The sequence below is a fragment of the Streptomyces sp. NPDC007346 genome (assembly GCF_040703535.1).
Taxonomy (GTDB): Bacteria; Actinomycetota; Actinomycetes; order Streptomycetales; family Streptomycetaceae; genus Streptomyces.
Genome location: NZ_JBEYKR010000032.1, coordinates 1 through 52,663, shown reverse-complemented (window position 1 = coordinate 52,663; position 52,663 = coordinate 1). Strand labels below are relative to the sequence as shown.

The window sequence follows — 52,663 nt, the reverse complement described above, 5'->3', positions numbered from 1 at the left end:
TGTTGGTCTGCGCCCCCCCCCCCCCCCCGCCCGGGCCGCCGGGGTGGCGGGCCCCCGCCCGGGGGCGCTCCCCGGGCGGACGCGCCGCGATCCGGGAAGGGGCTCCGCGGGGCATGAGGGAAGGCTCTGCGGGACATAGGTGAAAGCGCCGAGACATAAGGGAAATACGGCGCGCCTCTTGCTACGTTGCGATCCATGACCGCAACGACGGCGGACGCTCCCCCGCCCGAACTCCGCCTGCCCAGACGGCGCGGGGTCGAGCTCTCGCTCCTCATCGGAGCCGTCCTCATCTCCGTCTACGGTTACGCGGCCGTCGGCCTCGCCCACGACGGGGCCGTGCCCCCCGATGTCGCCGGTTACGGCGCCGGGCTCGGCACGCTCGCCCTGCTGGCCCATCTCGCGGTCCGCTTCCGGGCCCCGTACGCCGATCCGCTGCTGCTGCCGATCGCCGTCCTGCTCAACGGGCTCGGCCTGGTGCTGATCTACCGGCTCGACCTGGAGACCCCGCGCGACCAGGCCGCCCCCACCCAGCTGATCTGGTCCACGCTCGGCGTCGCGCTCTTCACCGTCGTCGTGGTGCTGCTGCGCGACCACCGGGTCCTCCAGCGCTACGCGTACCTCTCGGTCGCCACCGCGCTCGCCCTGATGATCGTGCCGATCTTCTTCCCGGCGGTGAACGGGGCGAAGATCTGGATCCGGGTCGGCGGACTCTCGTTCCAGCCGGGCGAGTTCGCCAAGATCCTGCTCGCGGTCTTCTTCGCCGCCTACCTCGCCGCCAACCGCAACGCGCTCGCGTACACGGGCCGCACGTTCCGGAAGCTGCAACTGCCCACCGGCCGGGTGCTCGGCCCCATCGTGGCGATCTGGCTGCTCAGCGTCGGCGTGCTGGTGCTGGAGCGGGACCTGGGCACCTCGCTGCTCTTCTTCGGGCTCTTCGTCATCATGCTGTACGTGGCGACCGGCCGGACCGGCTGGATCGCGGTCGGGCTGCTGCTCGCCGCCGTCGGGGCGTTCGTCGTCGGCTCGTTCGAACCGCATGTGCACAGCAGGGTGCAGGACTGGCTGGACCCGTTCGCCTCGATCGAGGCGGGCCGGGGGCCCGGTCAGCTCGCCCAGTCGCTCTTCGCGTTCGCCGCCGGCGGCATGCTCGGGACCGGGCTCGGGGCCGGCCACTCCATCCTCATCGGCTTCGCCGCCAAGTCCGACTTCATCCTGGCGACGGCGGGCGAGGAGCTGGGCCTGAGCGGCCTGACCGCGATCTTCCTCCTCTACGCGCTCCTCGTGGCGCGCGGCTACCGGGCCGGACTGGCCCTGCGCGACCCGTTCGGGCGGCTGCTGGCGATCGGGCTCTCCTCGATCCTGGCGCTCCAGGTGTTCGTGATCGCGGGCGGGGTGATGGGGCTGATCCCGCTGACCGGGATGGCGATGCCGTTCCTCGCGCAGGGCGGCTCCTCCGTCGTCACCAACTGGATCATCGTGGCGCTGCTGATCCGGGTCAGCGACGTCTCGCGCAGACCGGAGCCCGAGCACGTGGAGACCGGGATCATCGCGCGGGCCGTGGAGGGGGACCGGTGATCCGCTGCATCCGGCGGGCCGCCGCCTTCTGTCTGCTGCTGCTCGTGGCACTGCTCGTCAACGCGGCCCGCGTCCAGCTCTTCGAGGCCGACGAGCTGGACGGCAACCCGGCCAACCGCCGTACCACCATCGCCCGTTACGACCAGCCGCGCGGCAACATCCTGGTCGGCGACCGGGCCGTGACCGGCAGCAAGGAGACCGGCGAGCAGCTCAGCTTCGAGCGCACCTATCCGCACGGCCCGCTGTACGCGCCGGTGACCGGGTACGCCTCGCAGACGTACGGCACCACGCTCCTGGAGCACGCCGAGGACGGCGTCCTGTCGGGGACGGACCCGCTGCTGGCCCCGCTGCCCTTCTGGAACGAGTTCACCCGGGGCCGGCAGCCGGGCGGCGACGTCGTCACGACCGTGAAGGAGTCGATGCAGCGCGCCGCGTACGCCGGGCTGAGCGGGCGGCGGGGCGCGGTCGCCGCCCTGGAGCCGTCGACGGGCCGGATCCTGGCGCTGGTCTCGACCCCGTCGTACGACCCCGAGCGGCTGTCGGGCACCGGCCCGGCGGTCACCGGGGCATGGGCCGAGCTGAACGCGGCCCCGAGCCTGCCGATGCTCAACCGGGCCATCCGGCAGACCTATCCGCCGGGCTCCGCCTTCAAGATCGTGACGGCCGCCGCGGCGCTGGACGCCCGGGTGGTGACCGACGCGGACGCGGCCACGGACACCCCGTCGCCGTACGTCCTGCCGGGCACGAGGACCACGCTGCCCGACGAGGCCACCGGCTGCGAGAAGGCGTCGCTGGCGGAGGCGATCCGGGTCTCCTGCAACACGGTGATGGCCCATCTGGGGGTGGAGGTCGGGCTGGAGGGGATGGTGGAGGCGGCGGGCCGCTTCGGCTTCAACGAGACCGGTCTGCGCATCCCGTCCGGGGTGGCGCGGAGCAACTTCGACACCGGCATGAGCGAGGACCAGCTCGCGCTCTCCTCCATCGGCCAGTTCGACACGACCGCGACCCCGCTCCAGATGGCGATGGTGGCCGCGGCGGTGGCGAACCACGGCGACCTGCGCCGCCCGTACCTGGTGGAGCGGCTGACCACCGCGGACGGGGACACGGTCCAGCAGCAGGGACCGCGCTCCTACGGCCGGGCGATGAGCCCCTCCACGGCGGTGCAGCTCCAGCGGATGATGGTCGACGTGGTGGAGAACGGCACGGGGTCGAAGGCGGCGATCGACGGGGTGAAGGTCGGCGGCAAGACCGGTACGGCCCAGCACGGCGTGGACAACTCCGGCCTCCCGTACGCCTGGTTCATCTCCTGGGCCCAGGCCCCGGACTCCGGCCGCCCGGCCGTCGCGGTGGCCGTGGTGGTGGAGGACGCCGCCGCGCACCGGGCCGACATCAGCGGGGGCGGCAGCGCGGCCCCGATCGCCCGTGCGGTGATGGAGGCGGCGTTGGAGGGGTGAGGGGGCGGGGGGGTGCGTAAGGGCGTGCGGGGGCGCGTAAGGGCGTGCGCGGTGGTGTGGCGCGGGCTTTCGGTGTCGTGCGGGGAGACCGGCCGTACGAGGAGACCGGAGGCGGTCCTGAAGGGCGTACGGGGAGACTGAGGGCATGACCATGGCACGGAGACCGTCCGCCGTGGCGCGGGCCCTGGAGCGGATCGACCGGCTGGACCCGGCGCTCAACGCGTTCACCGAGGTCTGGCCGAGGGAGGCCCTCGCCCGCGAGGAGGCGGCGCGGCAACTCCCCCTGCGCGGGCTGCCCTTCGCCGTGAAGGGCCCCGCAGGCATCCGCTCGTACGCGGCCCGCCGGCTGATCGCGGCGGGCGGGGTCCCGGTCGGCGCGACCTCCGTCCCCGGCCCCGGCACGGTCTGGCAGACCTGGGGGCAGGGCGCGCACGGCCGTACGGTCAACCCGTGGCGGGCCGACCGTACGCCCGGCGGTTCGTCGGCGGGCTCGGCGGTCGCGGTGGCGGCGGGCATGGTGGAGCTGGCGACGGGCAGCGACGGGGCCGGGTCGGTCCGCATCCCGGCCGCCTGGTGCGGGGTGTTCGGGCTGAGGACGACGAACGGGCTGCTGCCCTCCCCCGACCGTTCCGGCCTCGCGTCGGCCGGGGTGCTGGCCCGGTCGGCGGCGGGCGCCGAACGGTATCTGCGCCATGTGCTGGAGGGGTACGAGGAGCCCGCCGCCCCTTCCCTCCCGCTGCCCGCCGTCCACAGCGAGGACCTCGGCTTCGCGGAGGTGGACCCGGAGGTGGCGGGCGTCGTCCGGGCGGCGGTGGACCGGCTGGTCGCGTCGGGGACCGTACGCCTGCTGGACGCCGACTGCGCGCTGCTCGACCCGGTTCGGGCCTGGCAGGCGGTACAGGGCGGCTCGCCCGAGGACCCGCAGGCGCTCCTGGTCCGGCGGGCGAACGACGAGCGGCTCGATGACCTCTTCGCCACCGCGCCCCTGCTGCTGACCCCGGTCACACCGAACCGGCCGCACGGGCACGAGGGGCCGGGCGACCGCTACTCCACCGCCCTGACCTGGGCGTTCAACCTGAGCGGGCATCCGGCGGCGAGCCTGCCCGCCGGGTTCACCCGGGACGGCTGCCCGGTGGGGCTCCACCTGGTCGCACCGCGCGGGGCCGACGCCTCGCTGCTCGCCATGGCCCGCGCGGTGGAGAGCGCCCTGCCCACCGCGCGGCGGCCGTGACGTGACGGGTTCAGGTCAGCCGATCGGCCGGCGGATCTCCTCGCGGATCTTGGCGGTCTCCAGCGCGGCCGCCTCCAGGTCGATCGACGTGGCGTCCTTCAGGGCGGTCTCGGGGCGGATGATGCCCACGGAGACCCCCGTGTTGTCGTCTCCCCAGGCGCACATCGGAACGTTGGCCTTGACGCCGCCCTGGGCCGACTGGAGGACCTGGCACTCCATCGTGATGTCGTAACCGGCGGGGGTGAACTTCTTCGGCGGGACGACGACGGTCGCGCCGTCCCCGTTAGCCCCGCCGTCCATCATCTTGCCGGTCATCACCTCCGGGCTCGAGAACCGCCCGTACATCCCGGAGACCACCAGGGCGCCGCCCTTGGCCGAGCTGTACTGCCCGACGACGGCCTTCGCGTCCCGGACGGTGGGGTCGTACGTCTCCTCGATCTTCTTGCCCTCGGTCGAGGAGAGGTCCTGGGCCAGGGTGAACTCGCCGTCCAGCAGCTTCTGTTCCAGGACGATCTTGTACTTGGCCTCCGGGAAGGCCGAGTCGGTGGCCTTGCCCACCACCTGGGAGACCCCGAAGGCGATTCCGCCCGCCAGCACCACCGCGCCGGCCACGATGCCGACGATCAGGGCGGTCCGCTTCTTCCGCGGCGGCTGCGGCCCCTGCGGCGGCCACCCGGCCGCGCCCGGACCGCCCCCGCCGGGTATACCGGGCTGTCCCCAGCCTCCCTGCTGCGGCGGGGCCGGGGGCTGCTGCGGGTAGCCGTAGGGCTGCTGCTGCGGCGGCACCCCGGGAGCGGCGGCCGGCGGCGGGCCGTAGGGGTTCTGCTGCGGGTGCGGGGGCGGGCCGTACGGGCCCTGCGGCGGCTGAGGCGGGGTGGTCATGCGCTCACCGTACGACACGTTTGCGAACGGAATTTCGATCGGCCGATATCGGTATCTGGTCGATAGCAACGCCCCTTGCGACCGGACGCTCTTCGCGCAGGCACGGGCCTTTGCGGTGGATGCCGGGAGATTCATGCAATTGCCACGGCTTCCCCGCGCTCGAATCGTTGCTTTCGCCGTGCGGCGATACCGTGATTTACGGGCTCCTTCACGGAGCCTGCCCCAGCCATTTACTCAGAGGAGGAATGATGGCCAACCCCGAGCAGGACCCGGACCAGCAGGAGGGCCCCGCGGACGGAGGCGCGGCGGGCACGCCCGGCGTCCACGACGGAGGAGCCGACGGAGGCGCGGACGGCGGAGCCGAAGGACCGGCGGACGGAGGCGCGGCCGGCACCCCCGGCGTCCACGACGGAGGAGCCGACGGAGGGGCCGAGGGACCGGCGGACGGAGGCGCGGCCGGCACCCCCGGCGTCCACGACGGAGGCGCTGACGGAGGAGCGGACCAGTCCGGCAGCCGCTCTTGAGCACGACCCGAACCGGGCTCCAGGACGTCGGCGCCGCACCGGGCGCCGGGGCCCTGGAGGCACGTCTGACCGGGCTGGGCCCCAAGGAGTTCGCCCGCGACATCTGGGGGCGCAGGCCGCTGCTCACCCGGGGCGCGAGCGACTTCTCCGACCTCTTCTCCGCGAGCGCCGTGGACGAACTGATCGCGCGTCGCGGCCTGCGTACGCCCTTCCTCCGCGTCGCCAAGGACGGTGCCACCCTCCCCGAGTCGGCGTTCACCTCGTCGGCCGGTGTCGGCGCCACCATCGCCGACCAGCTCGACGACACCGCTCTGTGGCGCGCGTTCGCCGACGGCGCCACCCTCGTACTCCAGGCCCTCCAGCGCACCTGGGAGCCGGTCGCGGACCTCGGCGCCCGGCTGAGCGCGGAGCTGGGGCATCCGGTGCAGGCCAACGCCTACGTCACCCCGCCGCAGAGCCGGGGGTTCGACGCCCATTACGACGTCCACGACGTGTTCGTCCTCCAGATCGAGGGCACCAAGCGCTGGCTCGTCCACGCGCCCGTCCACCCCGACCCGCTGCGCGACCAGCCCTGGACGGATCACCGCTCGGCCGTCGCCGAGGCCGCGCGGGGCGAGGCGCACCTCGATACCGTTCTGGAGCCCGGCGACGTCCTCTACCTGCCGCGCGGCTGGCTGCACGCCGCCGAGGCGCAGGGCGGGGTCTCCGTCCACCTGACGCTGGGGATCCACACCTGGACGCGGTACGCGCTGGCCGAACAGCTCGCGCAGGCGGCCCTCGCCGCACTGCGCGACGACCCCCGGATGCGGAGCACCCTGCCCCTGGGGGTGGACGGACCGGGCGGCGAGATCGACCTGGTCCGCGAGCACCTCCTCGCCGCCGTCACGGAGGCCGACTCAGCCCAGCTCTTCCACCGGGCCCGGCGAGGGCAGGGACGCCCGGCACCGCTGGGACCGCTGGCCCAGTTCACCGCCGTCGACGGCCTCGGCCCGGACACACCGGTGCGGCTCCGCGCGGCGCTGGAAGCGCGCCTGGAGGGCCCGCGGCTGACGACCCGCGTCGGCTGGCTCGACTTCCCGGAGGCCGATCTGCCGTCCGTGTCCCGCCTGCTCGACGGCGAGGTCCGCACCGCCGGTGAGCTCGGTGTCGCGCTCACCGGACGACTGCTGCGCGCGGGCGTGCTCGTGCCCGCCGGAGAGTGAACCCGCCGCGGTGAGCGCGACGGGACGGTTCTTCTGCGCCGACGCCGCCCGGAGCCGTGACGACTCGATCGTGGGCACGGCGCCGTACGGCTCGGTCTGGGTCCTCATCGAGTACCGGGGTGGCTGGCCGGTCAACGGATTCGACGGCCTCGACCTGGACCCCGGGACCAAGGCGCTCGTGTTCTCCGCCGCCCAGGCGGTACGGGCCCGCGTGCTCCTGGTGAGGCGTCACGGCCGCCACGCGCCCCAGGGCCCCCGCCGCTGGGCCGTCCTGCGCTACGAGGGCACCGGCGCCCACCGCCGGCGGTGGGGCACCTGGAACCGCGACGAGGACCTGGCACAGATCGCCCAGGCCCTCGGCGCCTCCGGGGAGCCCGTCAACTCCGGTGACCCCGGCGCCCCCGGGGAGCCCAGCGACCCCGGCGTTCCCGGTGTTCCCGGCGGTCCTGACGGTCGGCCCGTCGTCCTCGTCTGCGCCCACGGTCTCCACGACACCTGCTGCGCCGTGCGCGGGCGGCCCGTGGCACGCGCCCTGAGTGAGCGCTGGCCGGACCTCGTGTGGGAGTGCACGCATGTGGGCGGTGACAGGTTCGCCGCCAACGTCGTCGTCGTGCCCGACGGCGTCTACTACGGGAATCTCGACGCCGGATCGTCCGTCGCGGTGGTCGGGGAGCACCTGGCCGGCCGTGTCCACGCGGAGCACCTGAGGGGGTACACCGACCTCTTCCCGCCGCAGCAGGCCGCCGTCGCCGCCGTACTCGACCGCTTCGGCCCGGCGGGCCGGCACGACTACACGGTCGCCGGGACGGTCCGCGACGGCGACCGCTGGCGGATCCGGGTCACCGGCCGCCCGCCCGGTCCGCCCGCCCTCGACGTCGAGGTGCGGGCCCGGCGCACACCGCAGCACCGGCTGACCTGCCGTGGACCGGCGACGAGTTCGGCGGTGGTCTACGACGCCGTTTCGGTCCGGCCGAGCTGAGGGGCCGGGCCCCGCCCCGCCTCAGGCCCGCCCCACCTCAGGCGCTGCCCCACCTCACGCCCCGCCCCACCTCAGGCGCTGCCCACCTTGGACCCCGCCCCGACTCAGACCGCCTCCCGCCCCTCCCCGATCGCCTCCGCGACCTCCGCCACCCGGGCCTCCTCCTCGGCGGCGAAGCGCTCGCGGTCCAGTTCCTCGGCTATCTCCTCGTCCTGGGACATGAGCAGGTCCAGGTCGGAGTCGCCGAGTTCCAGGACGCCCATGTCCACGTACGCCTTCTGGAGCCGTGGGCCCCACAGGCCGATGTCCTTGACGCACGGCACGATCCGGCTGAACAGCAGCTTACGGAAGAGCTGGAGGAACTCGGAGTGCTCCGACAGCTCCTTCGCCTCCTGCTTGCCGATGCCGAAGTTCTCCAGGACCTCGACGCCGCTGAGCCGGTCGCGCATCAGGTAGCAGCCCTCGATGACGAACTCCTCGCGCTCGCGCAGTTCGGCGTCGCTCAGCTGCTTGTAGTAGTCGCGCAGCGCCATCCGCCCGAAGGCGACGTGCCGGGCCTCGTCCTGCATGACGTACGCGAGGATCTGCTTGGGCAGCGGCTTGGTCGTGGTGTCGCGGATCATCCCGAAGGCGGCCAGCGCCAGACCCTCTATCAGGACCTGCATCCCGAGGTACGGCATGTCCCAGCGGGAATCGCGCAGGGTGTCGCCCAGCAGGCCCTGGAGGTTGTCGTTGACCGGGTAGAGCATGCCGATCTTCTCGTGCAGGAAGCGGCCGTAGATCTCCGCGTGCCGGGCCTCGTCCATGGCCTGGGTGGCGGAGTAGAACTTGGCGTCCAGGTCGGGGACGGCCTCCACGATCCTGGCCGCGCAGACCATCGCGCCCTGCTCGCCGTGGAGGAACTGGCTGAACTGCCAGGAGGTGTAGTGCTGGCGCAGCTCGCCCCGGTCCCTCTCCGTCATCTTCGCCCAGTGCGGGGTGCCGTACAGCGTCAGCGCCTCGTCGGGGGTGCCGAGCGGGTCGGTGGGGTCGACCTCCAGCGACCAGTCGATGCGCTTGTTGCCGTCCCACTGCTTGTCCTTGCCCTTCTGGTAGAGGGCGAGGAGGCGTTCGCGGCCGTCGTCGTAGTCCCAGCTGAACCGGGCGGCTCCGGTGGCGGGGACCTGCCAGAGCGGTTCGGGCGGCGGGGTGGTGTAGAGGTCATGAGTGGACACGGACGGCTCCTTCGCCTCGACTGGCTCATAAGTTCCGTGACACCGAGGGCAGTTGAGCGCGCACACCCACCGCCCCTGGCAGGTTCACACGTTGGTAGACAGTGGGTCAACAAGTCGTGCGCAAGGGATTGACGGCCTTGCTGACGAGCAGTCTCATAAGAGGTGACCGCCGGTAACTCCCGTGTCCGGCAACCCCTGTGTGAGGTGCTCCCGCCATGACGACCGTGACCGATCGCGATGTCACCCAGCTCCGCGACGCACTCGGGCCGCTCCGCGACCGCGAGCAGATCGCCGCGCGCCTGCTGGAATCCTCGGCCAAGCACTCCTTCGACCCCGACACCGAACTCGACTGGGACTCGGCCGTCGAGGAGGGCAAGTGGTTCTGGCCGCCGGAGCTGCTCTCGCTCTACGACACTCCGATGTGGCACCGGATGTCCGAGGAGCAGCGGCTGGACCTCTCGCGGCACGAGGGCGCCGCGCTCGCCTCGCTCGGCATCTGGTTCGAGATCATCCTCATGCAGCTGCTGGTCCGGCACGTCTACGACAAGCCCGTCACCAGCAACCACGTCCGCTACGCCCTCACGGAGATAGCCGACGAGTGCCGGCACTCGATGATGTTCGGCCGCATGATCGACTGGGGCGGCGCCCCGACGTACCCGGTGCCGCGCGTCTACCACAACCTGGCGCGGGTCCTGAAGACCGTCTCCACCACCCCCGGTTCGTTCGCCGCGACCCTGCTCGGCGAGGAGGTCCTCGACTGGATGCAGCGGCTGACGTTCCCGGACGACCGGGTGCAGACCCTGGTGCGCGGCGTGACCCGTATCCATGTCATCGAGGAGGCGCGGCACGTCCGGTACGCCCGGGAGGAGCTGCGCCGCCAGATGGTGACCGCCCCGCGCTGGGAGCGGGAACTCACCAAGGTCAGCTGCGGCGAGGCGGCCCGGGTCTTCTCGGTCTGCTTCGTCAACCCGCAGGTGTACGAGAACGTCGGCCTGGACCGCCGCGAGGCCGTCGCCCAGGTGAAGGCGAGCGGCCACCGCACGGAGGTGATGCAGACCGGCTCCAGGCGGCTGACGGACTTCTTCGACGACATCGGACTGCTGAACGGCGTCAGCCGCAGGCTCTGGCGCAGCTCGGGACTGCTGGCCTGAGGCCGTGCGACCGCAAGGCTCCGGGTCCGGCGGCCGCAAGCGCGTACGGGAGACTCCGGTTCGGTGGCCACGAGCGCGTACGGGAGACTCCGGCTCAGCGGCCACCGGCCACGAGCGCGGACCGGAAGCTCCGGACCCGGTGGCCACGGACAGGGACGGGAACTGCGGAGTCGGTGGCCTTAGGCTCAGGGGCATGACGTCCACCGCCGCAGCCCCGCCGCCCCGCGCGTACCGCAGGCTCAGCGTCGAGGAGCGCCGCGCCCAGCTCCTGGTCGCGGCGCTCGGCCTCTTCGCCCACCGCGCCCCCGACGAGGTCTCGCTCGACGAGGTGGCGGTGGCGGCCGGTGTCTCCCGGCCGCTGGTCTACCGCTACTTCCCGGGCGGCCGGCAGCAGTTGTACGAGGCCGCGCTCGGCTCGGCCGCCGACGAGCTGAAGCTCTGCTTCACCGAGCCGCCCGTGGGCCCGCCCACCGAGCGGGTCGCCCGGGTGCTGGACCGCTACCTCCGTTTCGTCGACGAGCACGACACCGGCTTCAGCGCCCTGCTGCGCGGCGGCAGCGTCGTGGAGACCTCCCGTACGACGACCATCGTGGACGGTGTCCGGCGGGCGGCGGCCGAGGAGATCCTCAGCCACCTCGGCCGGATCGGCGGCAGCGGGCCGCAGAGCACAGGAGCGCAGAGCGCCGGGCCGAGGCTGCGGATGATGGTCCGCAGCTGGATCGCGGCCGTCGAGGCGGCGTCCCTGATCTGGCTGGACGAGGGCAAGCGGCCCCCGGCGGCCGAGCTGCGCGGCTGGCTGGTCGACCATCTCATCGCCCTGCTCGCGGCGACCGCCGCCACCGACGAGGAGACCGCGTCGGTGGTCCGCGACCTGCTCGCCCTGGAGAGCCCCGGCGGCCCGGCCGGACGGCTGGCGGAGCTGGTGATCCCGGTCGTCGCCGAGGCGGCGCACCTGCTGCCGCACGCCCCTGCGGCAGACTGACCGGGTGAAGAGCGAGAACACCCCTTTCCGGGGCGGCCCCCTGGACGGCCGGGTCCTGCCGGTCCTGGTCGGCCCGACCGGCCACCCGCCGAAGTGGTACGAGGTCCCCGTGCCCTCCCCCGACGGGGGCCCACCCACCGTGTACGCGTACGAGCGCGTCCCGGCCGGTTACACCAGGCGGCTCGGGCTGCAACGCGGCTGGGTGTACGAGTACACCCCCGGCGGCCGCACGCGCCGCACCCTCAAGTGGCCCTGGTCCAAGCCCGCGAGCGGCGCCTGAGGTAGGTGCGGGAACGCAGGCCCTAAGATCGACGGTCAGGTGCCGAGGGACGGGTCACTCGGGTGCCGAAGGACGGTCACAAGGGGGGTGCGCCATGGAGGCGCTGCGTAGCGAAGATCCACGCCGTTTCGGCCGCTTCACCGTGCTGGCCCGTTTCCAGGAAGCCGCGAGCGCCGTGCAGTACGTGGCGCGGGACACCGGCACCGGCGAGCTCGCCGTGGTCACCGCCGCCCGCCCCGCGCTCGCCGCCGTACCGGCCTTCCGGCGCCGCTTCCAGGCCGAGGCCCGCACCGCCGAACGCCTCGCGGGCGGCTGGGTGACCCCGCTCCTGGAGACCGGCGAGGACGACCGGCTGCGGACCGCGACGGAGTACGTCCCCGCGCTGCCGCTGGCCGAGGCGATCGGCGTCGCCGGTCCGCTGCCGGAGCGCGCCCTGCGGGTCCTGGGCGCGGGCATCGCCGAGATCCTCTCCCGGGTGCACGCGGGCGGCTCCGCGCTCCAGGGGCTCGCCCCGGGCACGGTGCTGCTCGCCGAGGACGGGCCCCGGCTCACCGCGTTCGGCCCGCTGGGCGCGGCAGCGGCGGCGGAGGCCAGGCCGGGCGGGCAGCTCTCGGTCCGCCTGGGCTACCTCACTCCGGAGCAGGTCGAGGGCAAGGAGGCCGGTACGGCGTCCGACCTGTTCGTGCTGGGGCTGCTGCTGGCGTACGCGGCGACGGGGACGACCCCGTTCACGGAGGGCCCGGCCGAGGAGGCCGCCCGCCGGATCGCCGAGGCGGACCCCGAACTGGACGCCGTACCGGAGGAGTTGCGCGAGCTGATCGCCGGCTGCCTGGCGAAGGACCCGGCCGAGCGGCCCACCGCCGGTACGGTCGCCGCCCAACTGGCCCTGGAGGGCGCGGCGGGCCTGGCCCGGGGCGGCTGGCTCCCCGAACGGCTCGCGGCGGCGGTGGCGGACCAGGAGGCGCGGGTGCGGGCGCTGGAGGTGCCGGAGGAGGCCGACGCCGCTGTCCCCGCCGACGCCGCTGTCCCCGCCGCCCCTCAGGACGCGCGGCCCACGGAGGAGCCGGAGGACGCGCGGCCCGCCGAGGAGCCCGAGGACGCACGGCCTGCGGGCGCGGTGACCGGCGCGGCCACCGCGAGCCCGGCGGGCACGGCTGCCGCACCCCCGACCGACGCCGCTGCCGAAGGCCCCGCGAGCACGGTCACCGCCCCCCTCTCCGACGCCGCTGCCGAAACCGCCGCGAGCGCACCGGCCGACGCCCCCGCAGGGACACCGGCCGCCCCACCCGCAGCCACGCGGCCCCCGACCGACCCACGGCTCCCGGCACCCACCACGAGCAAGGCCCAGGACACCGGCACAAGCCCCCAGTCCCACGGCAGCAAGCCCAGCACCACCGACACAGGCACAGACACCACCGGCACAGGCACAGGCACCACCACCACCGGCACCGGCACAGGCACCGGCACCACCAGCACTGACACCGGCACCACTACCGGAGACATCGGCGAGGACCGAGGCACCACCCGCTTCCTCAACACCGGCCCCAAGCCGTCCCAGTCCGACCGCGCGACCACCCAGCTCGCCCTCCCCCACGGGCTGCCCCCAGCCCACGCCCCGGCCCACGCCCCGGCCCCGGGCCACGCCCCCGCCACGCCCCCGCCCGCCCGGTCGGCGCCCTCGCTCCCCGCCTCCCCCGGCCTCCCGTCGGCGGGCCACCACCAGGACCACGGCCACCAGCCCCACGGCAGCCCGGCCCCCTACCCGGCCGCGGTGCTCCCGGGCTCCGCAGGCCAGAGCGGCGGCCGAAGCGAAGGCTCGAACGGCGGCCATGGCAACGGCGGCCACGGCGGCCACAGCGGACCCCACAGCAACGGCGGCCCCCAGAACGGCCCCATGGTGGAGCTGCCCCTGCCGCCCGCACCCGCCCCTCCGCCCGGCTCCGCCACCAGCCGCCGGACCCTGATCGCCATCGCGGCCGCCGCGGTCGGCGGGCTCGTCGTGGGCGGCGGCTCGGTCGCCGCGATCGGGGGCGGGGAGAGCGTGGCCGCCACCGACGACAAGCCCCCCGCGCCGAAGCCGCGCCGTACGCTCCCGGGCCGGCCCCCCGAGCCGCGCTGGACCTACTCCCATCCGGCCTCCGAGTCCTCCCCGCTGACCACCGCGCTCTGGGGGGACCGGCTGCTGGTGGTGACCAGCGAGAGCCAGGCGAGCGCCGTCGACCTGCGGACCGGCAAGCGGGTCTGGCAGCGCGCGGACGCGGCCAAGGGCCAGGCGGCGCTGCCCGCCGGCGACCTGTGCTTCGTGGCGAGCCCGACGGAGTTCCTCTGGCTCGCGCCGAAGGACGGGGCGGTCGTGCACCGGGTGCGGTACGCGGACGGCTTCACCGACCTGCCGGACCTCCAGGTGGGGCGGCTGGCGGGCCGTTCCGGGTCCGTCATCTGGTTCACCGGCTCGCGCACGGTCACCGTGAAGGCGCCCAAGCCGAAGAAGGGCAAGAAGCAGGCGCCGGACCGGCAGGTCGCCCAGGCGCACTTCTTCGCGTACGACATCGTCCGGCGCGCCGAACTCTGGCGTACGCCGGTACCGGCAGGCCGCGCCCCCGGCACGCCCCTCTACCGGGTCGTCGCGGAGCGCTCGGCCGATCTCCTCGTACGGCAGGACGCGGTCACCCTGACGGCGGCCGAGGTCAAGGCGGCCAAGGGGAAGGGCTCCATCCGCTCCTTCGACCAGCAGACCGGCAAGCTGCGGTGGGCCAAGCAGTACGGCACGGCCGGACCCGAGGCGGCCGTCACGGGGGACGAGGACGGGATCCTGTACGTGGGGGTCGGCGCCGATCTCCAGTCGTTCGAGGCGGACACCGCCAAGCCGCTGTGGCGGGTCGAGGGCACGGCGGGTTCGGCCTTCGGCACCCCGCTGGTGGCCGGGCCCTTCCTCCACACCACCGAACGCGACCGGCAGGTCGGCGCGGTGGAGCGGGAGAGCGGGCGCCTCGTCTGGCGGCGCTCGACGGAGGTGCCGGGCATCGGGAACGCCCCCGCTCTCACCCTGAGCAGCAGCGGCAGGACGCTGCTCGCCTCCGACGCCACCCAGGTCACCGCGTTCTCCGCGGCCGACGGGGAGCGCCTGTGGAAGTTCCAGGACATCGGCGTGGCCGACCCGAAGGGGGCCACGGTGAGCGCCCCGTACCGGACCCTCGCCGTCGGCGGGAACGTCGTCGTCCAGCGGGACAGGTCCTTCTACGCCTTCCCGGTGGCCTGAGCCAGAGCCGTCAGCGGTACCGCCGTCCGGGGCATCCCCGGACGGCACGCCGTGCGGTCCTTGCATCACCTGACACCGAGTGACCGGATTAATCAGATTCGCTCACTTATGGACGGGTCCGGTCTCCGGGCCCCGTCTCCGTCACGGAGGTGATGTCGTGTCAGGCAGACTCCTGCGCGCGGTCTGCGCGACCGCGCTCGCCACGGCCCTCGCGGTCTCCCCCGCCACCGCCGCACCGGCCGAACCCGGCCCCGTACCGTCCGAGGAACCCGTACGCCCCCAGGACGCGGCACCACCGGTGGACGACGACGCGGACCCCGGGGCGGGCCTCGGAACGGCCGACGAGGACGGGGAAGGGGGAGGGGAAGCAGCCGAGGTCGACGCGGAGACGGCACTGGCCGCCCCCGAGGCCGGGGCTCCCCGCAACGTAGCGACCCTCCTGCGGGAGTTGCAGACCCGCTACCAGGAGGCGGAGGAGGCCAGCGAGACCTACAACGCCACCGCCGAGAAGCTGAAGCAGCGGACCGCGCAGGCGAAGAAGGTGAACGCGGAGCTGGCGAAGGCACGGGCCGCGCTGCAACTCAGCCGGGACGACGCCGGGCGGCTGGCCCGGGAGCAGTACCAGGGGCACACCCAGTTCTCCGCCTACCTCCAGTTGCTGCTGGCCCGCGACCCCCTGCGCGCCCTGGACCAGAGCCATGTCATCGAGCGGGTGGCGGCGAGCCGCGCGGCGACGGTGGAACGTCTGAGCGACGACGCCCGCCGCGCCGACGCCCTGGCCGCCGCCTCCCGCAAAGCGGTCGACCAGCAGAAGAAGCTGGCCGCGCGGCAGAAGAAGCAGCGCGACACCGTGCACGGCAAGCTGAAGAAGGTGGAGGCGCTGCTGGCCACGCTCTCCGCCGGGCAGCTGACCCAGCTGGCCGGGCTCGAACAGCGGGGCGTGGAGGCGGCCCAGCGCGAACTGGTCGCCTCCGGGGCGCTGAGCTCGACCCGGCCACCGACGCGCCAGGGCGGTGACGCCGTCGCGTACGCGGTCCGGCAGATCGGCAAGCCGTACGTGTGGGGCGCCCAGGGCCCCGGCTCCTTCGACTGCTCCGGGCTGACGTCCCAGGCCTGGGCGGCGGCGGGCCGGCCGATCCCCCGCACCTCCCAGGAGCAGTGGAGGCAGCTCCCGAGGGTGCCCGTCTCCTCGCTGCGCCCCGGTGACCTGGTGATCTACTTCCCCAAGGCGACGCATGTGGCGCTGTACATCGGCGACGGCCTGGTGGTCCAGGCACCGCGCCCCGGCACGAGGGTGAAGGTCTCCCCGGTGGCGTCCAACCCGCTGCTGGGAGCCGTCCGCCCCGACCCCGGCGGCGTACCGCTGTCCACGTACAGGCGTCCGGAGCTGCCGGCGGGTGCGACGGACGGGGCCGACACGGGTTACAGCTCCGGCGCCGCCCCCGGGGCTTCTCGCTGATCCTTTCGGAGCGGGGCGGTCAGTGGCTCACGTACTGCTTGTGGTTCCCACCCTGCGGGTAGGTGTGCTCCGCCTCCGTGAGGCGTTCGCCGGTGATGGCGGTGACCTCGGTGCCCTCCTCGGTCTCGCACAGCGCCAGCAGCTTCACGCCGGCCCGGTCCACCAGCAGCTCCCTGGTCCCGGCGCACGCGCCCGCGGCCTTCACCAGCTTGCCGGCCACCTCGGCGACCGCGCCGTCCTCTTTGCCCTTCTTCGCGCCGTACGTCAGGGTCAGCAGGGTGCCGGAGGCGGTCATGGCGTAGAAGGCCGCGGGATACCCGACGATGGCGCCGTAATGCCCGTTCGCCGGGTAGACCAACGCCTCCAGCGGCTCCCCGTCCCCCGAGTACAGCTTCTGGTAGGAGCCCTGTCCGTCGGTACGGTCGCGGAAGGGCTCGAGGCGGTACAGCGAACCGTGGCTCAGCCAGAGGACGTCGCCGAGCCCCGAGGCGTACGGGCGCAGGGGCAGCTCGGTGTCCTTGGGGAGCTCCACCACGGTGTCCCAGGCACCGTGGTCGTCGACGCCCGTCAGCAGCGGTCCGTCGTAGTCGTCACACCAGCGCCCGACCACCAACGCGCCCTTCGAACCGTTCCGGAAGTCAGTGATGTAAGGGGCCTGCCGGCAGCCCAGCCGGGGAATCGTGTCCTGCCGGTGCGAAATCAGGCGGCTCAGGCCGTCGTACTTGAGCTCGGTCGCGTGCACGCCGCGCTCCTGGTCGGACGGCAGCTCCGGGATCCGGGTGTAGTGAGGCGGGGTACAGCCTTGCGCGAGTACCAGCGGAGTGCTGATCGTGCGGGCGCTTCTGCGTTCATGGGTGGCCAGGTGGAAGCAGTCCTCCTTCTCCCTCGTCACGGCCAGCACCTTGCCGGTCCAGTGGTCGACCTCGACGAGCTGCCAGCTCGACTGCACATAGATCTGGTCCGCGTGCCCCAGAGGGACCAGGGGCTGCCACTGCGCCTCCTCGTCCTCTTCGCCATAGGAGTAGTCACTCTCCGTCACGAAGTTCCAGTTGCGGATCCGCTTCTTCTTCGCAGTCGCCGGTGAGGGAAGCTGGGTGGTGTTCTTCACCTCCCCGCTGGAGCCGTCGAGAGTGACCAGGGTGAGGGGGTCCACCACCACGTGCACACGGCAGAAGTCGGAGACGCCGACCTGACCGAGCCGCGAGTCGGCCGTGTAGGTCTTCCTCAGGTAGGGCAGCGTGATCTCGGTGTCCCGGACCGTGTAGCGCCAGCGCTCACTTCCGTCGGCCGTGTCGTAGCCGACCACCGCGTTCCCGCCGGCGACGGACTCCACCGCCACCAGCGTGCTCTGCGTCACCAACGGGTCGTTCTGATGCTTCCGGTCCACCCGCCAGCCGTCGTGCTCGGGGCGGTCGAGCAGGCAGGTGGTCAACTCCGCCGGGCCCGGCAGCTTCTTCCGCCACAGCGTCTTCTCGGGCTTGAGGTGGGGCACGGGCTCGTGGTGCTCGGCGGCCGATATCTCATGCCCCTTGCCGCGTCGCTCTTCCGGAAGGGTCTGGGAGGTCGCGTCGAACACCGGCTTCTTCTCGTCGGCCAGCGCCCGCTGCGCGCCCTGGGCCACCTGGTCCGCGCCGACGCTCAGCAGCGACCCCACCAGCGCCCCGCCGACCACGACCGCCAGCAGCCGCTGCGCCCGCCGCCTGGTCCCCCCGGGAACGGGCGGCGGCAGGCAGGAGTCCTGCCGGCGGGTCAGCAGGACACACAGCCCGATCGCGGCCAGACAGGCCAGGGCGGCCGCCAACGCGGCGGCCGGGCGCGGCGGGTCGGCCGCCAGGAACTGGTACGGCCGCGGGGCGTAGGGCAGTTCCTCGGCGGGGCTCCTGGCGAAGGCGAACAGACCGAGGCAGGCCGCCAGTGCCGCCGCGGCCATCGCCCACCGCACCGTACGGGGGGTGCCGAAGCCGCCCACCAGCACCACCGCCGCGACCAGTGCGGGGACCGCGATCCACCAGGGCGCGGTGCCGAACTCCTCCGACAGCCCCCAGGACCACGGCGAGAAGGCCGCCAGGGCCAGCAGAGCCGCCGCCGCGCCGAACACCGCCGGCGTGATCCACCAGCGCCCCGGCGGGGCGTCCGAGGTCTCGTCCGCCGGCGAGCCGACTTCGTCGTCGCCGCCGCTTCCGTCCTGTGGTGGTGTGCGGTGCTCCTCGCGCACGCGTGCTCCCTGGGTCCACAGCCGCGCCCGACCGCCGTCGGACCGGCAAGTCTCCATGGCAGGAGGGCACTTCCGTGCGAGGCCGTACTCCCCCGTCGGCTCCCTGCGAAGGTTACCCAGTCACCGGACGGAGCAGGCGGGCGGTCTGTGCGGCCCATGAGCCGCCCTCCGGGAGGTCCCGGGCACGCGGGGCGTCCAGCGGCCGGGCCGGCGGTGCGGGTCCGGCCGCTGGGACAGGGGGGGAACGCGGCCGGTCAGACTCCGGAGACCGAGGTCAGGTACGCGTTCGTCTTCTCCGGGTCGAAGAAGAAGTTGTCGAAGTCCGCCGGGTCGTCGAACCCGTTGGCGAAGCGGTCCGCGACGGGCTGGAGCCGGCCCGCCGCGCCGATCAGGTTCAGTACGTGCTCCGGCGGGGCGCCGAGCATCGCGTTGGTCCACCTCACGACGTGCTGGGCGCTCTCCCAGTGGCGGTCGAAGGTGGCCTGCATCCACGCCGCGTCGAACTCCTTGTCGCCGTGCTCGATGATCGAGTCCAGGTAGGAGTTGGCGCACTTGGACGCCGAGTTGGAGCCCTGGCCGGTGATCGGGTCGTTGGCCACGACGACGTCCGCGACGCCGAGGACCAGACCGCCGCCGGGGAGCCGGCCGATCGGCTTGCGGACGGTGGGGGCGTAACGGCCGGCGAGGGTGCCGTTGGCGTCGGTCAGCTCGACCTTGGTGGCGCGGGCGTACTCCCACGGCGTGAACTTCTCCATGAGGTCCAGCGTCTTGGCGAGGTGCTCGGAGGGGTCCTTGATGCCCTGGAAGGCGTCGAGCGGGCCGCCGGGGACGCCCTCCCAGAAGAGGATGTCGGCGCGGCCGGAGGTGGTCAGCGTCGGCATCACGAACAGTTCGCCGACGCCCGGCACCAGGTTGCAGCGGACCGCGTCGAACTCCGGGTGCTCGGGGCGCGGGCCCATGCCGTGGACGTAGGCGACCGACAGTGCGCGCTGCGGGGCGTCGAACGGCGAACGGGCCGCGTCCCGGCCGAACATGGAGACCAGCTCGCCCTTGCCGGCCGAGACCATCACCAGGTCGTAGGTGCGGGAGAAGTAGTCCAGGTCGGAGACGGCCGCCCCGTGGATGACGAGCTGTCCGCCGCGCTGGGCGAAGGTCTCCATCCAGCCCGCCATCTTCACGCGCTGGTCGACGGACTGGGCGAACCCGTCGAGCCTGCCGACCCAGTCGACGGCGCGCGAGGAGTCCGGGGCGGCGACGGAGACGCCGAGGCCCTCGATCCTGGGGGCCTGGGACTCCCAGAAGTTCAGCTGGTAGTCCCGCTCGTGCTGGAGCGCGGTGTGGAACATGCACTGCGTCGACATGACCCGGCCGGTGCGGATCTCGTCGGCGGTGCGGTTGGACATCAGCGTGACTTCGTAGCCTCTGGACTGCAGCCCCAGGGCCAGCTGGAGCCCGGACTGACCGGCTCCGACTATGAGTATCTTCCGCATCGCGGCTCTCCGTTGGGTTGATCGAGGCGATCTGTGCGACCTACGCGGGGGTGACGTCGAGAGCATGGCCCACCAGGGCCAGCAGCGACTCGACGACCGTGATCCTGTTACGCGCGTCCATGATCACAACAGGGACGTGCGGCGGTACGGTCAGGGCCTCCCTGACGTCCTCCGCCTCGTATCCGGGCGTCCCCTCGAAGTGGTTGACCGCCACGACGTACGGCAGCCCGCAGCTCTCGAAGTAGTCGAGCGCGGGGAAGCAGTCCTCCAGCCGGCGGGTGTCGGCGAGGACGACCGCCCCGATCGCGCCGCGCACCAGGTCGTCCCACATGAACCAGAAGCGCTGCTGGCCGGGGGTGCCGAAGACGTACAGGACGAGGTCGTCGTCCAGGGTGAGCCGGCCGAAGTCCATGGCCACCGTCGTGGTGGTCTTCTCGGGCGTCGCGGAGAGGTCGTCGGTCTCCTCACTGGCCTGGGTCATCAGCGCTTCGGTCTGCAACGGCGTGATCTCGGAGACCGAGCCGACGAACGTCGTCTTGCCCACGCCGAATCCGCCCGCCACCACGATCTTGGTCGCGGTGGGGGCGCGGGTGTGGTCGAGCTGCCAGGCCTGGAGGGACTCCTCCGCCTGGTCCTGGGGCCCCGGCTGGCGCGGGGCGAACAGCGGCGCCTCAGAGACGGCGGAGTCCATTGAGCACCCTTTCGAGCAGTGCGCGGTCGGGCTGACCGGTGCCGTGACCGGTTCCGTACACGCGGATCTTTCCCTGGTCGGCCAAGTCGCTGAGCAGCACCCGGACGACTCCGAGCGGCATCTTCAACAGGGCCGAGATCTCCGCGACCGTACGCATCCGGCGGCAGATTTCGACGATGGCCTGGAGCTCCGGCATGACGCGCGAGGCCAGGTTGCCGTTGGTCAGCTCACGGCGCTCCTCGGGTGCTTCGAGGGCGGCGACGAACGTCTCGACGAGCAGGACGTGCCCGAACCGCGTGCGGCCTCCGGTGAGGGAGTACGGACGGACCCGGGCGGGGCGCTTGTCGGCCCCCCGGACGGGGAGGCGGGGAGAGGGCTCGGCTGCGGCGGTCGTCACTGGGCACTCTCCATCGATTTGCGCAGCTCGCTGCGGAGTTCGGGGGTGAGGACGTGTCCGGCCCGGCCGACGAAGAGGGCCATGTGGTACGCGACGACGCTCATGTCGCAGTCAGGGGTGGCGTGGACGCCTAGGAGGGAGCCGTCGCTGATCGACATGACGAAGACGCTGCCCTCGTCCATGGCGACCATCGTCTGTTTGACGCCGCCGCCGTCCATCAGCTTCGCGGCTCCGACGGTGAGCGAGCCGATGCCGGAGACGATGGTGGCCAGGTCGGCGCTGGACCCCTTGGGGCCGTCCGACGTCCCGGCCGCCTTGGCTTCGTGATGGCCGGGGTCGGAGGAGAGCAGCATCAGCCCGTCGGACGAGACGACGGTGACCGAGTGGACCCCTGGCACCTCCTCCACGAGATTGCTCAGCAACCAGTGAAGGTTCCGGGCTTCGGTGCTCAGCCCGAACGTGCTGGGCGCAGTCAACTGCGTGCCTCCTCGACTGTGTCCCCCGTCTCTCCGTTCCGGCGGTCCGTGCGGCCGCCGGTCTGCTCGGTCGTCCCTGTGCCGTGTGCGGTGCGTGCGTCGTGTGCGGCGCCCGTGGCGTGGGCGGCGGCGGTGGTGGTCTCGTGCCCGGTTCGGCCGGTGGCTACGCCCCCGTGGCCGGCGAGGGTGCCGGGCCCGGCCGACTCGGCGATCTCGGCCTCGACATCGCGCCGGCCCTCCTTCGCCGCCTGGTGGAAGCTGCCCAGCCGACGGCGCAGGTCGTCCCTGTCCAGGCTGCCGGTGCGCCCGGTGGTGGGGGCACCCTCGGGCCGGACCACCTTGGGGGTGCGCTTGGGCAGCCCCTTGTCGGTGACCCGCGCGGCCGGCGGCTTGCGGGGTCCGGGCACGGTGTCGGCGGCGGCCTCGGCACGGGGGGCGGGGCGGAACGCGGACCCGTCCTGGTCCTGGTCCCCGGGACCGCTGTCGGCCGGGCGCTCGTGGCGGTCGGGGCCGATGGCGTACGGGTCGGGGGCGGGGTCGGTGACGTACGGGGCGGAGGCCTGCGGGACCTCGGAGGTGGCCGGGGTCTCCGGGGCGGCGGGCTCCGGGGCGGCGGGGGGCTCCGGGGCGGCCGGGGTGTCCGAGGCCAGCGGGTCGGCCGACTCGGCCGGGGGCTCCGGGGGCGCCTGGTCGGCCGGGTCCGCCGGAGGCTTCGGCAGCCGGACCTGCATCGTGATCTCGGAGTCCGGCTCGGCGGTCCTGCCCGCCGACGCATCAGCCTGGGCGTTCGGCCGCACGTCTGCCTGCGCGTCCGCTTCGGGCTTCTGCTGCCGCGGTACGGCGGTGGCTTCGGGGCCCTCGGGCGCCCCGGCGGCCTCGGACGCCTTCGCGGCGGCCTCGCGGATCGCCCGCTCGGCAGCGGCGATCATCGGGTCGACGGCGGGCTCGGGAGCGGCGGGCTCGGGCTGAGGCTCCCGCACCGGCTCGGCGGCCTCGTCGGCCGCCTGCTCGCGCTCGGCGGCGGACTCCGCAGCGGGCTCGGGCCGGGGCTCGTACGTCTCTTCGGACACCGGCTCCGACACCGGCTCGGACCCCGCCTCCGCAACGGCCCCGGACTCGGGGGTCGCCCCGGGCTCGGCGGCCGGCTCGTCCGTGGCCTCGGGCGGCGTCGGCGAGGCCGGCGTACGGCTCGGCAGGGCGTTGGAGTTGGCCTCGGCCACCGAGCCCGGCAGGGTGAGCGCCGGGCCCTCGCCGGGCAGCTGCACGGCGGGCGGCGAGGAGGCGGGCAGGGAGTTGGGCAGCAGGGTCTGCGGCAGGACGACGACAGCCGCCACTCCACTCCCCTTCTGCTCGCGCAGCTGGACCCGCACACCGTGCCGGGCGGCCAGCAGCGACGTGACCTGGAGGCCGAGTCCGGCCCCGGGCGCATCGATGGTCCGCCCCCCCGCGTCGAACGACGCCGGGTCGGCCAGCCTCGCATTGAGCTCGCCCATGCGGACGCTCGACATACCGATGCCCGCGTCCTGCACGGAGAGCATCACCTCACCGGTCTCCAGCAGCCAGCCGGACAGCTCGACATGGGAGTCCGGCGGGGAGAAGGAGGTCGCGTTCTCCAGGAGTTCGGCGAGGAGGTGGCTGAGATCGTCGGCGGCGAACCCGGCGATCTGGGCGTGCGGCGGCAGGGACTGGATGGTGACCCGCTCGTACCGCTCGATCTCGCTGACGGCCGCGCGGGCCACGTCGACCAGCGGGATCGGCCCGGCGTGGCTGTGGCCGTGCTCGGCGCCCGCGAGGACGAGCATGTTCTCGCTGTGCCGGCGCATGACCGTGGCCATGTGGTCCAGCTTGAACAGGGTGGCGAGGCGCTCCGGGTCCTGCTCGCGCTCCTCCAGGCTCTCGATGACGCCGAGCTGGCGCTCGACGAGACCGAGGTTGCGCAGCGAGAGGTTGACGAAGGTGTGGTGGACGGTGTTCTTCAGCCGCTCCAGCTGCGTGGCCAGCTCGGCGGTGCGGTCCTGGAGTTCGGACCGCTGCTGGGCCAGGGTCTCGCGGCCGGAGATCAGGCCGGAGCGTTCGGTGGTGAGGCTGTCGACGCGGCCGGTGAACTCCTGGCGCAGCGCGGCGAACTTGCCGTGCAGCGTGTTCATCGACCGTACGACCTGCGCGAACTCGTCGTTGCGGCCGGTGTAGCGGACCGGTTCGGCGCTCTCGGGCTCCTCCGCGAGGCGGGCGGCGCCGATGCGCAGGACGGCGAGCGGCTGGGTCAGGGTGCGGGCGACGGCGGTGGAGACGCCGACGGCGAGCAGGAAGCAGCCGCCGAGGAGGGCGAGGCTCAGTTCGAGGGCGGTGACGTCGTCGTCGCGGAACCCCTCCAGGCGCTGGACCTGGTTGGTAGAGAGGGCCGACTCGACGCCGCGCATCCGGTCGACCCGGGCGGAGAGCGCGGCCTCCAGCTTCTTGGCGTCGGTGCCGCGCTCGCTCTCGGAGAGCTCGGGGCGGTCGGTGAGGCGGGTGAGGTACTTCTCCGCGCTGTTGACCTCGGGGCCCGTGACCGTGGCGGAGAGCTTGTCGCGGGCGACGGGGTTGGCCGCCTGGTCGAACTCGGCGAGCGAGGCCAGCTCACGGACCCGGGCCTGCTGCGCGGCGGCGCTCAGCTCGTCGCGGGCCCGGTCCGCCCGTTTGGCCTCGTCGTCCTGGGTCTCCACCGGAAGCCCGGTGAAGGGGTCGATCTGCGGGGGAGCCGGCTCGGGGCTCGGTACGGCGAGGGCCGCGAGGAGGAGCCCGCGGGTGGCGGAGGCCTGCTCGACGGCGCCGCCGAGGACGAGCGGGGCCCGGGTGGCGTCGGCGGCGCGCGGCGGGGTCCTCTCGGCCAGCTCGGCGGAGATGCCGTGCAGCTTGGCGATGACCTCGGAGTACGCCTGGTGCGCCTCCAGCGCCGAGCCCTTGCCGGTCAGGGCGTCCCGGCGCAGGGACGGCACGGTGGACAGGTCGCGGCGCAGGGCGGCGGGGGCCGGGCCGTGGATCTCGTCGATCTGCTGGTCGACGCGGGTGGTGCGGGTGCGGCGGCTCTCGGCGCCGCCCTTGCCGTCATCGGCGCGGCCGCCCGCGATGTACGCGGTGACGGCGTCCCGCTCGTCGGCGAGGGAGTGCGCCAGAGTGACGGCCTGCCGGTTCAGCTCGGAGAGGGTCACCAGCCGCTGGGACTCGGCCAGGTCGGAGGAGGCGCTCAGCGCGGCGGGAGCGCCCGCCGCGATGACGATGACCCCGACGACGGCGACTCCGGCGACCAGCCGGCTCCGTACCCGTACGGTCCGCTTGTCGGCGACCGGGGCCGGAGGCGTCGCCCCGGAACCGTCGCGCGTGCTGCCCTTGCTCCGCGGCCGCTTCTTCTGCACCGGTGCTCGCAATCTTGACTCGTCCACCCTTGAAGCAGAGGTGACGCTCGGTCACGTAGAAGGACCCCCCGCTCCTGGTACGGCTTCTGACCATTCCAGTGCTTTTGAGAGGGGGACGCGCATCAACCGCTCCGCCACTCGAACGAGTGAACATCACTCATGAGTTGGCGAACAAGTCTCCCCAGGGCCGCCCCTGACCATGCATAGGGCACGGGGTGGAAGTTCGGCGCAGCCTTTGGCAGGATGCCCGCCCGCACTCCCCCGGAGCCTTCGCCTCCGCGTACCGGGCCCGCTTTGACCTGCTGGTACGGCTGGAAACCGCTCCCGTGCGCGTCTTATGAAGGCTTCGTGCAGACTGGCGCCATGACCCTCCGACTCGTCACCGTCCCCGGTGATCCCGAACGCCCCAACGAGGACTGGGCATCCACCGCCCTCTCCGGGCCCGGCCAGGGTGGGGTGCTGGTGGTGCTCGACGGCGTCACGCCGCCGAAGGGGGACGACGGTTGTGTGCACTCCGTGCCCTGGTTCACCGAGCGGCTGGGCGGCGCGCTGGTGGAACTGTCGGGTTCACGGCGAGATATGGACCTGGCCGAGATTCTGTCGGCGTCCATCCGGCGCACCGCCGACGCCCACCGGTCGACCTGTGACCTTTCTCACGTGCGTACGCCTCAGGCGACCGTGGCCCTGGCGCGTTGGAGCGAACACGCGATCGAGTACCTGGTGCTCTCCGACGCGGTGCTCCTACTGGAGGCCCCGGACGGCACGGTCCGGCCGGTCCTCGACGACCGCCTCGACCGGCTGCCGCCCGGCTCACTGGCCTCGGCGGCGCTCGTCGACAGCCGGCTGCGGAACCAGGAGGGCGGCTTCTTCACGGCCGCCGCCGACCCCGCGGTGGCCTCACGCGCGGTGACCGGCACCGTCCCGGCCGACGCGGTCCGGTCGCTGACCGCGCTGACGGACGGGGCGAGCCGGTGGACGGAGGTGTTCCACGAGGGCGACTGGACGGCCCTGCTGGGGCTGGTCCGCGAGGCGGGGCCCGAGGGGCTGATCGACCGGGTACGGGAGCTGGAGGAGGCCGACGCCGCCGCCGGGCGCGTACGGCTGCGGGGGAGCAAGACGCACGACGACGCGACGGCGGTCTTCGTGGAGCTGTGACGCGGGGCCTTCGCGCGTTCAGGCCTTCGCGCGCGTTCAGGGCCTTCGCGCGTTCAGGCCATCGCGCGTTCAGGCTTCCGCGCGTTCAGGCCTCCGCGCGGGCGTTCAGCTGGTGCAGCAGCCGGGCCAGCTCCGCCACCTCGGCCCGGTCCCAGTCCGCCAGCTTGCGGACGTACCGCCCGCGCCGGGCGTCGCGGACGCTGCGGAAGCGGGCCAGGCCCTCGTCGGTCAGCCGGACGAGCCAGGCGCGGCCGTCCGCCGGGTCGGGTTCGCGGGCGACCAGCCCGAGGTTCTCCAGGGCCCGCAGCTGGCGGCTCATCGTGGCCTTGCCGACGCCGAAGTAGGCGGCCAGTTCGGTGGCGCGCTGCCGGCCGGCCGACTCCAGGCGGACGAGCAGACCGTAGGCGGCGGGTTCCAGTTCGGGGTGGACCTCGCGGGCCATCTCCCCCGAACTGGCCCGCGCGCGGCGCAGGAAGACCGCCAGCTCGCGCTCCAGCGCCAGGAACTCCTGGTCCACACCAGCTCCGTCGGTCGCGCCCGGCTCCCGCACGCTCTTGCTCCCGTGCACGTCAGCACCCCTCGTACGGTTTCCTGCCGATGAAAGTTCCTTCCACGGCCGGTCGACGCCGCAGCTCGGCCATTATTTCGCAGGCGTGGATCAACGGCGGCGACCAGACCCCGTCCCGTATGCCGGGTCCGCGCGCGTGGCGTCGCCGTCGACCCGCTCCGGGTGACCCGCTTCAAAACACGGCCGGCGAGCTGCCGGACGGCCGCCGGCCGTGGGCCCCACCCGAGCCCGCCTCGGTGGCCGCGCCCCAGGTCACCGGGGTTCCGCGCCATCCCGCACCCCACTATGCACTGCGCGTATACCCGCTATGTATAGTCCTCGGCGTACCGCACACCTGTGCGGATATTCCGCGCAGAGGAGTGGTGTGCCGTGCCCAAGAAGACGACCTTGCTCGGTGGCGGGTTGGCCGCCGCGTTGGTGACGGCGCTCACACTGGCGCTCAGCGGCTGCTCGATGGAGACGACGGCTCCGAGTTCGGCGCGGCAGGACGCGGCGTCCGACGCCAAGGGCTCCTTCGGGCGGGCGGACTGCCGCAAGGCGAAGTGCATCGCCCTCACGTTCGACGCCGGGCCGGGCAAGGACACCCCGGAGCTGCTGGACATCCTGAAGGAGAAGAAGGTCCACGCGACCTTCTTCCTGCTGGGCAAGAACCACGTCGTCAAGCACCCGGACACCGTGCGGCGCCTCCAGGACGAGGGCCACGAGGTGGCCAACCACACCTGGACGCACAAGATCCTCACCGACCAGGAGCCGGACGCGATACGGGCCGAGCTGGAGAAGACCCAGGTGGCGATCGAGGAGATCACCGGAAAGAAGCCCCGGCTGATGCGCCCGCCGCAGGGCCGCACCGACGACACGGTCTCGGAGATCAGCAAGGAGCTGGGCCTCTCCCAGGTGCTGTGGAGCGCCACCGCCAAGGACTACTCGACGAACGACTCCGCGCTGATCACGGAGCGGATCCTGGACCAGGCGAGCAAGGACGGCATCATCCTGCTCCACGACATATACAAGGGCACCGTGCCCGCGGTGCCCGGAATCATCGACGCCCTCCAGAAGGACGGCTACACCTTCGTGACCGTCCCGGAGCTGATGGCCCCGGCCGTGCCGGAGCCGGGCACGATCTACCGCCCCTGAGCACCGTGTCGCCCTATGGGCACCGCGTTGTCCTATGGGCACCGTGTCGGCGTACAGGCACCGCGTCGCCGTACGAGCGCCGCACGGCCCCGTACACGCGGAGCCGTACACGCCGGACGGCCCGCCCCCCGTCGACTCGGGAAGCGGGCCGTCCGTACCGGCCACGCACCTGATGCCGCGCCCGTCACAGCGTGGCGCTCAGGCCGCGGCCGGGATCCTCTCCTCCGTCCGGGCCGAAGCCGGGCTGAGGGCGATCTCCAGCACCTGGCGGACGTCGGTGACCGGGCGGACGTCCAGCTTCTCCAGCACCTCGGCCGGGACGTCGTCCAGGTCGGCCTCGTTGCGCTGGGGGATCACCACGGTGGTGATGCCCGCGCGGTGGGCCGCCAGCAGCTTCTGCTTCAGGCCGCCGATCGGCAGCACCCGGCCGGTCAGCGAGACCTCACCGGTCATCGCCACATCCGTACGGACCAGCCGTCCGGAGAGCAGCGAGGCCAGGGCGGTCGTCAGGGTGATACCGGCGCTCGGGCCGTCCTTGGGGACCGCGCCCGCCGGGAAGTGGATGTGCACGCCCCGGTCCTTGAGGTCGGCGACCGGCAGCTCCAGCTCCGCTCCGTGCGAGCGCAGGAAGCTCAGCGCGATCTGCGCCGACTCCTTCATGACGTCCCCGAGCTGACCGGTCAGGGTCAGTCCGGACGCCCCGGTCTCCGGGTCGGCGAGCGACGCCTCGACGAAGAGGACGTCACCGCCCGCCCCGGTCACCGCGAGCCCGGTGGCCACGCCCGGCACGGCGGTGCGGCGCTCGGCCGGGTCCTGGGCGGACTCCGGCACGTGGTGCGGGCGCCCGATGAGGCCGCGCAGGTCGGCGTCGGTCACCGTGAACGGCAGCTCGCGGTCGCCCAGTTCGTGCTGGGCCGCGACCTTGCGGAGCAGCCGGGCCACGGACCGCTCCAGATTCCGTACGCCCGCCTCGCGGGTGTACTCGCCGGCCAGCTTGCGCAGCGCCGACTCCTCCAGGGCGACCTCGTCCTTCTCCAGACCGGCCCGCTCCAGCTGGCGCGGCACGAGGTGGTCCCGGGCGATGACGACCTTCTCGTCCTCGGTGTAGCCGTCCAGCCGGACCAGCTCCATGCGGTCGAGCAGGGCCTCGGGGATGGCTTCGAGCACGTTGGCGGTGGCCAGGAAGACGACGTCGCTGAGGTCGAGTTCGACCTCCAGGTAGTGGTCGCGGAAGGTGTGGTTCTGCGCGGGGTCGAGCACTTCGAGGAGGGCGGCGGCCGGGTCGCCCCGGAAGTCGGAGCCGACCTTGTCGATCTCGTCGAGCAGGACGACCGGGTTCATCGAACCGGCCTCCTTGATCGCCCGCACGATGCGGCCGGGCAGCGCGCCCACGTACGTACGCCGGTGGCCCCGGATCTCCGCCTCGTCCCGGACACCGCCGAGCGCGACCCGGACGAACTCACGGCCCATGGCGTGCGCCACGGACTCCCCGAGCGAGGTCTTGCCGACGCCGGGCGGCCCGACGAGGGCGAGGACGGCACCACCACGGCGGCCACCCACCACACCGAGCCCCCGGTCGGCACGCCGCTTGCGCACCGCGAGGTACTCGGTGATCCGCTCCTTCACATCGGCGAGGCCGGCGTGTTCGGCGTCCAGGACCTCCCGGGCGCCGCGGATGTCGTAGGCGTCCTCGGTGCGCTCGTTCCACGGCAGTTCGAGGACGGTGTCCAGCCAGGTGCGGATCCAGGACCCCTCAGGAGACTGGTCACTGGCCCGCTCCAGCTTCTCGACCTCCTTGAGCGCGGCCGTACGGACGTGCTCGGGCAGACCGGCGGCCTCGACGCGGGCCCGGTAGTCGTCGGACTCGTCCTCCGGGTCGCCGTTGAGCTCGGACAGCTCCTTGCGTACGGCGTCCAGCTGGCGGCGCAGCAGGAACTCGCGCTGCTGCTTGTCGACGCCCTCCTGGACGTCCTTGGCGATGGACTCGGCGACATCCTGCTCGGCGAGGTGCTCGCTCAGCCACTGGATGGCGAGCTTCAGCCGCGCGACGGGGTCCACGGTCTCCAGGAGCCGGACCTTCTGCGCGGTGGTGAGGAAGGGCGAGTACCCGGAGTTGTCGGCGAGGGCGGAGAGGTCGTCGATCTGCTGCACCCGGTCCACGACCTGCCAGGCGCCGCGCTTCTTCAGCCAGCTGGTGGCGAGCGCCTTGTACTCCTTGACGAGCTCGGCGGCGGAGCCGGGCAGGGGGTCGGGGGCGGCGGTGTCGAGCACGGTCCCCTCCACCCAGAGCGCCCGCCCGGGGCCGCTGGTCCCGGCGCCGATGCGGATCCGGTCACGGGCCCGGATGAGCGCGCCCGGATCGCCGTCCGACAGGCGTCCGACCTGCTCGACGGTGCCGAGGACACCGGTCCCCGTGTACGTCCCGTCGATCCGCGGGACCAGCAGCACCTCGGGCTTGCCGCCGCCGGGGCGGGCGGCGGCCTGCGCGGCCTCGACGGCGGCGCGCACCTCGGTGTCGGACAGGTCCAGCGGCACCACCATGCCGGGCAGGACGACCTCGTCGTCGAGCGGCAGCACGGGCAGGTCGATCGGTGTGAACGCCTTGGACTCGTTAGTCATGATCTCCCCTTCGGCAGGCAAGTTGAGCTATGTGGACTCAATGCTTGTGAGCCGCCGAATGTTCCCCAGGGGGTGTTCGCTCTGAGCGATCAGGCGTGCAGGGGGTGCCCTCCGCGGGTGGCCCGCCACCGTGCCGGTCCGCCTCGGCCGGCCATCACGCGAGCAGCGATGCCTTCAGGCGCAGCGCCGGCTCCCGCAGCAGCGGGTCGGTCGCGGTGCCGGCGCAGTGGCCCACGAGTGCGCGGGCGTGAGCGAGACGGCGGTCGGCCCAGCGGCGGGAACCCGTCGACTCCGGCGCGCGCCCCGTCGCGGCGGGGCCGGATCGGCCGACCGTCAGGTGCTCCGCCAGGAACACCGCCCTGACCAGCGCGAACGCCTGATAGGCCGGGAGCACGTCGGCAGCGGCGACCGTGTCCGGGTGTCCCAGGGCCCTGAGCTCGTCCAGGTACACCCGGCACAGGGCCTCCCGCTCCGGCCAGTCGCTCTCCTTCAGGCTCAGTGCCGCGTGGTCCTCGATCAGCTGCGCCACCTCGTAGAGCAGGGGGAAGCGCCCGTGCGGCTCCAGGTCGAGGGCCACCACATCACCGGAGTCGGTGATCAACCAGTTCTCCGCGTGGGCGTCCCGGCCTGGCACCGACACCGGCGGCCACCGGACCGCCGCCGCCCAGCTCTCCGCCAGCCCTTGGGCGTCGGGGAGGGCGAGTCTCGTGGCCCGCTTCTCCAGTTCGGCCGCCACGGACGCGTGTGCGCGGGCCGCCTCCTCGGGTCCGCCCGGGTCCGCGATCCCGCTCGACCACACGTGAATGCGGGCCAGGTACCGCAGAGCGTTGCCCACGTGCTCCCGCGGTGAGCGTCCACGGCCTTCGTACGCCTCGGCGATGACGCCTGCGAGGCTGCGGCCCACGGCGCGGCGGGAGGCGAGAACCGTGTCCGGGGGAAGTGCGCGGCCATGGGCGAAGTCGGACGGCAGCGCCACCAGGGCGAGCACCTCCGGCAGCCTCATCCAGCGGGGGGCGGCGGTGTCGCGCAGGTACTGCCCCAAGGAGGCGAGGTGCGACTGTTCGGCTTCCGCCTCGGCGTGGTAGGTCGGCTTCAGCACCAGGGTGGTGGAGAGCAGCCGGTGCGGGTCGTCGAGGACGAAGGTCTCCGACCGCCCGCCGAGCACCGTCCGGCGGAAGGGCTGCGAATACACCGCTGCCCGCGCCGCCCGCTCGTAGAACAGATCCTGCTCGCCGGCCCACACGGCGGCACGGAGCCGGTCCGTCCCGGCGTCCCCGGGCCGCGAGGGCGTGGCGGCCTCCGGCTCCTGCGGCGGTGCCTCCACGGTGGCCGAGGAAGCCGCCATGCCGGCGAGTTGCAGCAGCGGCCACGGCCAGCCGGGGGCGAGCCCGCACGCCTCCAGCGCCAGCTCGACCGCGGTCACGAACTCCTGCGGGTCCCGGGTCGACCGCCACAGCCGCTGGTGGCCCGCGGCCGACACGCTGAGGTTCTCAGGGGAACGGTCCCCCGCGTCGCGGGCCCGCGCCTTGTGCGCCAGCGCGGTGTGGAGGGCCTGCACGTCTCCGGCGCGCGCCAGGCGGAGGTACGCGTCGCCCAGCGGGCCCTGGACGTTGCCGACCGCGTCCCCCGAGTCGCTGGTCCGCTCCAGCCAGTCGATCGCCTCACGGAGGTGTTCCCTGTCCTGGGTGAGGGCGCTCAGGCGCAGGCAGGTCTCGCCGAGGTACCTGGTCACGTGCTCACGGACGAGCGGCTGCTCCGCCGGGGCAGCCGTCGTGGGAGGTACGCCCTCCGCCGCAACCTCCTCCTCGAGGCAGGCCAGCAGGACTTCACGTGCCTCGTGCAGCAGCATGACGGCGGCCTCGGTGTCCCCCGTCTCCGTGAGGAGGACCTTGGCATGGTGAAACGCGGCCCTGCCGAGGTCGAACTCGACGCGTCGACGGCGGACGGTCGACTCACGGACGGCGTCACCGAAGTAGGTGTAGGCCCGTGCGGCCGGGTTGTCGAAGGGGGGCGGCTGTGGCTCTCGCGTCGCCGCACCGTCCGCCGCCCGCCATTGCCGGTCCAACTTGCCGAACAACATGCCCAGTTGGGTGGACAACCAGGGGCGGTTCTCGGCCGAGTCCGTCTCCCGTAACGCGTGGAGCGTCGTCAGCGTGGCGCGTACGCGGTCGAGGTCGGCCTCGTCCGCCTGGGCGACGAGCAGCCGGGCGGCCCAGACGAGGGGGCGGGCGGTCAGCGACTCGGTCGGCCCGCAGGCCAGGAGCGCGTCGAGCCGGGTCCGCAGCTCCACCGGATCGGGGGCGGCCCAGGCGTCAGGGTCCGACAGGTCGTCGGACGACGCCTCCTTCGGGGGCCAGAGGGCCAGGACCGCGGTGGCACGCCACAACTCGCGGGCGAACCGTTCCCTGGGCTCGCCGAGCCGGCCCGGATCGGCCACGCAGAGAAGGTGGGCCTCCTGCGCGAGCGCGTGGGAGGCGGCGAAGTCCTTGGCGCGGTACAGGTGGATGGCGTAGTCGATCAGCGCCGAGGGGAACGCGGAGCCCTGGACCGGTGTGGCGTGGGAGGCGCTCCAGCGCATGTCCTCGATCGCGGCGGCGTAGTGGGCCTGGGCCTCGTCGAGACGCCGGAGCACCTGGAGCGTACGGGCCATGCCCGCTCGGGCGACGCCCTGGTTGTGGCGCAGCATGACGAGCCGGAAGCCGTGTTCCCCGCCGACGGCCCGGTCCTGTGCCTCCTGGAAGTGACGAAGCGCTTCCTCGTACGCCTCCAGCGCGGCTGTGCGGCGGGCGACGGCCGCGACTTCGTCGGGGAGGTCCGGGACGCCGGACTCGCCGTCGGGTAGCGGTGCGTCGGGCCCTCGGGACAGCCGTTCGGCGTCGGCGCCCACGACCGACTGAGCCTTGCGCAGATACAGCTCGCCCCGCGCGAACAGCCAGGGGAACGAGCCGGAGACGTGGGGCCGGGCCCGGACGGCCAGCTCGTCGGCCTCGGCCCACAGCGTGGGCAGCTCCGCCCGGTCCTGCACCAGCCGGTGGAGGACCTCCAGGTGAAAGGCGAAATGCTCGGCGCTGGTGTCGCCGCGCTCCTCGGCCAGGCGCAGATCGTCCCTCGCGCCGTGCAGCAGGACGAGAGGGGAGGGGTCCTGTCGGGCGATGATGAGACGGGTGACCCCGCGCATCCCGCGCCAGATCCTGCCCGCGGGCCCCTTGGCCAGGTGGGCGTCGTTCGGTTCGACGACGTCCCAGCAGCGCAGGGCCTCGGTGAGCAGATGGAGGACGTCGCCCGAACCCGTGCTCATCAGCTCCTTGGACCGCTGGTACAGCGAGCCGGACAGGTACAGGTGGACATGGCACCAGGTCGCCTTCCACCGCAGGTCGCCGAGGTGCGGCCGGAGCCGGGAAGGCCCGAGTCCGAACACGCGGCGCAGGGCGAGGCAGGCGATGACGGCGTCCTCCTCCGGGAGCTTGCCGTACGTCGCCTTCCAGACCTCCCCGGCGACGGTGACACCGGCGTCGGGGTCGGGGTCCAGCAGCTTCGCGAAGTCTCCTTCGCCGAAGCGGGCCATGACCCGCCCGAGCAGATCCGGGGTGAGGTCGATGCCCAGGGCCGAGGCCTCGGCATGCAGGAGGGCCAGGGGGTCGTCCACGTGGTGTCACCTCTCAGCGCACGGGCTGGATGTCCTCGCGCACACGTCGGTCGCCGATGAGAAAGGCGGACTGGGGCAGGATCAGGTGAGGTCCGGACCGGCCTCGCAGGATGTCCTGCCGCGTGGCGCCGACCACCTGGGAGTCGCCCTGGGCCCTGGACAGGGCGAGCAGGGCCGTACGCAGCTCGTCGGCCTCGGACCGGTCGCACAGGAGGTCGTACACCTCCATGAACCGGATCTGCCGGTACTGCTCGCCCGGGACGTCCCACGGCCCGTCGATCACCTTGCGGACCGGGGAGAACCCCACCGCCTGCGACAGGTGTGTCAGCTCGGGATGGCCGGTCTCGCCCAGCTCCTCCGCCAGCTCGCGGCGCAGGCAGTCCGCCGCGGGCTCCCGGCCCGTGCCGCGGTGCAGCCACCGGGCGAAACCGGGCACCATGACGGCCGGAAGGAAGCCCCGCAGGTCGTACTTCATGACGTCACGCGTGCGGCCTTCCGGATCGAACCGCAGCTTGTCGAGGCCGCGACGCTCCGAGTCGTGGTACTTCACCACCCCACCCGGCGGGCCGAACGTTCCCGGCCGGGTGGGGGAGCCGAAGAGGACGTAGTGGTCCTCGTCCTGCACGCGTAACAGGACGGCCACCGAGACACGGACCCTGCGGCGGGGTGTGAGCAGCAGTCGCAGCAGTGACAGATGGTGCCGGTTGCGCACCAGCGTCCGGCCGATCCAGCCCAGCAGCGCCACAGCAGCGCCGACCAGGATCTTCTCGATCATCAAGCCCCCGTAAGACGATCGAAGCCGTCCTTCGCAGCCCCCGCTGCGGGCGGTCTTCGTAGTCCAGAGATTATGGCCCGAGGTTCTCACTGTGCAGCAGAACGGCCAACTCCCGGTCCGACCGGGTCATTTCGTTCCCGGGCTCCGAGCCCGGGAACGTCGCTGCGCTCCCCCGCACCGCCCCGGCCCCACGGCCACCCTTAAGCGGCGGCCGGAGCTGATCGCCGACGACGTCGTACCGTCCGTCGCCCTGGCCCACCGGCCGTACGCGTGCCCGGCTCCTAGAATCCGGGGCATGGAGCCCGACACCTTCATCCGCGCCACGATTCCCCCCGCCCCCGTCACCCTGGACCGCCGCGAAGGACCCTTCGGCGAGGTCGCCCTGCGCGAGCGCGGGGAGCACTTCGAGATCATCGCCAACGGCTGCTTCCTGATGGACACCTCCGACGGGCGCTCCGAGCGGCTGCTGATCGACGCCGCCCTGGCCGCCCTGCCCGCCGGGCGCACCAGCCCCTCCGTGCTGATCGGCGGGCTCGGGGTGGGCTTCTCGCTGGTGCGGGCCGCCGAGGAGGCACGGTGGGGGCGGATCGCTGTCGTGGAGCGGGAGCAGGCGATCGTCGACTGGCACCGGCAGGGGCCGCTGGACCGGATCTCCGGGGCGGCGCTGGCCGATCCCCGGACCGAGGTCCTCCACACGGACCTGGTCGCCCACCTCCGTACCACCACGGAGCGTTACGACGCGCTCTGCCTGGACATCGACAACGGGCCCGACTGGACCGTCACGGAGGACAACGGGAGCCTCTACTCCCCCGCCGGTCTGGCCCACTGCCTCGACCGGCTGACCCCGGGCGGCGTGCTCGCCGTCTGGTCCGCGCAGCCGTCACCGGCCTTCGAACAGGCATTGCGGAATGCCGGGTTCAGCAGGGTTGTCACCGAAGAAGTGGCTGTTGCCCGAGGTGTGCCCGACGTGGTCCATCTCGCATCGAAGGGTTGCTGAAGGGGGCGCGAAACCCCCACGCGGTATGCACGGTCCAGTGGTGAGGCGGTCATCGGGGGACAAGGCCGACGATCCACCGCCCCGCCCGAGCCGAACGCGTACCCTCGGGGCAACACCCTGCGTAGCCGAGAGCCCTCCGCTGCCTTTACGCTGCTGACCGGCACATAGGGATCACCCACGAAATCCACGAGCGAAGACCGTGCCTTGCGGGGGTTGGCCCCCCGTGAGAACGGGCAGGGGCGGGGCGATGGAACAGACACACACCACCCACAACGGCGTCGCGGCCACCCCGGGGGCCCAGCGCCGGGTGCTGGTGGTCGAGGACGACGCCACGATCGTCGATGCCATTGCCGCCCGGCTGCGGGCGGAGGGCTTCCTGGTGCAGACCGCACTGGACGGGCCCGCCGCCGTGGACGCGGCCGAGGCGTGGCAGCCCGACCTGATGGTGCTCGACATCATGCTCCCGGGCTTCGACGGCCTGGAGGTCTGCCGCCGGGTGCAGGCGCAGCGCCCGGTGCCGGTGCTGATGCTCACCGCGCGCGACGACGAGACCGACATGCTGGTCGGGCTCGGGGTCGGCGCCGACGACTACATGACCAAGCCGTTCTCCATGCGGGAGCTGGCCGCCCGGGTGCACGTCCTGCTGCGCCGGGTGGAGCGTGCCGCGCTGGCCGCCGTCACGCCGCGCAGCGGGATACTGCGCCTCGGCGAGCTGGAGATCGACCACGCGCAGCGCCGGGTGCGGGTGCGCGCCGAGGACGTCCACCTCACGCCGACCGAGTTCGACCTGCTGGTCTGCCTGGCCAACACCCCGCGCGCGGTGCTCTCCCGGGAGCAGTTGCTGGCCGAGGTCTGGGACTGGGCGGACGCCTCGGGGACCCGTACGGTCGACAGCCACATCAAGGCGCTGCGCCGCAAGATCGGCGCCGAGCGGATCCGTACGGTGCACGGCGTGGGTTACGCCCTGGAGACCCCGGCTCCATGACCCGGCCAGGGTCGGGGATGCGGCCCTTCTCCATCAAGGCCAAGCTCGGCACGCTCGTCGTGGTCTCGGTGTTCATCACCACGGGGCTGCTGATCGTCGCCCTGCGGACGCGGACCGAGTTCCAGTTCATCACGGTGTTCTCGGTGATCGCGACGCTGCTGATCACCCAGTTCGTGGCGCACGGTCTGACCGCGCCGCTGGACGAGATGAGAGCGGTGGCCCGGTCGATCTCGCACGGCGACTACACGCGCCGGGTGAGCGGCGCCGGGCGGCGGGACGAGCTGGGCGACCTGGCCCAGACGATCAACCGCATGGCGGACGACCTGGAGGCGGAGGACCGGCACCGCAAGGAGCTGGTCGCCAACGTCTCCCACGAGCTGCGCACCCCCATCGCGGCGCTGCGGGCCGTGCTGGAGAACGTGGTGGACGGGGTCTCGGCCGCCGATCCCGAGACGATGCGTACGGCGCTGAAGCAGACGGAGCGGCTGGGCCGGCTGGTGGAGACGCTGCTGGACCTGTCCCGGCTGGACAACGGGGTGGCGGCGCTCAAGGCGCGCCGCTTCGAGGTGTGGCCCTACCTTTCGGGCGTACTGAAAGAAGCCAATCTCGCCGCGTCCCAGCGACACCTGTCGTCGGGGTCGGGCAACCACTCCCGTACGGACGTCCATCTGCACCTGGACGTCTCGCCGCCGGAGCTCACCGCGCACGCGGACGCCGAGCGGCTGCACCAGGTGGTGGCCAACCTCATCGACAACGCGGTCAAGCACAGCCCGCCGCACGGCCGGGTGACGGTCCTGGCGCGGCGCGGTGCCTACCCGGAGTCGCTGGAGCTGGAGGTCATGGACGAGGGCCCCGGCATCCCGGAGGCGGAGCGCCACCGGGTCTTCGAGCGGTTCAACCGGGGCCAGGCCCCCTCACCGCACGGTCCGGGCAGCGACGGCGGTACGGGACTGGGGCTCGCCATCGCCCGCTGGGCGGTGGATCTGCACGGCGGCCGGATCGGTGTGGCCGAATCCGCGCGGGGCTGCCGGATCCAGGTCACACTTCCGGGATCGTCCGGGCGACGCGGTTGACGGCACGGTTGACATAGGGTCGAACCGGAAGGGCACGTTCTCCGTGTCCTGCCCGAAGGGGATCTGAAGGGGATACGGTCGAAGGACCGTATCCACGGTCCTGCGTACCCGAAGTGCAGTGGAACTTCGCTTGTTTCCCGCCATTTCCTGCGCCGAAACCCGCGTTGCGATGTGATGTGCACGACGAAGCACCGGCCCGGTCTGCAAGGAACGGTTTGGGGGGCGTAGCCTTGATTTCCGCTGTCCATCACCTTGTGAAGCGGAAGAGGGCGGTTGCCGCCGTGTCGTCTCAGTCCCCCAGTAACTCGAGCATCTCGACCGACCAAGCCAGCCCGGGAACCAACCCGGCCGCCGCGTTCGGCGCCAATGAGTGGCTCGTCGACGAGATCTACCAGCAGTACCTCCAGGATCCCAGTTCGGTCGATCGCGCCTGGTGGGACTTCTTCGCCGACTACAAGCCGGGCACCTCCGGCACGGCGGACAAGCCCGTTCCCGGCGCCGCAGCCTCGGGGGCTGCGGCGGCTCCGGCCCCGGCCGCCCCGGCGCAGCCCGCCGCTCCGGCCAAGCCCGCCGCCGCTCCGGCGGCAGCCCCGGCGCAGGCCGAGCCGGCCGACGCCAAGCCCGCGGCCGCCAAGCCCGCCGAGGCCAAGGCCGCCCCGGCCCCCGCGAAGCCCGCGGCGGCCAAGCCCGCGGCGGCGCCCGCCAAGGCGAAGGAAAAGGCGGACGAGGCCACCGAGGCCCCGGCCGGCCCCGAGTACGTGACGCTGCGCGGCCCCTCGGCCGCCGTCGCGAAGAACATGAACGCCTCGCTGGAGCTGCCGACGGCCACGTCCGTCCGCGCGGTCCCGGTGAAGCTGCTCTTCGACAACCGCATCGTCATCAACAACCACCTCAAGCGCGCCCGCGGCGGGAAGATCTCCTTCACGCACCTCATCGGGTACGCGATGGTGCAGGCCCTCAAGGCCATGCCGTCGATGAACTACTCCTTCGCGGTGAAGGACGGCAAGCCGACCCTGGTCAAGCCGGAGCACATCAACCTCGGCCTCGCCATCGACCTGGTGAAGCCGAACGGCGACCGCCAGCTGGTCGTCGCGGCCATCAAGAAGGCCGAGACGCTCAACTTCTTCGAGTTCTGGCAGGCGTACGAGGACATCGTCCGGCGCGCCCGCATCGGCAAGCTCGGCATGGACGACTTCACCGGCGTCACCGCCTCGCTGACCAACCCCGGCGGGATCGGCACCGTCCACTCGGTGCCCCGCCTGATGCCCGGACAGGGCCTCATCATGGGCGTCGGCGCGATGGACTACCCGGCGGAGTTCCAGGGCACCTCCCAGGACACCCTGAACAAGCTCGGCATCTCGAAGGTCATGACGCTCACGTCGACCTACGACCACCGGGTCATCCAGGGCGCCGCCTCCGGCGAGTTCCTGCGGGTCCTGAGCCAGCTGCTGCTCGGCCAGAACGACTTCTACGACGAGATCTTCAAGGCGCTGCGCATCCCGTACGAGCCGGTCCGCTGGCTCACGGACATCGACGCGTCGCACGACAACGACGTGACGAAGGCCGCGCGGGTCTTCGAGCTGATCCACTCCTACCGGGTCCGCGGCCACGTCATGGCCGACACCGACCCGCTGGAGTACCGCCAGCGCAAGCACCCCGACCTCGACATCACCGAGCACGGCCTCACCCTGTGGGACCTGGAGCGGGACTTCGCGGTCGGCGGGTTCGCCGGCAAGTCGCTGATGAAGCTCCGCGACATCCTCGGCGTGCTGCGTGAGTCGTACTGCCGCACCACCGGCATCGAGTTCATGCACATCCAGGACCCGAAGCAGCGCAAGTGGCTCCAGGACCGGGTGGAGCGGCCCCGCGCCCAGCAGCCCGAGCGCGAGGAGCAGCTGCGCATCCTGCGCCGGCTGAACGCGGCCGAGGCGTTCGAGACCTTCCTCCAGACCAAGTACGTCGGTCAGAAGCGGTTCTCGCTGGAGGGCGGCGAGTCCGTCATCCCGCTGCTCGACGCGGTCATCGACTCCGCCGCCGAGGCCCGCCTCGACGAGGTCGTCATCGGCATGGCCCACCGCGGCCGCCTGAACGTGCTGGCGAACATCGTCGGCAAGTCGTACGCGCAGATCTTCCGCGAGTTCGAGGGCAATCTCGACCCGCGCTCGATGCACGGCTCGGGCGACGTCAAGTACCACCTGGGCGCCGAGGGCACCTTCACCGGTCTGGACGGCGAGCAGATCAAGGTCTCGCTGGCCGCCAACCCCTCGCACCTGGAGGCGGTCGACCCGGTCCTGGAGGGCATCGCCCGCGCCAAGCAGGACATCATCAACAAGGGCGGCACGGACTTCACGGTCCTGCCCGTCGCGCTCCACGGCGACGCGGCCTTCGCGGGCCAGGGCGTCGTCGCCGAGACGCTGAACATGTCGCAGCTGCGCGGCTACCGCACCGGCGGCACCGTGCACGTGGTGATCAACAACCAGGTCGGCTTCACCGCCGCCCCGGAGTCCTCGCGCTCCTCGATGTACGCCACCGACGTGGCGCGCATGATCGAGGCGCCGATCATCCACGTCAACGGCGACGACCCGGAGGCCGTGGTCCGCGTCGCGCGGCTCGCCTTCGAGTTCCGGCAGGCGTTCAACAAGGACGTCGTGATCGACCTCATCTGCTACCGCCGCCGCGGTCACAACGAGGGCGACAACCCGGAGTTCACCAACCCGCAGATGTACACCCTGATCGACAAGAAGCGCTCGGTGCGCAAGCTCTACACCGAGTCGCTGATCGGTCGCGGCGACATCACGCTGGAAGAGGCGGAGCAGGCGCTCCAGGACTTCCAGGGTCAGCTGGAGAAGGTCTTCGCCGAGGTCCGCGAGGCCACCTCGCAGCCGGCCGCCCCGCACGTGCCGGAGCCGCAGGCCGCGTTCCCGGTCGCCGTCGACACGGCGGTCTCCGCGGAGATCGTCAAGCGGATCGCCGAGTCGCAGGTCAACATCCCCGAGTCGATCACCGTCCACCCCCGTCTGATGCCGCAGATGCAGCGTCGCGCGGCCTCGGTGGAGAACGGCACGATCGACTGGGGCATGGGCGAGACCCTGGCCATCGGTTCGCTGCTGATGGAGGGCACCCCGGTCCGGCTCGCCGGCCAGGACAGCCGCCGCGGCACGTTCGGCCAGCGCCACGCGGTCCTGGTGGACCAGGTCACCGGCGAGGACTACACCCCGCTGCTGTACCTCACCGAGGAGCAGGCCCGGTACAACGTCTACGACTCGCTGCTCAGCGAGTACGCGGCGATGGGCTTCGAGTACGGCTACTCGCTGGCCCGCCCGGAGTCGCTGGTCATCTGGGAGGCCCAGTTCGGTGACTTCGTCAACGGCGCGCAGACCGTCGTGGACGAGTTCATCTCCTCGGCCGAGCAGAAGTGGGGCCAGACCTCCGGCGTCACGCTGCTGCTGCCGCACGGCTACGAGGGCCAGGGCCCGGACCACTCCTCCGCCCGCCCGGAGCGCTTCCTCCAGATGTGCGCGCAGGACAACATGACGGTCGCGATGCCGACCCTGCCGTCGAACTACTTCCACCTGCTGCGCTGGCAGGTGCACAACCCGCACCACAAGCCGCTCATCGTCTTCACCCCGAAGTCGATGCTGCGCCTGAAGGCCGCGGCGTCGAAGATCGAGGAGTTCACCACCGGCGGCTTCCGCCCGGTGATCGGCGACGACTCGGTCAAGGCGGAGGAGGTCCGCAAGGTCGTCTTCTGCGCGGGCAAGCTCTTCTACGACCTGGACGCCGAGCGGGAGAAGCGCGGCGACACGGAGACCGCGCTCATCCGGCTGGAGCGGCTGTACCCGCTGCCGGGTGCGGAGATCCAGGCCGAGATCGCCAAGTACCCGAACGCCGAGAAGTACCTCTGGGCCCAGGAGGAGCCGGCCAACCAGGGTGCGTGGCCGTTCATCGCGCTCAACCTGATCGACCACCTGGACCTGGCCGTCGGCGCGGACGTGCCGCACGGCGAGCGCCTGCGCCGCATCTCGCGGCCGCACGGCTCGTCCCCGGCGGTCGGCTCGGCCAAGCGTCACCAGGCGGAGCAGACGCAGCTGGTCAACGAGGTCTTCGAGGCCTGAGGACCGCATCACCGCATGTCCCGGGGACCCGGTTCCGCGCTTGTCGCGGGGCCGGGTCCCCGGCGTTTCCCGGCTCGTTATCCTTTTCGCATGTACTTCACGGACCGTGGCATCGAGGAACTGGAGAAGCGGCGCGGCGAGGAGGAGGTCACCTTCGAGTGGCTCGCCGAGCAGCTGCGTACGTTCGTCGATCTCAACCCCGACTTCGAGGTGCCCGTCGAGCGCCTGGCGACCTGGCTGGCCCGGCTGGACGACGAGGACGACGAGGACGCCTAGGCCCAGGGCCGTCTACGGCCTCTCCGCGCTCTCCCTGGCCCGGTGGTAGGCGAGCCCCAGCGCGCCCTGCACGAGGAGTACGGCCCCGGCGGCCGCCCATCCCCCGCTGCGGCGGCGGGCGCCCCACAGCAGGAGCGGGAGCCCGGCCGCGAGCTGGACGGCCGCCACGGCACGGGCGCGGGGGCCGCGCACCCAGGGGCCGAGGCTGCTGGACTCCACCGCGTCGAGCTCGGCCCGTACGGCATCGCGCCACCCCGCCCACTCGATGCGCTCCGCCCCGCGCTGCACCCCGGCGACGCTGCGCAGCCGGTCGGCGCTCTCCCCCGGGCCGAGCCCGGCCGGCAGGGTGAGTCCCGTACGGGCCAGGACCGCGAGCAGGCCGCGCAGCCGGGCCTCGGCGTCCGACTCGGGGTCGGGCCGGGTCAGCTCCTCCAGGGCCTGGAGGTCCAGTACGGGGTCGAGGCCGAGCCGGGCCGCGAAGGTGCGCATCGCCTCGTCCTCGCCCGCCGGGGTGCCGTCGGCCAGCCAGATGTAGCCGACGGGGCGGCGGAATCCGGCGGCGAGGGTGTATCCGGCCCGGTCGCCGTCCCACCACAGGGCGAGCACCGGCCAGGTGGAGCCGACGGCCAGGGCGGCGGCCCAGCCGCCGAGGACCCGGTCGACGGGCTCGGGGTCGCCGCCGGACGAGTCGCCGCCGCCGGAAGGGCCGGGACCCCGCCAGGGCTTCCCCTCCGGTACGAGGGCGCTCCACTCCTCGCCCGCGCGCGTCAGCAGCATCTGCTCGCGCAGCAGGTGGGCGAGCGGCCGTACGGTCTCGGGGTCGGCGCGGCACAGCAGGAGCGCCCCCGTGGATGTCGCGTTCATGTGCCACACGCTAGGGCAATTTGCCCATGTCTGATGCGCTTTGTTCGCATGCGGCCCCCATGAGGGCGCTTGACTTCACCCAACCGCGATATATCGTGTTCATCACGAGACGCGATATGTTGCGTCATCATCGTCTCCGGGAGGTCACATCCATGGCTGTGTCGAAGCGGACCGTCAGCGAGCCGCAGAAGCTCACCTTCGACGACCCGGTGACCGCGCTCCAGGTACGCGTCGTCGGCGGCACGGTCAACGTCGTGGGGAGCGACGAGCCGGGCGCCCGGCTGGAGGTCTCCGCCATCGAGGGCCCGCCGCTCGTCGTGACGCACGAGGACGGCCGCCTGACCGTGGCGTACGACGACCTCCCCTGGCAGGACCTGCTGCGCTGGCTCGACCCCAACGGGCGGTGCCGCAGTGCGGTGGTCTCGCTCGTCGTGCCCACCGCCGCCTCGGTGGAGGTCGGGGTGGTCGGCGCCGGGGCCGTCGTCTCCGGGATCGGCGGACGCACCGACGTACGCGGCATCACCGGCGACATCACCCTCGTCGGGCTGACGGGCGCGGTCCGCGGGGACTCCGTCTCGGGCAGCCTGGAGGCCCAGCGCGTCACCGGGGACCTGCGCTTCCACTCGGTGGCCGGTGATCTGACGGTGGTCGACGGGGCGGGCGCCTCGGTCCGCGCCGAGTCGATCAGCGGTGACATGGTGCTGGACGTCGACTCCTCGGGCAGGCCCACCGACATCAGGCTGACCACGGTCTCCGGCGAGATCGCGATCCGGCTGCCGCACCCGGCCGACGCCAGGGTCGAGGCCAACACCGCGAGCGGGGCCGTCTCCAACGCCTTCGAGGACCTGCGGGTCGGCGGGCAGTGGGGCGCGAAGAAGATCACCGGCACACTCGGCGCCGGGACGGGGACCTTGAAGGCGACGACCGTCTCCGGTTCGATCGCCCTGCTGCGCAGGCCCTCCGCCGAGGACGACACGTACGGTGCCGAGCCGACCGGAAAGGTTCTCTGACATGCCCCCTGTTTTCGCCCACGGCCGTCTGCGCCTGTACCTGCTCAAGCTCCTGGACGAGGCCCCGCGCCACGGCTACGAGGTGATCCGCCTCCTGGAGGAGCGCTTCCAGGGCCTGTACGCCCCCTCCGCGGGCACCGTCTACCCCCGGCTGGCCAAGCTGGAGGCCGAGGGGCTGGTCACCCACGCCACCGAGGGCGGCCGCAAGGTCTACTCGATCACCGACGCCGGGCGCGCGGAGCTGGCGGGCCGCAGCGGTGAACTGGCCGATCTGGAGCTGGAGATCCGCGACTCCCTGGCCGAACTGGCCGCCGAGATACGCGACGACGTGCGCGGGGCGGCGGGCCGGCTCCGCAGCGACGTGCGGGCGGCGACCTCCGATTCCCGGCAGGGGACGGGGGGCGACGGCGCGAAGGACAGCGCCGGGGACGGTGTCGAGGGTGGTGCCGAGGACGGCGCCGAGGAGAGGAAGTCCTCCTCCCCCTTCGGGGACTTCGGCGACTTCGGCGACAGCGAGGCGTGGCGCAACGCCAAGGAGGAGCTGCGCCGGGCCAAGCAGGAGTGGAAGGAGCAGGCGCGCCGGGCGAAGGACGAGTCGCGGCGCGCCCGTGAGGAGGCCCAGCAGGCCCGCCGCCAGGCCAAGGAGGCCCAGGACAGGGCGCGCGAGCAGATGCAGAACGCCGCCCGCCAGGTGCAGGAGCACTTCGCCCGGGGCGACTGGCCCTCCGGCGTACGGGAGGGACTGGCCGAGATCACCGGCCAGCTCGGCGGCTTCGCCCGCTCGGGCGGCTGGACCTCGTTCGGCAAGCCCTGGCCCGCCGGCCCCGGGACCGCCGACTCCGAGGCGGCCGAGGCCCCCGGGTCCGACGCCCCCTCCGACTGGGGCAGCGACGTCCCGGTCACCGGCGACCCGGCGCGCGACCTGGACCGCCTGCTGGACCGGTTCCGCGACACCGTCCGGGACACGGCCCGCGACCACGGGGTGACGGAGGACCAGTTGGCCGAGGCCCGGGGCCACCTGGGCGCGGCGGCGGCGCGGATCGAGGCGCTGCTGACACCGGAGGGCGCGGAGGACGCGGGGGGCGCGGAGGATACGAAGGGCCCCGGGAAGCGCTGAGAGCCCGGGAGCGCGGCGGGGGTGGGCGCCTTGCCGGTACGGGGCACCCGCCCCCTACCGCGAGGCCTACGCCCCCTTCTACGCCCTGCTTGAGGGCTTCCCGCGCCCTGCGCGGGGCCTCCCGTTCCCCGCGTGAGGACTTCCCGCGCCCCACGCGGGGCCTCCGGTGCCCCACGTGGGACCTTCCGAAGGCCCCGCGTGGGGCTTCCCGTGCCCTGCGCGGGGCCTCCGGTGCCCCGTGTAAGGCCTTCCACGCCCCACGTGGGACCTTCCGCGCCATCACCCCGCCTCGGCGTGCCCCTGCCCGTCGGCCTCGGGCCCGTACAGCGCCCCCAGCACGGTCACGTAGGTCGCCCCGTGTTCGGCGAGGACGTCGGCGACGGTTCCGGGGGTCGCCGTGAAGGCCAGGAGCAGGTGCTCCTCGCCGATGAACCGGTCGCCGCGCCCCAGGGCCACCCGCAGCGACTTCTCCAGGATGCTCTTCGCCCCCGGGGTGAAGGGGCGGTGCCCCGACCACCACCGGCGGCTGCCCCGGTCGGCGGCGAGAGCGCCCTCGCCGTGGGCCCCCTCCACCCGGTCCACGACGGCGCCGACGTCGATCCCGATCCCCGCGAGGGCCTCCGCGTCGGCCTTCGTCAGCCCGCCCCGGCGGCGGGCCTCGGCGAAGGAGGCGTCGAGGGAGGCGCGGCGGCCGGTCAGCCCGAGGGCGGTGAGGGCGGCGGAGGCCCGGCCCCCCTTCTGTTCCAGCAGGGCGAGCAGCAGGTGCTCCTCGGTGACCGATGCGGCCCCGACGCGCTCCGCCTGCGCCACGGCCCCCTTTACGGTCACGCGGGCCCCTTGAGTGAACCGTTCGAACATCAGCGCCTCCCGTACTTCTTGTGCACGGCCTGCCGGCTGACGCCCAGCTCGGCGGCGATCTCCTGCCACGACCATCCCTGGACGCGGGCACTGCGTACCTGTACGGCTTCGAGCTGCTCCAGCAGCCGCCGCAGCGCGGCCACCGCCCGCAGCCCGACACGCGGGTCGCGGTCACCGGCGCGTGCGGCCAGATCCGTTGCTTCGGTCATGGTGTCAACCTACATTGACACACCCTTTCCGTCAATCAAAGTTGACGACATCGTCCGCCAGCCGGGCGTGGCGCTCGATGTCGTACCGCACGTCGCCGTAGCGCAGCTTGGCCCGCTCGAGCCCTTCGACCGCGAACCCGGCCCGTGCGGCGACCCGGCAGGAGGCGGGGTTGTCGGTGCGGTGGCCCAGCTCCAGCCGGTACAGGCCGAGCTCACCGAACGCCCACCGCGCCAGCGCCCGTACTCCGGCGGAGGCGACGCCCCGGCCGCGCGCCGCCTCGGTGGTCCAGTAGGAGACCCAGCCCCGGTCGTGGATCCGGGTGACGGCGTCGACGGCCACGCAGCCGAGCGGATCGCCCTCCTCCCCCACGACGGCCCAGGAGTAGCCGGTCCGGGCCCCCCTCTCCCGCGTACGGCTCGCGATCCAGGTCAGCGCCCCCACCCGGTCGGAGACGGGCCGGTCCGTCTGCCGGTCCATCTCGGCCGGGGCGAAGGCGCGGAGCACGGCGGAGGCGTCGGCGGGGTGCCAGGGGCGGAGCAGGAACCCTTCAGGGGTGGTCAGTTCATCCATGCGGGCCACCCTCCCGCACGGTCACCACCACCGGTGCCCCGGGCCACGCCAGGACGGCCACCCGTCCCCCGTGCGGCGCCCTGCCGAGGAGGCGGGCGGGGCCGGTGACGAAGACGCGCCAGCCCCGGGAGGACGGGGGCAGGGAGAGCTCGGTGGTGCCGGGGCGGGCGGCCGCCCGGTAGGCGAGCCGGTAGAAGCGGCTCTGCGCGTCGTACGCCTCGGAGCGGACCGTCCCCGCGACGGCCGGGGCGTACGGGGTCGCCGTCTGCTCCTTGTTCGTGCGGAAGCGGCCGTGCTCGTCGACCGCGCAGTAGCCGCCGCCGTAGCACCAGACGTACCCGGCCCAGCCGGAGCTGTAGCGGTTCAGGGAGGCGACGGCCTCGCGGTGGAAGCGGCCCATGTTGGGCAGGGAGTTGTTCAGCGGCGGCGGGATGGAACGTTGATACGCCGACGTGGCCGCGGCGGGTGCGGATGCGGGTGCTGGGTGCGCCGAGGCGGCGGGGGCGAGGGCCCCCGCCGCCAGGACGGACGCGATGACAACTGCCATGAGTGCTCTGCCCATTTGCATGGGCCGCATCCCATCAGCAGAGCTGACGCCCCATCAAGAGCCAGTCAAGGCCGGGTTCTTCCCGCCCCTACGCGGTCGGCCCGAGCACGATCTTCCCGAACTGCTCGCCGTCGGCCAGCCGTTGGAACCCCTCACGGGCCCGGTCCAGCGGCAGCACCTCGTCGATGACCGGGCGGACCCCCGTCGTCGCGCAGAAGGCGAGCAGGTCCTCCAGCTCGTCCTTGGACCCCATGGTGGAGCCCACGACCTTCAGCTCCAGGAAGAAGATCCGGGTCAGCTCGGCGTGCGAGGGCCGGTCCCCGCTGGTGGCCCCCGAGATGACGAGAGTGCCGCCGGGGCGCAGCGACTTCACCGAGTGGGACCAGGTGGCGGCCCCGACGGTCTCGATGACGGCGTCCACCCGCTGGGGGAGCCGCGCCCCGGGCTCGTACGCCTCCAGCGCGCCGAGCTCCACGGCCCGCTTGCGCCGGGTCTCGTCGCGGCTGGTGGCGAAGACCCGGAGCCCGGCGGCCTTCCCGAGGACGATCGCGGCGGTGGCGACCCCGCCGCCCGCGCCCTGGACGAGCACCGCATCGCCCGGCCGCACCCCGGCGTTGGTGAAGAGCATGCGGTACGCGGTGAGCCAGGCGGTCGGCAGGCAGGCGGCCTCCTCGAAGGAGAGCTCCTTCGGCTTGGGCAGCACGTTCCAGGTGGGGACGGCGACCTGCTCGGCGAAGGTGCCCTGGTAGCGCTCGGTGAGGATGGAGCGCGGCTCCCTGGGGCCGACCCCGTGCCCGGACTGGCCGATCACGGAGTGCAGGACGACCTCGTTGCCGTCCTCGTCGATGCCGGCGGCGTCACAGCCGAGGATCATCGGAAGCCGGTCCTCGGCGAGGCCCACGCCCCGCAGCGACCAGAGGTCGTGGTGGTTGAGGGAGGCGGCCCGGACGGTGATGGTGCTCCATCCGGCACGCGCCTGGGGGGCCGGGCGTTCGCCCAGCTCGAGGCCGTTGAGAGGCTGGTCGGGGTCGATGCGGGCTGCGTAGGCGGCGAACATGGCTCGACGATAGGCCGGGCGGGGCGACGGCGTAACCGCCTGCGCGTGTGACGCACACCAATTGCCTACGCGCCCCTCCGGCGAGCGAGGGGCCGGGGCCCGGGGCCCCGGAATCGGCGACGGGCGGGGCCCCGTGCACCGGGCCCCGCCCCGCCATCACCCGCGTGACGCCGGCGTCAGCGCCGGGCCACGCCCTCCGCACGCGCGGCGGCGGCCACCGCGGCCGTCACCGCCGGGGCGACCCGCTCGTCGAACGGCGACGGGATCACGTAGTCCGCCGCCAGCTCATCGCCCACCACGTCCGCCAGCGCGTTCGCCGCGGCGATCTTCATGCCCTCCGTGATCCGGGAGGCCCGCACCTGGAGCGCCCCCGCGAAGATCCCCGGGAAGGCCAGCACGTTGTTGATCTGGTTCGGGAAGTCGGAGCGCCCGGTCGCCACCACCGCCGCGTACTTGTGCGCGATCTCGGGGTGGACCTCCGGGTTCGGGTTGGCCATCGCGAAGACGTACGCGCCGGGCGCCATCGACGCCACCGCCGCCTCCGGGACCGTACCGCCGGAGACGCCGATGAAGACGTCCGCACCGGCGAGCGCCTTCTCCAACGACCCGGAGATTCCTGCCCGGTTGGTGAGCTCGGCCAGCTCGCGCTTGACGTCGGTCAGGTCGTCCCGGTCCTGGCTGACGATGCCCTTGCGGTCGGCCACCGCGACATCGCCGATGCCGGCCTCCAGCAGGAACTTGGCGATGGCCACGCCCGCCGCGCCCGCACCGGAGATGACACCGCGCAGGTCACCGAGCGTGCGCCCGGAGAGCCTGGCGGCGTTGCGCAGGGCGGCGAGGGTGACGACGGCGGTGCCGTGCTGGTCGTCGTGGAAGACCGGGATGTCGAGCCGCTCCTGGAGCTTGCGCTCGATCTCGAAGCACCGGGGGGCCGAGATGTCCTCCAGGTTCACCCCGCCGAAGGAGGGGGCGAGCCGGACGACCGTCTCGACGATCTCGTCGGCATCGGTGGTCGCGAGCGCGATCGGCACCGCGTCGACGCCGCCGAACTGCTTGAAGAGGATGGCCTTGCCCTCCATCACGGGGAGGGACGCCTCGGGCCCGATGTCACCGAGGCCGAGCACGGCGGTGCCGTCCGTCACGACGGCCACGACCTGGGACTTCCAGGTGTAGTCGTGGACGAGCTCGGGGTTGTCGGCGATGGCGCTGCACACCTTGGCCACGCCGGGTGTGTAGGCCAGGGAGAGGTCGTCCTTGTCCCGGATCGGGACGGTGGACTGAACGGCCATCTTCCCTCCCCGGTGGAGGGCGAAGGCCGGATCGAAGGGCTCGTCGGCCCCGGTGTCCGCTGCGCTCGTGCGCTGGATGCCGCTGTCGGTGGTGCTGTCGCTGCGAGGATTGACGATCTCCGCTGCCATGGTGTTGACCCCTTAAGTCTTCATCGTTTGAGGGTGGCCACTCCTGGTTGAGGAGGGGTGGGCGGGCACCGCGTACGTGCCCTGCGCCGAGCGGTTGGCCCGCCCCGGCAGGGAGAGGTACATACGCGCGGGCGCGCCGCACACGCGCCCTGAGCCCCGGATGAGGGGTGTAAACGTCTTTCTTACCGGACCAACCCGCTCTCGCACGAGTCCATTCCGAGGCGGTGACGTGACTCATAGTCGAATATCTGGACAAGTCGGCAGACCGGCATAAATGCCGCCCGGTGGGAGAGACACGCCGAAGATTCTCCGGCGGTGGCGATGGTTCGCGGCAGATGGTCCGGTCCTGACGTACCGGTCACGCGAGTTCGGGGGTCGCCCGTTATCCGATTTTGACATGGCCGGGCCCCTGAATCGGCCAGTCCAAATGGCAGGATGCCGTCATCACACAAGGTGGCGACACTCGAAGGTGCGTGCCCAGCCGCCCCGAAAGCACGCTCACCCTCACCTGCCGGAGGATCCCGACATGACCGCAAGCATCATGCGTCGCAAGACCGCGAAGTCCCGGATTGCGGCGGTCGGCGCCATCGCGGTCGCCGGCACCCTGCTGCTCACCGCCTGCGGCGACCAGACCGACAGCTCCTCCTCGGAGGTCGGCAGCGGTACGGCCACCAAGGCCGGCGCCCCGCTCTTCGCCAAGCTGCCGGAGAAGTACCAGAAGTCGGGTGTCATCAAGGTCGGTACGAACGCCGAGTACGCCCCGATGGAGTCCGTCGAGAACGGCAAGATCGTGGGCGTCGACCCCGACATCGCCGAGGCCCTCGGCAAGCAGCTGGGCGTGAAGTTCGAGTTCACCTCCGGCTCCTTCGACGGGCTGATCACCGCCCTCAACTCCGGCCGCCACGACATCGCCATGTCGTCCATCACGGACAACAAGCAGCGCCAGGAGGGCCTGGACGACTCCGGCAAGAAGCTGGGCGAGGGCGTCGACTTCGTCGACTACTTCCTCGCCGGCACCGCCGTGTACACGAAGAAGGGCAACCCGCAGAACATCAAGTCCATCGAGGACCTCTGCGGGAAGGCCGCCGCCGTCCAGCGCGGCACCACCTACGAGGAAGCCCTCAAGAAGCAGTCCAAGGCCTGTACGGACGGCGGCAGGAAGGCTGTCAAGATCGAGTCGTTCGAGAACGACACCGAGGCCCAGACCCGGGTCAAGTCCGGCGGCTCGGTCGCCGGTGTCAACGACTACCCGGTCGCGGTCGACCTGGCCCGCAAGGCCGACGGCGGCAACGCCTTCGAGGTCGTCGGCGACCAGATCGACGCGGGCCCGTTCGGCATCGCCGTCAAGAAGGACAACACCGGGCTGCGGGACGCCCTGAAGGAGGCCGTCGACGCGATCATCGCCGACGGCTCGTACCAGAAGGTGCTCGACAAGTGGGGCGCCGGCACGGGAGCGATCGACAAGGCCGCCATCAACGGCGGCAAGTGACCGGACGCTTCACCGAAGGGCAGTCACGATGACTGACAAGTTCGACAAGACACCCGCCGGTTCACCGGCCGGTCCGGTGTCCGTCTCCAAGGCCGCCACCACGGCCCCGGAGAACATCAAGGCCATCCCCGTCCGCCACGTCGGCCGCTGGATCAGCGGCGTCGTGGTCATCGGCCTCCTCGTGGCCCTGGCGTACGCCTTCTCCCAGGGCAACATCCAGTGGCACGCCGTGGGCGACAAGCTGTTCGACAGCAACGTCGTCGCCGGAGCCGGCCGCACCCTGATGGTCAGCGTCCTGGCCATGGTGCTCGGCGTGATCCTCGGTGTCGTCCTGGCCGTGATGCGGCTGTCGAAGAACCCGGTCACCAGCTGGGTGGCGTGGCTGTACATCTGGTTCTTCCGGGGCACCCCGGTCTACGTCCAGCTGCTGCTCTGGTTCAACCTGGCGCTGATCTTCCCGGTCCTGAACATCCCGTTCATCTACAAGGACGAGATGACGGACGTCATGACCCCGTTCATGTGCGCCCTGCTGGGGCTCGCCCTGAACGAGGCCGCCTACATGGCGGAGATCTGCCGCGCCGGCATCCAGTCGGTGGACGAGGGCCAGACCGAGGCCTCGCACGCGCTGGGCATGACCCAGGCGAAGACCATGCGCCGCGTGGTCCTGCCGCAGGCGCTGCGGGTGATCATCCCGCCGACCGGCAACGAGTTCATCAACATGCTGAAGACCTCCTCGCTGGTCTACGCGGTCACGTACAACGAACTGCTCCGCTCCACCTCGCAGATCGGCTCCACGTCGTACGCGGTGATGGAGATGCTGTTCGTCGCGTCCATCTGGTACATCGTGATGACCAGCGTGTTCAGCGTCGGCCAGTACTACCTGGAGCGCCGCTTCGCCCGCGGCTCGCTGCGCTCTCTGCCGCTCACCCCGTGGCAGCGCGTCAAGGTCAACCTCGCCGCGTTCGGCAACCGGCCCTCCGGAGGTGTCTCCGCATGACCACTCCCATGGTGAAGGCCGAGGGCGTCCACAAGTCCTTCGGCGCCGCCCACATCCTCAAGGGCATCGACCTGGAGGTCGCCCCGCGTGAGGTGTTCTGCCTGATCGGCCCGTCGGGCTCCGGCAAGTCGACGTTCCTGCGGTGCATCAACCACCTGGAGCAGATCAACGCCGGCCGGCTCTGGGTCGACGGCGAGCTGGTCGGCTACCGGCAGAAGGGCGACAAGCTCTACGTCCAGCCAGCCCTTGAGCTGCTGCTGCTCGCGCTGGGCAGCCGCCTTGAGCTGGTCGTCACTGCTGATCTTTTCGGGCCAGCGACCACGGGTG

Annotated in this window: 41 protein-coding genes and 1 pseudogene; 23 read left to right on the top strand and 19 right to left on the bottom strand. The window is 72.5% G+C overall.

Annotated features, from left to right (window positions below; translation table 11 throughout):
• Window positions 1–195 precede the first annotated feature (195 nt).
• From AB0917_RS11980 to AB0917_RS11970, 3 genes are all read left to right on the top strand, one after another.
• Complete coding sequence (locus tag AB0917_RS11980) at window positions 196–1,575, top strand: FtsW/RodA/SpoVE family cell cycle protein (RefSeq protein ID WP_366819376.1); 1,380 nt, start codon at window positions 196–198, stop codon at window positions 1,573–1,575.
• Complete coding sequence (locus AB0917_RS11975; protein WP_366819375.1) at window positions 1,572–3,029, top strand: penicillin-binding transpeptidase domain-containing protein; 1,458 nt, start codon at window positions 1,572–1,574, stop codon at window positions 3,027–3,029. Before AB0917_RS11980 ends, AB0917_RS11975 begins: the two co-directional genes overlap by 4 nt.
• A 151-nt stretch (window positions 3,030–3,180) precedes the next feature.
• Window positions 3,181–4,260, top strand: a complete 1,080-nt coding sequence (locus tag AB0917_RS11970; RefSeq protein ID WP_366819377.1) for an amidase — start codon at window positions 3,181–3,183, stop codon at window positions 4,258–4,260.
• Window positions 4,261–4,275: 15 nt separating this feature from the next.
• On the opposite strand, the gene AB0917_RS11965 is transcribed toward AB0917_RS11970, so the two are convergent.
• Window positions 4,276–5,142 (bottom strand): hypothetical protein, encoded by an 867-nt coding sequence (locus tag AB0917_RS11965; protein ID WP_366819374.1) that lies wholly within the window; start codon window positions 5,140–5,142, stop codon window positions 4,276–4,278.
• 248 nt (window positions 5,143–5,390) lie between these two features.
• Here AB0917_RS11965 and AB0917_RS11960 point away from each other — a divergent pair, with 248 nt between their 5' ends.
• Genes AB0917_RS11960 through AB0917_RS11950 form a run of 3 tightly spaced genes read left to right on the top strand, consistent with a single transcriptional unit; the run spans window position 5,391 to window position 7,847 of the window.
• A complete protein-coding gene (locus AB0917_RS11960) occupies window positions 5,391–5,666 on the top strand; it encodes a BatC protein (RefSeq protein WP_366819373.1) in 276 nt (91 codons plus the stop codon).
• Window positions 5,663–6,868, top strand: a complete 1,206-nt coding sequence (locus AB0917_RS11955; RefSeq protein WP_366819372.1) for a cupin domain-containing protein — start codon at window positions 5,663–5,665, stop codon at window positions 6,866–6,868. The genes AB0917_RS11960 and AB0917_RS11955 overlap by 4 nt, the downstream gene beginning before the upstream one ends.
• A 10-nt stretch (window positions 6,869–6,878) precedes the next feature.
• Complete coding sequence (locus tag AB0917_RS11950; protein ID WP_366819371.1) at window positions 6,879–7,847, top strand: sucrase ferredoxin; 969 nt, start codon at window positions 6,879–6,881, stop codon at window positions 7,845–7,847.
• A gap of 104 nt (window positions 7,848–7,951) precedes the next feature.
• Here AB0917_RS11950 and AB0917_RS11945 read toward each other — a convergent pair whose 3' ends face one another.
• Window positions 7,952–9,061, bottom strand: coding sequence for a ferritin-like domain-containing protein (locus AB0917_RS11945; RefSeq protein ID WP_366819370.1), 1,110 nt, complete (start codon window positions 9,059–9,061; stop codon window positions 7,952–7,954).
• Between the two features lie 215 nt (window positions 9,062–9,276).
• Here AB0917_RS11945 and AB0917_RS11940 point away from each other — a divergent pair, with 215 nt between their 5' ends.
• The 5 genes from AB0917_RS11940 to AB0917_RS11920 all read left to right on the top strand — a co-directional run bounded on the left by AB0917_RS11940 (window position 9,277) and on the right by AB0917_RS11920 (window position 16,192).
• Entirely contained in the window at window positions 9,277–10,212 is a 936-nt protein-coding gene (locus AB0917_RS11940) for a diiron oxygenase (protein WP_366819369.1), read from the top strand.
• Window positions 10,213–10,405: 193 nt separating this feature from the next.
• Complete coding sequence (locus tag AB0917_RS11935) at window positions 10,406–11,194, top strand: TetR/AcrR family transcriptional regulator (protein ID WP_366819368.1); 789 nt, start codon at window positions 10,406–10,408, stop codon at window positions 11,192–11,194.
• 4 nt (window positions 11,195–11,198) lie between these two features.
• Window positions 11,199–11,474 carry a hypothetical protein gene (locus AB0917_RS11930; RefSeq protein WP_366819367.1) on the top strand — a complete coding sequence of 92 codons (276 nt, stop codon included), beginning with the start codon at window positions 11,199–11,201 and terminating at the stop codon, window positions 11,472–11,474.
• A 94-nt stretch (window positions 11,475–11,568) separates the two neighbouring features.
• Window positions 11,569–14,733 (top strand): PQQ-binding-like beta-propeller repeat protein, encoded by a 3,165-nt coding sequence (locus AB0917_RS11925; protein ID WP_366819366.1) that lies wholly within the window; start codon window positions 11,569–11,571, stop codon window positions 14,731–14,733.
• Window positions 14,734–14,890: 157 nt separating this feature from the next.
• Complete coding sequence (locus tag AB0917_RS11920; RefSeq protein ID WP_366819365.1) at window positions 14,891–16,192, top strand: C40 family peptidase; 1,302 nt, start codon at window positions 14,891–14,893, stop codon at window positions 16,190–16,192.
• 19 nt (window positions 16,193–16,211) lie between these two features.
• Here the strand turns inward: AB0917_RS11920 and AB0917_RS11915 are convergent, their stop codons facing one another.
• The 6 genes from AB0917_RS11915 to AB0917_RS11890 all read right to left on the bottom strand — a co-directional run bounded on the left by AB0917_RS11915 (window position 16,212) and on the right by AB0917_RS11890 (window position 24,856).
• Window positions 16,212–18,407: a hypothetical protein gene (locus AB0917_RS11915; RefSeq protein WP_366819364.1), complete on the bottom strand. Its 2,196-nt coding sequence runs from the start codon at window positions 18,405–18,407 to the stop codon at window positions 16,212–16,214.
• Between the two features lie 254 nt (window positions 18,408–18,661).
• Window positions 18,662–19,897, bottom strand: coding sequence for a styrene monooxygenase/indole monooxygenase family protein (locus tag AB0917_RS11910; protein WP_366819363.1), 1,236 nt, complete (start codon window positions 19,895–19,897; stop codon window positions 18,662–18,664).
• A gap of 40 nt (window positions 19,898–19,937) precedes the next feature.
• Complete coding sequence (locus AB0917_RS11905) at window positions 19,938–20,588, bottom strand: ATP/GTP-binding protein (RefSeq protein ID WP_366819362.1); 651 nt, start codon at window positions 20,586–20,588, stop codon at window positions 19,938–19,940.
• Complete coding sequence (locus tag AB0917_RS11900; RefSeq protein ID WP_015611323.1) at window positions 20,569–20,985, bottom strand: DUF742 domain-containing protein; 417 nt, start codon at window positions 20,983–20,985, stop codon at window positions 20,569–20,571. Before AB0917_RS11900 ends, AB0917_RS11905 begins: the two co-directional genes overlap by 20 nt.
• Entirely contained in the window at window positions 20,982–21,461 is a 480-nt protein-coding gene (locus tag AB0917_RS11895) for a roadblock/LC7 domain-containing protein (protein ID WP_366819361.1), read from the bottom strand. Before AB0917_RS11895 ends, AB0917_RS11900 begins: the two co-directional genes overlap by 4 nt.
• On the bottom strand, window positions 21,458–24,856 hold the full coding sequence (locus AB0917_RS11890) for a nitrate- and nitrite sensing domain-containing protein (protein WP_366819360.1): 3,399 nt from the start codon (window positions 24,854–24,856) through the stop codon (window positions 21,458–21,460). Before AB0917_RS11890 ends, AB0917_RS11895 begins: the two co-directional genes overlap by 4 nt.
• A 363-nt stretch (window positions 24,857–25,219) precedes the next feature.
• Between AB0917_RS11890 and AB0917_RS11885 the strand changes: the two genes are divergently transcribed.
• The gene (locus AB0917_RS11885) at window positions 25,220–26,011 is read left to right on the top strand and encodes a protein phosphatase 2C domain-containing protein (RefSeq protein ID WP_366819359.1); all 792 of its coding nucleotides are present in this window, start codon (window positions 25,220–25,222) and stop codon (window positions 26,009–26,011) included.
• 85 nt (window positions 26,012–26,096) lie between these two features.
• Here AB0917_RS11885 and AB0917_RS11880 read toward each other — a convergent pair whose 3' ends face one another.
• Window positions 26,097–26,579 carry a MarR family transcriptional regulator gene (locus tag AB0917_RS11880; protein WP_366819358.1) on the bottom strand — a complete coding sequence of 161 codons (483 nt, stop codon included), beginning with the start codon at window positions 26,577–26,579 and terminating at the stop codon, window positions 26,097–26,099.
• Between the two features lie 369 nt (window positions 26,580–26,948).
• On the opposite strand from AB0917_RS11880, the gene AB0917_RS11875 reads away from it, so the two are divergent.
• Complete coding sequence (locus tag AB0917_RS11875; protein WP_366819357.1) at window positions 26,949–27,713, top strand: polysaccharide deacetylase family protein; 765 nt, start codon at window positions 26,949–26,951, stop codon at window positions 27,711–27,713.
• A 198-nt stretch (window positions 27,714–27,911) separates the two neighbouring features.
• On the opposite strand, the gene lon is transcribed toward AB0917_RS11875, so the two are convergent.
• From lon to AB0917_RS11860, 3 genes are all read right to left on the bottom strand, one after another.
• Complete coding sequence (gene lon, locus AB0917_RS11870) at window positions 27,912–30,332, bottom strand: endopeptidase La (protein WP_366819356.1); 2,421 nt, start codon at window positions 30,330–30,332, stop codon at window positions 27,912–27,914.
• A 154-nt stretch (window positions 30,333–30,486) separates the two neighbouring features.
• Complete coding sequence (locus AB0917_RS11865) at window positions 30,487–33,978, bottom strand: hypothetical protein (RefSeq protein ID WP_366819355.1); 3,492 nt, start codon at window positions 33,976–33,978, stop codon at window positions 30,487–30,489.
• 13 nt (window positions 33,979–33,991) lie between these two features.
• Window positions 33,992–34,753, bottom strand: coding sequence for a hypothetical protein (locus tag AB0917_RS11860; RefSeq protein ID WP_366819354.1), 762 nt, complete (start codon window positions 34,751–34,753; stop codon window positions 33,992–33,994).
• Window positions 34,754–35,048: 295 nt separating this feature from the next.
• Here AB0917_RS11860 and AB0917_RS11855 point away from each other — a divergent pair, with 295 nt between their 5' ends.
• The 5 genes from AB0917_RS11855 (at window position 35,049) to AB0917_RS11835 (ending at window position 42,199) form a co-directional block, all read left to right on the top strand.
• Complete coding sequence (locus tag AB0917_RS11855; protein ID WP_366819353.1) at window positions 35,049–35,750, top strand: spermidine synthase; 702 nt, start codon at window positions 35,049–35,051, stop codon at window positions 35,748–35,750.
• A gap of 247 nt (window positions 35,751–35,997) precedes the next feature.
• Complete coding sequence (locus tag AB0917_RS11850) at window positions 35,998–36,735, top strand: response regulator transcription factor (protein ID WP_015611314.1); 738 nt, start codon at window positions 35,998–36,000, stop codon at window positions 36,733–36,735.
• A complete protein-coding gene (locus tag AB0917_RS11845) occupies window positions 36,732–37,808 on the top strand; it encodes a HAMP domain-containing sensor histidine kinase (protein ID WP_366819352.1) in 1,077 nt (358 codons plus the stop codon). The genes AB0917_RS11850 and AB0917_RS11845 overlap by 4 nt, the downstream gene beginning before the upstream one ends.
• 281 nt (window positions 37,809–38,089) lie before the next feature.
• Entirely contained in the window at window positions 38,090–41,923 is a 3,834-nt protein-coding gene (locus tag AB0917_RS11840) for a multifunctional oxoglutarate decarboxylase/oxoglutarate dehydrogenase thiamine pyrophosphate-binding subunit/dihydrolipoyllysine-residue succinyltransferase subunit (RefSeq protein ID WP_366819351.1), read from the top strand.
• Window positions 41,924–42,013: 90 nt separating this feature from the next.
• Window positions 42,014–42,199 (top strand): DUF6104 family protein, encoded by a 186-nt coding sequence (locus AB0917_RS11835; protein WP_003966321.1) that lies wholly within the window; start codon window positions 42,014–42,016, stop codon window positions 42,197–42,199.
• 12 nt (window positions 42,200–42,211) lie between these two features.
• Here the strand turns inward: AB0917_RS11835 and AB0917_RS11830 are convergent, their stop codons facing one another.
• Entirely contained in the window at window positions 42,212–43,063 is an 852-nt protein-coding gene (locus AB0917_RS11830) for a hypothetical protein (RefSeq protein WP_366819350.1), read from the bottom strand.
• Window positions 43,064–43,215: 152 nt separating this feature from the next.
• Between AB0917_RS11830 and AB0917_RS11825 the strand changes: the two genes are divergently transcribed.
• Both AB0917_RS11825 and AB0917_RS11820 read left to right on the top strand, forming a co-directional pair.
• Window positions 43,216–44,073: a hypothetical protein gene (locus AB0917_RS11825; protein ID WP_366819349.1), complete on the top strand. Its 858-nt coding sequence runs from the start codon at window positions 43,216–43,218 to the stop codon at window positions 44,071–44,073.
• A 1-nt stretch (window position 44,074) separates the two neighbouring features.
• Window positions 44,075–45,190, top strand: a complete 1,116-nt coding sequence (locus AB0917_RS11820) for a helix-turn-helix transcriptional regulator (protein ID WP_366819348.1) — start codon at window positions 44,075–44,077, stop codon at window positions 45,188–45,190.
• A gap of 279 nt (window positions 45,191–45,469) precedes the next feature.
• Here the strand turns inward: AB0917_RS11820 and AB0917_RS11815 are convergent, their stop codons facing one another.
• The 6 genes and pseudogenes from AB0917_RS11815 to AB0917_RS11790 form a co-directional block, all read right to left on the bottom strand.
• Window positions 45,470–46,048: a Clp protease N-terminal domain-containing protein gene (locus tag AB0917_RS11815; protein WP_366819347.1), complete on the bottom strand. Its 579-nt coding sequence runs from the start codon at window positions 46,046–46,048 to the stop codon at window positions 45,470–45,472.
• A complete protein-coding gene (locus AB0917_RS11810) occupies window positions 46,048–46,257 on the bottom strand; it encodes a sigma factor-like helix-turn-helix DNA-binding protein (protein ID WP_006127526.1) in 210 nt (69 codons plus the stop codon). The genes AB0917_RS11815 and AB0917_RS11810 overlap by 1 nt, the downstream gene beginning before the upstream one ends.
• Before the next feature lie 31 nt (window positions 46,258–46,288).
• Window positions 46,289–46,828, bottom strand: a complete 540-nt coding sequence (locus AB0917_RS11805; RefSeq protein WP_366819346.1) for a GNAT family N-acetyltransferase — start codon at window positions 46,826–46,828, stop codon at window positions 46,289–46,291.
• Window positions 46,821–47,252: pseudogene (locus tag AB0917_RS11800) on the bottom strand (endoglycoceramidase); the annotation flags it as partial. The gene AB0917_RS11805 and the pseudogene AB0917_RS11800, both read right to left, overlap by 8 nt.
• Before the next feature lie 211 nt (window positions 47,253–47,463).
• Entirely contained in the window at window positions 47,464–48,432 is a 969-nt protein-coding gene (locus tag AB0917_RS11795; protein ID WP_366819345.1) for a zinc-binding dehydrogenase, read from the bottom strand.
• 176 nt (window positions 48,433–48,608) lie between these two features.
• Window positions 48,609–49,850, bottom strand: coding sequence for an NADP-dependent malic enzyme (locus AB0917_RS11790; RefSeq protein WP_366819344.1), 1,242 nt, complete (start codon window positions 49,848–49,850; stop codon window positions 48,609–48,611).
• 526 nt (window positions 49,851–50,376) lie between these two features.
• Here AB0917_RS11790 and AB0917_RS11785 point away from each other — a divergent pair.
• The 3 genes from AB0917_RS11785 to AB0917_RS11775 all read left to right on the top strand — a co-directional run.
• The gene (locus tag AB0917_RS11785; protein WP_366819343.1) at window positions 50,377–51,339 is read left to right on the top strand and encodes an ABC transporter substrate-binding protein; all 963 of its coding nucleotides are present in this window, start codon (window positions 50,377–50,379) and stop codon (window positions 51,337–51,339) included.
• Between the two features lie 28 nt (window positions 51,340–51,367).
• The gene (locus tag AB0917_RS11780; RefSeq protein WP_366819342.1) at window positions 51,368–52,336 is read left to right on the top strand and encodes an amino acid ABC transporter permease; all 969 of its coding nucleotides are present in this window, start codon (window positions 51,368–51,370) and stop codon (window positions 52,334–52,336) included.
• Window positions 52,333–52,663: ATP-binding cassette domain-containing protein (locus AB0917_RS11775; protein ID WP_366819341.1), on the top strand; the 331-nt coding region annotated here is incomplete at its 3' end. The genes AB0917_RS11780 and AB0917_RS11775, both read left to right, overlap by 4 nt.

Excerpts from the sequence above, each read along its gene's own strand:
- AB0917_RS11805 (WP_366819346.1), bottom strand. The coding sequence starts at position 46,828 with ATGGATGAACTGACCACCCCTGAAGGGTTCCTGCTCCGCCCCTGGCAC.
- AB0917_RS11855 (WP_366819353.1), top strand. The coding sequence starts at position 35,049 with ATGGAGCCCGACACCTTCATCCGCGCCACGATTCCCCCCGCCCCCGTC.
- AB0917_RS11980 (WP_366819376.1), top strand. The coding sequence starts at position 196 with ATGACCGCAACGACGGCGGACGCTCCCCCGCCCGAACTCCGCCTGCCC.
- AB0917_RS11970 (WP_366819377.1), top strand. The coding sequence starts at position 3,181 with ATGGCACGGAGACCGTCCGCCGTGGCGCGGGCCCTGGAGCGGATCGAC.
- AB0917_RS11825 (WP_366819349.1), top strand. The coding sequence starts at position 43,216 with ATGGCTGTGTCGAAGCGGACCGTCAGCGAGCCGCAGAAGCTCACCTTC.
- AB0917_RS11795 (WP_366819345.1), bottom strand. The coding sequence starts at position 48,432 with ATGTTCGCCGCCTACGCAGCCCGCATCGACCCCGACCAGCCTCTCAAC.
- AB0917_RS11810 (WP_006127526.1), bottom strand. The coding sequence starts at position 46,257 with ATGACCGAAGCAACGGATCTGGCCGCACGCGCCGGTGACCGCGACCCG.
- AB0917_RS11885 (WP_366819359.1), top strand. The coding sequence starts at position 25,220 with ATGACCCTCCGACTCGTCACCGTCCCCGGTGATCCCGAACGCCCCAAC.
- AB0917_RS11935 (WP_366819368.1), top strand. The coding sequence starts at position 10,406 with ATGACGTCCACCGCCGCAGCCCCGCCGCCCCGCGCGTACCGCAGGCTC.
- AB0917_RS11820 (WP_366819348.1), top strand. The coding sequence starts at position 44,075 with ATGCCCCCTGTTTTCGCCCACGGCCGTCTGCGCCTGTACCTGCTCAAG.
- AB0917_RS11780 (WP_366819342.1), top strand. The coding sequence starts at position 51,368 with ATGACTGACAAGTTCGACAAGACACCCGCCGGTTCACCGGCCGGTCCG.
- AB0917_RS11860 (WP_366819354.1), bottom strand. The coding sequence starts at position 34,753 with ATGATCGAGAAGATCCTGGTCGGCGCTGCTGTGGCGCTGCTGGGCTGG.
- AB0917_RS11960 (WP_366819373.1), top strand. The coding sequence starts at position 5,391 with ATGGCCAACCCCGAGCAGGACCCGGACCAGCAGGAGGGCCCCGCGGAC.
- AB0917_RS11850 (WP_015611314.1), top strand. The coding sequence starts at position 35,998 with ATGGAACAGACACACACCACCCACAACGGCGTCGCGGCCACCCCGGGG.
- AB0917_RS11835 (WP_003966321.1), top strand. The coding sequence starts at position 42,014 with ATGTACTTCACGGACCGTGGCATCGAGGAACTGGAGAAGCGGCGCGGC.
- AB0917_RS11790 (WP_366819344.1), bottom strand. The coding sequence starts at position 49,850 with ATGGCAGCGGAGATCGTCAATCCTCGCAGCGACAGCACCACCGACAGC.
- AB0917_RS11925 (WP_366819366.1), top strand. The coding sequence starts at position 11,569 with ATGGAGGCGCTGCGTAGCGAAGATCCACGCCGTTTCGGCCGCTTCACC.
- AB0917_RS11815 (WP_366819347.1), bottom strand. The coding sequence starts at position 46,048 with ATGTTCGAACGGTTCACTCAAGGGGCCCGCGTGACCGTAAAGGGGGCC.
- lon (WP_366819356.1), bottom strand. The coding sequence starts at position 30,332 with ATGACTAACGAGTCCAAGGCGTTCACACCGATCGACCTGCCCGTGCTG.
- AB0917_RS11845 (WP_366819352.1), top strand. The coding sequence starts at position 36,732 with ATGACCCGGCCAGGGTCGGGGATGCGGCCCTTCTCCATCAAGGCCAAG.
- AB0917_RS11910 (WP_366819363.1), bottom strand. The coding sequence starts at position 19,897 with ATGCGGAAGATACTCATAGTCGGAGCCGGTCAGTCCGGGCTCCAGCTG.
- AB0917_RS11965 (WP_366819374.1), bottom strand. The coding sequence starts at position 5,142 with ATGACCACCCCGCCTCAGCCGCCGCAGGGCCCGTACGGCCCGCCCCCG.
- AB0917_RS11905 (WP_366819362.1), bottom strand. The coding sequence starts at position 20,588 with ATGGACTCCGCCGTCTCTGAGGCGCCGCTGTTCGCCCCGCGCCAGCCG.
- AB0917_RS11830 (WP_366819350.1), bottom strand. The coding sequence starts at position 43,063 with ATGAACGCGACATCCACGGGGGCGCTCCTGCTGTGCCGCGCCGACCCC.
- AB0917_RS11785 (WP_366819343.1), top strand. The coding sequence starts at position 50,377 with ATGACCGCAAGCATCATGCGTCGCAAGACCGCGAAGTCCCGGATTGCG.
- AB0917_RS11940 (WP_366819369.1), top strand. The coding sequence starts at position 9,277 with ATGACGACCGTGACCGATCGCGATGTCACCCAGCTCCGCGACGCACTC.